At 64.7% G+C, this 56118-nt stretch carries 48 protein-coding genes and 1 riboswitch (1 of these 49 running past the window's edge); of the genes, 26 read left to right on the forward strand and 22 right to left on the reverse strand.

Annotation, left to right across the window (positions count from 1 at the left end):
• The first annotated feature begins 145 nt into the window (after positions 1-145).
• Together WH303_RS20425 and WH303_RS20430 are read left to right on the forward strand one after the other, a co-directional pair.
• The gene (locus WH303_RS20425) at positions 146-1441 is read left to right on the forward strand and encodes a glycosyltransferase family 39 protein (protein ID WP_339520781.1); all 1296 of its coding nucleotides are present in this window, start codon (positions 146-148) and stop codon (positions 1439-1441) included.
• Positions 1442-1491: 50 nt separating this feature from the next.
• Positions 1492-2298, forward strand: coding sequence for an alpha/beta fold hydrolase (locus WH303_RS20430; protein WP_339520783.1), 807 nt, complete (start codon positions 1492-1494; stop codon positions 2296-2298).
• A 15-nt stretch (positions 2299-2313) separates the two neighbouring features.
• Here WH303_RS20430 and WH303_RS20435 read toward each other — a convergent pair whose 3' ends face one another.
• On the reverse strand, positions 2314-2973 hold the full coding sequence (locus WH303_RS20435) for an NAD(P)-dependent oxidoreductase (protein ID WP_339520785.1): 660 nt from the start codon (positions 2971-2973) through the stop codon (positions 2314-2316).
• A gap of 132 nt (positions 2974-3105) precedes the next feature.
• On the opposite strand from WH303_RS20435, the gene WH303_RS20440 reads away from it, so the two are divergent.
• The 5 genes from WH303_RS20440 to WH303_RS20460 all read left to right on the forward strand — a co-directional run bounded on the left by WH303_RS20440 (position 3106) and on the right by WH303_RS20460 (position 8993).
• Positions 3106-4011 carry a LysR family transcriptional regulator gene (locus tag WH303_RS20440; protein WP_339520787.1) on the forward strand — a complete coding sequence of 302 codons (906 nt, stop codon included), beginning with the start codon at positions 3106-3108 and terminating at the stop codon, positions 4009-4011.
• Positions 4012-4244: 233 nt separating this feature from the next.
• Positions 4245-5129, forward strand: a complete 885-nt coding sequence (locus WH303_RS20445; RefSeq protein ID WP_339520789.1) for a putative selenate ABC transporter substrate-binding protein — start codon at positions 4245-4247, stop codon at positions 5127-5129.
• 70 nt (positions 5130-5199) lie between these two features.
• On the forward strand, positions 5200-6048 hold the full coding sequence (locus WH303_RS20450; RefSeq protein WP_339520791.1) for a phosphonate ABC transporter ATP-binding protein: 849 nt from the start codon (positions 5200-5202) through the stop codon (positions 6046-6048).
• Positions 6039-7613, forward strand: coding sequence for a phosphonate ABC transporter, permease protein PhnE (gene phnE, locus WH303_RS20455; protein ID WP_445228317.1), 1575 nt, complete (start codon positions 6039-6041; stop codon positions 7611-7613). Before WH303_RS20450 ends, phnE begins: the two co-directional genes overlap by 10 nt.
• A 12-nt stretch (positions 7614-7625) precedes the next feature.
• Positions 7626-8993 carry a PepSY-associated TM helix domain-containing protein gene (locus WH303_RS20460; RefSeq protein WP_339520795.1) on the forward strand — a complete coding sequence of 456 codons (1368 nt, stop codon included), beginning with the start codon at positions 7626-7628 and terminating at the stop codon, positions 8991-8993.
• A 72-nt stretch (positions 8994-9065) separates the two neighbouring features.
• Here the strand turns inward: WH303_RS20460 and WH303_RS20465 are convergent, their stop codons facing one another.
• Positions 9066-10280 (reverse strand): sugar transporter, encoded by a 1215-nt coding sequence (locus WH303_RS20465; protein WP_339520797.1) that lies wholly within the window; start codon positions 10278-10280, stop codon positions 9066-9068.
• Positions 10281-10395: 115 nt separating this feature from the next.
• The gene (locus WH303_RS20470) at positions 10396-10917 is read right to left on the reverse strand and encodes a 6,7-dimethyl-8-ribityllumazine synthase (RefSeq protein ID WP_021027777.1); all 522 of its coding nucleotides are present in this window, start codon (positions 10915-10917) and stop codon (positions 10396-10398) included.
• Between the two features lie 90 nt (positions 10918-11007).
• Positions 11008-11165, reverse strand: a riboswitch (FMN riboswitch).
• A 210-nt stretch (positions 11166-11375) separates the two neighbouring features.
• Between WH303_RS20470 and WH303_RS20475 the strand changes: the two genes are divergently transcribed.
• On the forward strand, positions 11376-11909 hold the full coding sequence (locus tag WH303_RS20475) for a methylated-DNA--[protein]-cysteine S-methyltransferase (RefSeq protein ID WP_339520800.1): 534 nt from the start codon (positions 11376-11378) through the stop codon (positions 11907-11909).
• 64 nt (positions 11910-11973) lie between these two features.
• Here WH303_RS20475 and WH303_RS20480 read toward each other — a convergent pair whose 3' ends face one another.
• On the reverse strand, positions 11974-13104 hold the full coding sequence (locus tag WH303_RS20480; RefSeq protein WP_339520802.1) for a branched-chain amino acid ABC transporter substrate-binding protein: 1131 nt from the start codon (positions 13102-13104) through the stop codon (positions 11974-11976).
• A gap of 542 nt (positions 13105-13646) precedes the next feature.
• Between WH303_RS20480 and WH303_RS20485 the strand changes: the two genes are divergently transcribed.
• Genes WH303_RS20485 through WH303_RS20495 form a run of 3 tightly spaced genes read left to right on the forward strand, consistent with a single transcriptional unit; the run spans position 13647 to position 15459 of the window.
• Entirely contained in the window at positions 13647-14138 is a 492-nt protein-coding gene (locus tag WH303_RS20485) for a hypothetical protein (RefSeq protein WP_339520804.1), read from the forward strand.
• Positions 14139-14196: 58 nt separating this feature from the next.
• The gene (locus tag WH303_RS20490) at positions 14197-14649 is read left to right on the forward strand and encodes a hypothetical protein (protein ID WP_021027774.1); all 453 of its coding nucleotides are present in this window, start codon (positions 14197-14199) and stop codon (positions 14647-14649) included.
• 42 nt (positions 14650-14691) lie between these two features.
• Positions 14692-15459 (forward strand): DUF4124 domain-containing protein, encoded by a 768-nt coding sequence (locus tag WH303_RS20495; RefSeq protein ID WP_339520807.1) that lies wholly within the window; start codon positions 14692-14694, stop codon positions 15457-15459.
• Between the two features lie 46 nt (positions 15460-15505).
• Here WH303_RS20495 and WH303_RS20500 read toward each other — a convergent pair whose 3' ends face one another.
• A complete protein-coding gene (locus tag WH303_RS20500; RefSeq protein ID WP_339520809.1) occupies positions 15506-16498 on the reverse strand; it encodes an NAD-dependent epimerase/dehydratase family protein in 993 nt (330 codons plus the stop codon).
• A gap of 213 nt (positions 16499-16711) precedes the next feature.
• On the opposite strand from WH303_RS20500, the gene WH303_RS20505 reads away from it, so the two are divergent.
• The gene (locus tag WH303_RS20505; RefSeq protein WP_339520811.1) at positions 16712-17767 is read left to right on the forward strand and encodes a CDP-6-deoxy-delta-3,4-glucoseen reductase; all 1056 of its coding nucleotides are present in this window, start codon (positions 16712-16714) and stop codon (positions 17765-17767) included.
• Between the two features lie 259 nt (positions 17768-18026).
• Positions 18027-18998 (forward strand): Bug family tripartite tricarboxylate transporter substrate binding protein, encoded by a 972-nt coding sequence (locus WH303_RS20510; protein ID WP_339520813.1) that lies wholly within the window; start codon positions 18027-18029, stop codon positions 18996-18998.
• 98 nt (positions 18999-19096) lie between these two features.
• Here WH303_RS20510 and folK read toward each other — a convergent pair whose 3' ends face one another.
• From folK to hda, 4 genes are read right to left on the reverse strand one after another with little or no spacing between them, the layout of a single operon-like run.
• On the reverse strand, positions 19097-19648 hold the full coding sequence (folK, locus tag WH303_RS20515; protein WP_339520815.1) for a 2-amino-4-hydroxy-6-hydroxymethyldihydropteridine diphosphokinase: 552 nt from the start codon (positions 19646-19648) through the stop codon (positions 19097-19099).
• Positions 19638-21254 carry a polynucleotide adenylyltransferase PcnB gene (gene pcnB, locus WH303_RS20520; RefSeq protein WP_339520817.1) on the reverse strand — a complete coding sequence of 539 codons (1617 nt, stop codon included), beginning with the start codon at positions 21252-21254 and terminating at the stop codon, positions 19638-19640. Before pcnB ends, folK begins: the two co-directional genes overlap by 11 nt.
• Entirely contained in the window at positions 21251-21949 is a 699-nt protein-coding gene (locus WH303_RS20525; protein ID WP_339520819.1) for an HAD family hydrolase, read from the reverse strand. Before WH303_RS20525 ends, pcnB begins: the two co-directional genes overlap by 4 nt.
• 32 nt (positions 21950-21981) lie before the next feature.
• Positions 21982-22677 (reverse strand): DnaA regulatory inactivator Hda, encoded by a 696-nt coding sequence (gene hda / locus WH303_RS20530; RefSeq protein WP_339520821.1) that lies wholly within the window; start codon positions 22675-22677, stop codon positions 21982-21984.
• Between the two features lie 410 nt (positions 22678-23087).
• Between hda and purM the strand changes: the two genes are divergently transcribed.
• On the forward strand, positions 23088-24137 hold the full coding sequence (gene purM, locus WH303_RS20535; RefSeq protein WP_021025544.1) for a phosphoribosylformylglycinamidine cyclo-ligase: 1050 nt from the start codon (positions 23088-23090) through the stop codon (positions 24135-24137).
• 95 nt (positions 24138-24232) lie between these two features.
• Complete coding sequence (locus WH303_RS20540) at positions 24233-25351, forward strand: AI-2E family transporter (RefSeq protein ID WP_084635696.1); 1119 nt, start codon at positions 24233-24235, stop codon at positions 25349-25351.
• A 322-nt stretch (positions 25352-25673) separates the two neighbouring features.
• On the opposite strand, the gene ppk2 is transcribed toward WH303_RS20540, so the two are convergent.
• The 3 genes from ppk2 to murJ form a co-directional block, all read right to left on the reverse strand.
• Entirely contained in the window at positions 25674-26546 is an 873-nt protein-coding gene (gene ppk2 / locus WH303_RS20545) for a polyphosphate kinase 2 (protein ID WP_239644888.1), read from the reverse strand.
• Positions 26547-26664: 118 nt separating this feature from the next.
• Positions 26665-27513, reverse strand: coding sequence for a SirB1 family protein (locus WH303_RS20550; protein WP_021025541.1), 849 nt, complete (start codon positions 27511-27513; stop codon positions 26665-26667).
• Positions 27514-27672: 159 nt separating this feature from the next.
• Positions 27673-29238, reverse strand: coding sequence for a murein biosynthesis integral membrane protein MurJ (murJ, locus tag WH303_RS20555; RefSeq protein WP_339520825.1), 1566 nt, complete (start codon positions 29236-29238; stop codon positions 27673-27675).
• Between the two features lie 117 nt (positions 29239-29355).
• On the opposite strand from murJ, the gene rpsT reads away from it, so the two are divergent.
• A complete protein-coding gene (rpsT, locus tag WH303_RS20560; RefSeq protein ID WP_021025539.1) occupies positions 29356-29652 on the forward strand; it encodes a 30S ribosomal protein S20 in 297 nt (98 codons plus the stop codon).
• A 279-nt stretch (positions 29653-29931) separates the two neighbouring features.
• Here the strand turns inward: rpsT and WH303_RS20565 are convergent, their stop codons facing one another.
• Positions 29932-30303 carry a DUF3579 domain-containing protein gene (locus WH303_RS20565; protein WP_021025538.1) on the reverse strand — a complete coding sequence of 124 codons (372 nt, stop codon included), beginning with the start codon at positions 30301-30303 and terminating at the stop codon, positions 29932-29934.
• Between the two features lie 373 nt (positions 30304-30676).
• Between WH303_RS20565 and WH303_RS20570 the strand changes: the two genes are divergently transcribed.
• Positions 30677-31879 (forward strand): aspartate aminotransferase family protein, encoded by a 1203-nt coding sequence (locus WH303_RS20570; protein ID WP_021025537.1) that lies wholly within the window; start codon positions 30677-30679, stop codon positions 31877-31879.
• A gap of 17 nt (positions 31880-31896) precedes the next feature.
• Positions 31897-32817 (forward strand): ornithine carbamoyltransferase, encoded by a 921-nt coding sequence (argF, locus tag WH303_RS20575; protein ID WP_339520827.1) that lies wholly within the window; start codon positions 31897-31899, stop codon positions 32815-32817.
• Positions 32818-32935: 118 nt separating this feature from the next.
• Here argF and ahpF read toward each other — a convergent pair whose 3' ends face one another.
• Positions 32936-34507, reverse strand: coding sequence for an alkyl hydroperoxide reductase subunit F (gene ahpF, locus WH303_RS20580; RefSeq protein WP_339520829.1), 1572 nt, complete (start codon positions 34505-34507; stop codon positions 32936-32938).
• Positions 34508-34636: 129 nt separating this feature from the next.
• Complete coding sequence (ahpC, locus tag WH303_RS20585; protein WP_021025534.1) at positions 34637-35200, reverse strand: alkyl hydroperoxide reductase subunit C; 564 nt, start codon at positions 35198-35200, stop codon at positions 34637-34639.
• Positions 35201-35608: 408 nt separating this feature from the next.
• Here ahpC and bfr point away from each other — a divergent pair, with 408 nt between their 5' ends.
• A complete protein-coding gene (bfr, locus tag WH303_RS20590) occupies positions 35609-36085 on the forward strand; it encodes a bacterioferritin (RefSeq protein ID WP_116927314.1) in 477 nt (158 codons plus the stop codon).
• A 372-nt stretch (positions 36086-36457) separates the two neighbouring features.
• Complete coding sequence (locus tag WH303_RS20595; RefSeq protein WP_339520833.1) at positions 36458-38656, forward strand: TonB-dependent siderophore receptor; 2199 nt, start codon at positions 36458-36460, stop codon at positions 38654-38656.
• 106 nt (positions 38657-38762) lie between these two features.
• Here WH303_RS20595 and WH303_RS20600 read toward each other — a convergent pair whose 3' ends face one another.
• The 3 genes from WH303_RS20600 to WH303_RS20610 are packed head-to-tail and all read right to left on the reverse strand — an operon-like array spanning position 38763 to position 44024.
• Positions 38763-39737, reverse strand: coding sequence for an alpha-E domain-containing protein (locus tag WH303_RS20600; RefSeq protein WP_021025531.1), 975 nt, complete (start codon positions 39735-39737; stop codon positions 38763-38765).
• 55 nt (positions 39738-39792) lie between these two features.
• Positions 39793-41280: a circularly permuted type 2 ATP-grasp protein gene (locus tag WH303_RS20605; protein WP_021025530.1), complete on the reverse strand. Its 1488-nt coding sequence runs from the start codon at positions 41278-41280 to the stop codon at positions 39793-39795.
• Between the two features lie 59 nt (positions 41281-41339).
• Positions 41340-44024, reverse strand: coding sequence for a DNA internalization-related competence protein ComEC/Rec2 (locus tag WH303_RS20610; protein ID WP_339520836.1), 2685 nt, complete (start codon positions 44022-44024; stop codon positions 41340-41342).
• 157 nt (positions 44025-44181) lie between these two features.
• Between WH303_RS20610 and WH303_RS20615 the strand changes: the two genes are divergently transcribed.
• The 3 genes from WH303_RS20615 (at position 44182) to WH303_RS20625 (ending at position 46500) form a co-directional block, all read left to right on the forward strand.
• Positions 44182-44643, forward strand: a complete 462-nt coding sequence (locus tag WH303_RS20615) for a RidA family protein (protein ID WP_021027680.1) — start codon at positions 44182-44184, stop codon at positions 44641-44643.
• 124 nt (positions 44644-44767) lie between these two features.
• Complete coding sequence (locus tag WH303_RS20620) at positions 44768-45229, forward strand: RidA family protein (protein WP_339520838.1); 462 nt, start codon at positions 44768-44770, stop codon at positions 45227-45229.
• A gap of 122 nt (positions 45230-45351) precedes the next feature.
• A complete protein-coding gene (locus WH303_RS20625; protein WP_339520839.1) occupies positions 45352-46500 on the forward strand; it encodes an MBL fold metallo-hydrolase in 1149 nt (382 codons plus the stop codon).
• A 39-nt stretch (positions 46501-46539) separates the two neighbouring features.
• On the opposite strand, the gene WH303_RS20630 is transcribed toward WH303_RS20625, so the two are convergent.
• Positions 46540-47520, reverse strand: coding sequence for a Bug family tripartite tricarboxylate transporter substrate binding protein (locus WH303_RS20630; RefSeq protein WP_339520883.1), 981 nt, complete (start codon positions 47518-47520; stop codon positions 46540-46542).
• Positions 47521-47655: 135 nt separating this feature from the next.
• Entirely contained in the window at positions 47656-49116 is a 1461-nt protein-coding gene (locus tag WH303_RS20635; protein ID WP_339520840.1) for an amidase, read from the reverse strand.
• A 107-nt stretch (positions 49117-49223) separates the two neighbouring features.
• Between WH303_RS20635 and WH303_RS20640 the strand changes: the two genes are divergently transcribed.
• Positions 49224-50138: a LysR family transcriptional regulator gene (locus WH303_RS20640; protein ID WP_339520841.1), complete on the forward strand. Its 915-nt coding sequence runs from the start codon at positions 49224-49226 to the stop codon at positions 50136-50138.
• Between the two features lie 79 nt (positions 50139-50217).
• Here WH303_RS20640 and parC read toward each other — a convergent pair whose 3' ends face one another.
• Positions 50218-52578 (reverse strand): DNA topoisomerase IV subunit A, encoded by a 2361-nt coding sequence (parC, locus tag WH303_RS20645; protein ID WP_339520842.1) that lies wholly within the window; start codon positions 52576-52578, stop codon positions 50218-50220.
• An 87-nt stretch (positions 52579-52665) separates the two neighbouring features.
• Positions 52666-54642, reverse strand: coding sequence for a DNA topoisomerase IV subunit B (locus tag WH303_RS20650; protein WP_021027687.1), 1977 nt, complete (start codon positions 54640-54642; stop codon positions 52666-52668).
• Positions 54643-54830: 188 nt separating this feature from the next.
• Here WH303_RS20650 and WH303_RS20655 point away from each other — a divergent pair, with 188 nt between their 5' ends.
• Together WH303_RS20655 and WH303_RS20660 are read left to right on the forward strand one after the other, a co-directional pair.
• The gene (locus WH303_RS20655; RefSeq protein WP_339520845.1) at positions 54831-56054 is read left to right on the forward strand and encodes an MFS transporter; all 1224 of its coding nucleotides are present in this window, start codon (positions 54831-54833) and stop codon (positions 56052-56054) included.
• 13 nt (positions 56055-56067) lie between these two features.
• Positions 56068-56118, forward strand: partial view of a hypothetical protein gene (locus WH303_RS20660; protein WP_339520886.1) — the start only. 123 nt of this gene lie beyond the right edge of the window; 51 of the gene's 174 nt are visible here — the first part of the coding sequence; it begins with the start codon at positions 56068-56070; the stop codon falls past the right edge of the window.

Consider the following 56118-nt stretch of genomic DNA (forward strand, 5'->3'; position numbering starts at 1 on the left):
CCCCCCCCCCCCGGGGGGCCCCGGCCCCCACCCCCCCCCGCGGGCCGGGCCCCACCCGGTGCAAGGGGCCCCGCCCCCCCCCCCCCCCCTAAACCCGGGCCTCCATGGGGCGTGGGGGGGGGGGCGGGCCCCCCCCCCCACGGCCGTGGTGCTGCTCAAAAACAGCCTGATTGCGCTGAGCTTTGTCTTTATGCTACTAGCCGCGCGCGAGGTGCTGCCCGCGCGCCAGGCCTGGCTGGCCGCTGCCGGCATGGCCTGGCTGCCCGGCATTGCCTGGCAGTTGCTGCGCGACCAGACCCATACGGTGATGCTGACCTGCGCCATCTGCGCGACCTGGTGGTTGCTGTTGCGCCAACTGCGCCAGCCGCGCCCGCTGGGTTTTGTCTACCTGGGGCTGGCCGTGGCCTGGGGCATGCTCTCCAAATACAGCTACCTGCTGGTCGCCGTCACCATGCTGCTGGCCTGCCTGAGCTTGGGCAGCACGCGCCGTGCGCTGCTTTCGCGCGGCTGGTGGCTCACGCCGCTGATCAGCATCGCGCTGGTGGCCCCGCATGCCTGGTGGGTGCTGGAGCATTGGCAAGCGGCCAGCGGCGCCACGCTGGACAAGCTGCACCCGGCAGAGACCAGCTCCTACCTCAGCGGTCTGGCCCAGGGCCTGCGCGATCTGCTGGCTTTCTTGCTCGTGGCCGTGCTGCCCTGGCTGCTGATGGCGCGTATGACCAGTGGACGCTTTTGGCAACAGCCCGCTGCAACCAGCGGCGCTGAAAATAACAGCACTACACCTGACTGGCTGGTGCCATTGCTGGGCCGCTATATGGCGCTGGTAGCGGGCTCGCTTGCGCTGATGGCGCTGGCCGGCGCAGCCAAGTTCGATGGCCGCTGGATCCAGCCGCTGCTGCTGGTTTTTCCGCTCTACATACTGGCCCGCTGGCCGGCGCTTGCCGCATCGGACAAAAGCCGCCAGCGCTATCTGCTGGCCTGCCTGGGCATGCTGGTGCTGGTGTGGTCGCTGGCCTTGCTGGCGCCGCTGCGCGATGCCAAGCGCGGCAAGGGTGACCGCCTCAACTGGCAGCTGGACCTGATCGCCAGCACTTTGCGCCAGGCCGGCTACCAAGGCCAGGGCATGGTGCTGGCCGAGCACCACACCACCGGCGGCGTGATGCGCATTCTCTTCCCCCAGGCCCAGATTGTGGTCTGCGATGCGGATGAGCCGGGCTTTCATAGGGACTGCGCCTGGCAGGCCGCCGAAAGCGCGCGCCGCCAGCACCTGCCCTGGCTGCAAATCTCCACCGAGGACCCGGCGCCCGATGCCTGGTGGTGGGCCGCCTGGCCGGTCGATGCCATGCTGCAGGTGCAGGAGGCCGAGCTGCCCTACCGCTGGACCGACCCGGCACGTGCGCAGATGCAGATGAACTTTGTGGTGTCCCCGGCGGGCAGATAAACACCGGCCGGCGCCACTAAGATGCGGTCATCTCCCTCGCCGCCGAGACCATGACTGCCATCTCCGACACCGCCGCCATCGCCCAAGAACACTGGATCGGCCTGCCCCAGCAGGGCCGGCTGTATGCCAAAACCTGGACCCCGCGTACCGCACACCAAGCGCCGCTGGTGCTGATGCATGACTCGCTGGGGTCGGTCGCGCTATGGCGCGATTTTCCGGCGCAACTGGCCCAGGCCACGGGCCGGCAGGTGATCGCCTATGACCGCCTGGGCTTTGGCCAGTCCGATGCGCGCACAGGCACGCTGTCACCGCAGTTTGTCGGCGAAGAGGCGGAGATCTATTTTCCGGTAGTACGCGAACATCTGGGCCTGGACCGCTTTGCCTTGCTGGGCCACAGCGTGGGCGGCGGCATGGGCATCGCCATTGCGGCTGGCGCGGGCCAGGCCTGCACGGCGCTGGTCACCATCGCCGCCCAGGCCTTTGTCGAAGACCGCACGCGGGCGGGCATTGTCGAGGCCCGCGCGCTGTTCCAGGACGCTGCGCAGCTGGAGCGCCTGGCCAAGTACCACGGCAGCAAGGCACGCTGGGTGGTAGATGCCTGGACAGAGACCTGGCTCAGCCCCGCGTTTAGCGACTGGAGCGTAGACGCCTGGCTGCCTCGCCTGCAATGCTCCCTGCTCGCCATCCATGGTGAGCTGGATGAATACGGCAGCACCGCGCACCCCGAGCGCATTGCCCGCCAGGCCGGTGCCGGTGGCCAGACCGAGATCATCGCCGGCGCCCACCATGTGCCGCACCGCGAAATGGCCGAGCAGGTGCTCGGCCGGGTGCGTGCTTTTCTGGCGCAGGCCGACTAAGTCTGCGTCTCGTTTTTAATAAGCGACCGTGAAACGGGCCTTGCTGTGCAGATGCTGCTCCAGCGCGTCGACCAGGGCCACCGCCAAATCCGCTGCCGAGATATCGCCAGGGCTGCCATCGGCCTGCCACAGCGGCTCATCCTTGCCGGTGCGGTATTGGCCCGTGCGCCCCTGGCTTTGCGCAGCCGATCCGCCATGGAAACCCACCGGCGGGCTCAGCAGGGTCCAGTCCAAGGCGGTTTCTTTTTGCAGCGCGGTATACATGTCGCGGGCCGCACTGGCGCCGGGCTTGATGGCAGCGGGGAACTCGGGCGAATCCACCAGCTGCTGGCCGTTCACATACAGGCTGCCCGCACCGCCCACCACCAGATAGCGGGCCACACCGGCTGCGCGGGTGCCGGCCTCGATGGCGCGTGAGCCCTTGAGGAAGTCCTCGTAAATATTCGGGTTGGTCCAGCCCGCGTTGTAGGCCGACAGCACCGCGTCGCTGCCCGTCGCGGCCTTTTGCACCACGGCCGCATCCATCACATCGCCCTGCAGCACTTGCAGCTGCGGGCGGGGCGCCAGCTTGGCGGGGTCGCGCACCAGGGCCACCACGTCGTGGCCGCGTTGCAGCAACTCATCAAGCAATGCTGCGCCTACAAAACCGGTCGATCCAATCAGGGTGACTTTCATCCTATTTCCTTTGCATGAACATCGGCGGGCAGCCTTTGCGCCACGCCATGACCCCACTGTAGGGCTGGGGAACTGATTTGATAATCCATCTATTTGAAGCAATTCTTTGAAGCTGTGCTTCATAATCGCCGGATGGATGACCTCAAGCGCATGGCTATTTTTGCCACCGTGGTCGAGCAAGGCTCGATGACGGCGGCCGCGCGCCTGCTGGGCATGAGCGCCTCGGCCGTCAGCCAGCAAGTACGCCACCTGGAAGCCCAGGCGGGCCTGCCGCTGATGCACCGCACGACGCGCAGGCTCAGCCTGTCCGACGCCGGGCAGCGCTTTTATGCGCAGTGCGCAGTGATGCTGCAGGCCGCGCGCCAGGCCCGCGCCGAGCTCGATGCCGAGCGCGACGAACCCGTGGGCGAGCTGCGCATTGCCGCCGTGCTGGGCCTGGCCGCACCGCTGGGCCGGGCGCTGGCTCCGTTGCTGCATGCCCATCCGCAGCTGCGCCTGCAGCTGCTGCTCGACGATTCGCACAGCGACCTGGTCGCAGAGCGGGTGGATATCGCCATTCGCCTGGGCGAGCTGCCCGACTCCCACTGGGTGGCGCGCACGCTGGGCACCCTGCCCTGGTGGATATGCGCCGCCCCTGCGCTGGCGCAAGGCAGGCCTTGGCCGAGCAACCCGCAGGCGCTGCAAGCCTGGCCCTGGATGGCGCGCAATATCGGCACCAACAACAACAGCGCCAGCATGCAGCTGCAGCACCGCCACAGCGGCGAGCGGGTGCTGCTGCACACCACGCCACGCATCATCAGCAACCAGCAGTACGCGCTGCAGCAGCTGTGCAGCGAGGGGCTGGGTCTCGCCCGGCTGTTTTCGCTGGAAGTGGCCGACCAGGTGCGCAGCGGCCAGCTGCTGCGCCTGCTGCCCGACTGGGATTGCGGCAGCCTGCGCATCTCTGCGCTGACCCCTGAGCGCCAGGCGCTGCCCGCGCGGGTGCGGCTGGCGCTGGCCGCGCTGCAGGCCCACTTTGCGCCGCTGGCGCTGTCCTGACCCCCGAGCGCTGCACCAGCGCAGCTTTGACCGGCAATGGCTGGCACCAGGGAGGGCTTGCATGCCGCTGTGGCCAAAAAAGAACGTGAGGAGCAGCGGTGGTTTTGCCAAATAAGCAAGAATCCGCTTTGGTGGTCGGTGTACTGCCTTGGTCCTTATCGCTGCGTGCAACCCGCGCGGCCTATTAAACCGCCGTGTATCCGGACGGCGGTGGCTTAACGAACGGAAGCTCTATGACCCACTCTACCGCTCGCCGCTCGGCGCTGCGTGGCCTGTCGCTGGCCGCGCTGACCCTCTCCAGCCTGGCAAGTTTCAGCGCCCATGCAGACACCCCTGCGGTGCTACGCGTATCGGCCATCCCCGACGAGGCGCCGACAGAGCTGCAGCGCAAGTTCAAGCCGCTGGGCGAGTACCTGTCGCAGGCCACGGGCATGCAGGTGGTGTTCACGCCGGTATCCGACTATGCGGCCGTGGTCGAATCCCTGGCCACCAAGAAGCTGGACCTGGCCTGGCTGGGTGGCTTTACCTATGTGCAGGCAAAGATCCGCACCAATGGCACGGCGATCCCGATCGTGCAGCGCGCCGAAGACGCGGTCTTCACCAGCAAGTTCATCACCGCCGACCCCAGCATCCAGACGCTGGCTGACTTGAAGGGCAAGACCTTTGCGTTTGGCGCGCCCTCGTCCACCTCGGGCAGCCTGATGCCACGCTACTTTCTGCTGCAAGACGGCCTGAACCCGGAAAAGGATTTCAAGACCGTGGCCTACTCGGGCGCGCATGATGCCACCGTGGCCTTTGTGGCGGCCGGCAAGGCAGAAGCTGGTGTGCTCAATACATCGGTATGGGACAAGCTGGTCGAGACCAAGAAGGTCGACACCAGCAAGGTGCGCGTGTTTGCTACCACTCCCACCTACTTTGACTACAACTGGACCGTGCGCGGCGACCTGGACCCGGCCATTACCAAGAAGCTGACCGATGCCTTCCTGGCGCTGGACCCGGCCAAGCCCGAGCACAAGGCGATCATGGATCTGCAGCGCGCCTCCAAGTTCATCCCGACCAAGCCCGAGAACTATGCCGGCACCGAGGCGGCCGCCAAGTCCGCCGGTCTGCTCAAGTAAGTGACCGCCTGGCATGGGCGCTGGTGCAGTGCCCATGCCGCCTCTGCGGCGTTTTTCCAGCATTTGATCCATGAGCTTTGTGCTTGACGATGTGGGCCTGACCCACACCAACGGTTTTGTCGCGCTCTCGGGCATCGGCCTGTCTGCCGCGCAGGGCGAGAGCATTGCGCTGATCGGCCCTTCCGGCGCGGGCAAGACCTCGCTCTTGACGGTGATCGGCACGGCCCACCTGCCCAGCAGCGGCCGCATGCAGGTGCTGGGCCAGGCCTTGCCCAGCGCGCCTGCCAGCCCCACGGCGCGCCAGCTCAAGGCGCTGCGCAGCCTCATTGGCACCGTGCACCAATGCGCGCCAATTGCGCTGCGCCAGCGCGTGGTCACCGCCGTGCTCGCCGGCCGCCTGGGCCAGTGGCCGCTGTGGAAGGCGCTGGCATCGCTGGCCTACCCGCAAGATATTGCAGGCGCCCGCGAAGCGCTGGCCCGTGTGCAGCTGGAGGACAAGCTCTTTGCGCGCTGCGACCAGCTCTCGGGCGGCCAACTGCAGCGCGTGGGCATTGCCCGGGTGCTCTACCAGCAGGCCCGGCTGATTCTGGCCGATGAGCCGGTCTCGGCGCTCGACCCTGCGCTGTCGCTGGCCACCGTGCAGCTGCTGGTGCAAGAAGCCGCCGCGCGCCAGGCCACCTTGGTGGCCAGCCTGCATGCGGTGGACCTGGCGCTGGGCTGCTTTGCACGCATAGTCGGCATCCGCGATGGCCGGATTGCCTTTGACCTGCCCGCCGCGCAGGTGAGCCAGGCGCAGCTCCAGGCTTTGTACGCCCATGCCGATGGCAGTGCTGCTGCCTTACCTACGCTGGGCAGCATGGGAAGCGCCGCGCCGCAGCTGGTGCCCGCCCCGGCAGCTGAAGTGATCACATGCCGCTGATGCCCGCTGCTGCCACCCACACGCACCGCCGCGATCCGGCAGCGCGTGGGCGCTTTATCGCGCTGCTGCTGGTGTTGCTGGTGCTGTGGCCGATGCTGCAGACCTCGGGCTTCTCGTTGGCGCCATTTTTTGACAGCAACAACCTCAAAGTGGTTGGTGGTTTTCTGGCCCAGTTTCTGCCGCCCGAGAGCAGCCCGGAGTTTCTGGCCTACCTGGGCCAGGCCAGCCTGGAGACCTTGGCGATTGCCACCGCCGGCATGGCGCTGGCGCTGGTTTTGGCGCTGCCGCTGTCGTACCTGGCGAGCGGCGCTGCAAGAGAGAAAGTCAGCCTCAACCCCATCACCCGGGGTGTATTGACCATTTTGCGCGGCGTGCCCGAGCTGGTCTGGGCGCTGGTGTTTGTGCGGGTGTTTGGCCTGGGCCCCGCCGCTGGCGTGCTGGCCCTGGGCCTGACCTATGGCGGCATGCTGGCCAAGGTTTATGCCGAAATTCTGGAATCCACCGACCCGGCCCCGGCCCGTGCGCTGCGCGTGAGCGGCGCAGGCCGCTTGCAGGCGCTGCTTTATGGCGCGCTGCCGCAAGCGGCGCGCGAGCTCACCTCGTACACCGTCTACCGCTGGGAATGCGCAATCCGCGCGTCGGTGGTCATGGGCTTTGTCGGCGCCGGCGGCCTGGGCCAGCTGATGGACCAGGCGATGAAGATGCTCAACGGCGGCGAAGTCGCCAGCATCTTGCTGGCCTTTATGCTGCTGGTGGCGCTGGCCGATCTGCTGTCCTGGTGGCTGCGCCGCGCGCTCGATACGCCGCCAGCAGCCCGCGCGCTGCCCTTTGGCTGGCGCAGTGCGGCGCTGCTGCTGCTCGGCGCTGCTGGTCTGTGGGCGAGCTTCGGCTTGCTTAACATCGACTGGTCCGCGCTCTTCAGCCGCGATGCTGTGCAGTCGATGGGCAGCTTTGTGGCCGGCTTTTTCTCGCCCGACCTGAGCGCCGCCTGGCTGCGCAAGGTGGCCCAGGGCGTGTGGGAGACCTTGGCGATCTCCGTCATCGGCAGCCTGCTGGCGGCGATGGCCGGGCTGCTGCTGGCCTTGCCGCGCTGGCGCGCGCCCTGGAACGCGCTGCTCAACCTGCTGCGCTCGGTGCCCGAGCTGGTCTGGGCGACAATCACCGTGCTGGCCGTGGGCCTGGGCCCGTTTGCTGGCGCCCTGGCGCTGGCCTTGCACACGGCCGGGGTGCTGGGCCGGCTCTATGCCGAGGCCTTGCAGAACACACCTGCAGCCCCCGCCCGGGCGCTGCGCCTGGCCGGCAGCAGCCGCCTGCTGGCCTTTTGCTATGGCACGCTGCCAGCGGCCGCGCCGCAGCTGCTGGCCTACACCCTGTACCGCTGGGAAATGAACATCCGCATGGCGGCCATCCTTGGCTTTGTCGGCGCTGGCGGCCTGGGCCAGCTGCTGTACTTCGAACTCTCGCTGTTCCACTACGCGCAGGCCAGCACTGTCATCATCGCCATGCTGCTTTTGAGCATGGCGGTGGACTGGAGCAGTGCTGCGCTGCGCCGCGCAATGCGCTAACCACGATCCTGGATGTCTCCCTCCTCCCGCAAAACCTGGCAGCTGCTGATCCGCAGACTGCATCTGTATATCGGCCTGCTGGTCGCGCCCTTCATCGTGGTCGCTGCTGCTACCGGCTTGCTGTATGCGCTGACGCCCCAGCTGGAAAACCAGCTCTACCGCAGCGCACTGCAGGCCGCGCCGGCACCTGGCGCCCAGGCGCAGCCGCTGTCGGCCCAGGTGCAAGCGGCTTTGCAGGCCTTGCCCACTCCGGCAGCCGTGGTTGCTGTGCGCCCAGCGCCCGATGCGCGTAGCAGCACCCGCGTGATGGTGGCCGATGCGGAGCTGGGCCCCTCCGAGTACCGCAGCCTCTTTGTCAATCCCTATACCCTGGCGCTGCAAGGCGACCTGACGGTCTATGGCACCAGCGGCGTGCTGCCGCTGCGCAAGCAGCTCGATTTGTTGCACCGCCAGTTGCTGATGGGCGAATGGGGCCGCACCTACAGCGAGCTGGCGGCATCCTGGCTGTGGGTGGCTGCGCTGGGCGGTGTAGCACTGTGGTGGCTTTCGCGCCCGCAGCGCGCTGGCGCCAGGGCCTCGCTGCCGCTGCTGCGGCGTTGGCACCATGGGCTGGGCCTGGGGCTGCTGGTCGGTCTGCTGTTTCTGTCGGCGACGGGCCTGACCTGGTCACGCTGGGCTGGTGGCCATTTTGGCCAGGCACTGCAGCAAATGGGCTGGCAAACGCCGCGCCTGAACACCAGCCTGGGCACGGACGCCAGCAGTGCCCATGCCCACCATCCGCCGGCCGACCCGCATGCAGACCATGCAGCGCACCAGGCCGCCCCGATGGCGCCTGCCGATAGGCTGCCTATGCCCGAAGACTTTGACACCGCCTTGGCACTCGCCCGCCAGCATGGCCTGGCATCGGCCAAGCTGGAGATCCGGCCGCCGGCAGCCGCCAACAAGGCCTGGACGGTGACCGAGATCAACCGATCCTGGCCCACCGAAGTCGATGCGCTGGCCATTGACCTGACCGCCGGCAAGGTGCTGCACCACAACCGCTTTAGCGACTACCCGTTGGCCTCCAAGCTGACGCGCTGGGGCATTGACCTGCACATGGGCAGCTGGGGTGTGCTGAACCAGGCGGTGCTGGTGCTGCTGGGCGCCGGCATTGTCGCAATGGCAGTGACCGGCTGGCTGCAATGGCGCAAGCGTCCGGGCCGCAGCCGCGAGTGGCTGCATGGCCAGCTGACCTTGGTCCACCAATGGCGCCAGTTGCCGCGTACGGCAGCGCTGGCCCTGTTGCTGGCTGCCGCCACCTTGGGTTGGCTGCTGCCGGTGCTGGGCTGCAGCCTGTTGGCACTGCTGGCGCTGGATGCCTGGATCTACCTGCGCCGATAGGCAAAAAAATGCCCGGCACAGAGGCGGTGCCGGGCAGGTGAAGGCGCTGACTTGCTGGCGCTAGCTTGCCGCTCAGTGCGGCACAATGCGCGCCTCGGCGCCTGCGGGGGCAAAGCTGCTGCGCCACTTCCAGCCCGCATAGGCACACCACAGCACGCCCAGCACGGCAATGCTGCCGCCCACGGGGCCCAGGTAGTGCAGACCGGCATGCATACCCACCTGGCTGCCCAGCAAGGCGCCCGCGCCAATGCCGATATTGAAGATGCCCGAGAACAGCGACATGCCGACATCGGTGGCATCCGAGGCCAGGCGCAGCACCTTGGCCTGCAGCGGTAGCACCATGCACAGCATGACGACACCCCACACGGCGCAGACCAGGTAGAGCACAGGCGGCCAGCGCGTGCTGGGCAGCAAGAGCCACAGGCAGGCCGTCAGCACGGCCATCGCAGAGAGCAAAAAGCCGCGCGGCCAGCGCATGCCAAAGCTGCTGAACAAGATGCTGCCGACAATGCCCATGCCGCCGTACAGTAGCAGCACCCAGGTGGTGACCTGGTTGTTGAGTCCCGCCTCGCGTTGGATCAGTGGCTCGATATAGCTATAGACGGTGAACTGGGCCGTCACCATCAGGATCAGCAAGGCATAGGTGGCCGACAGCGCCGGGCGCTTGAACAGCACCGGAATGCTGCGCAGCGAACCGGCATTCTCGCTGGGCAGCAGGGGCAGCATGCGCCACAAGACCAGCATGACGGCCAGCGCCAGCACGCCGATGATGCCGAAGGTCGTGCGCCAGCCCAGCGCCTCGCCCACCATGCGGCCCAAAGGCACGCCCAGCACCATCGCCAAGGTGGTGCCGGTGGCCAGCAGGCCCAGTGCCTGCGGGCGCTTGTCCTGCGGCGCAATGCGCACCGCCAAGGATGCGGTGATCGACCAGAACACCGCATGCGCCAGCGCAATGCCCATGCGGCTGATCAGCAAGGTGGCGTAGTTCCAGGCGATGGCCGACAGGCCATGGCTCAGGATGAAGAGCGCAAACACCCCCATCAGCAGCTTGCGCCGCTCGATGTTCTTGGTCATCAGCATGCAGGGCAGCGAGGTGAGCGCAACGATCCAGGCATAGATGGTCAGCATCAGGCCCACCTGCTCGGTGCCCATGCCAAAGCTGCCACCAATGTCGCTGAGCAGGCCCACTGGCACAAACTCGGTGGTGTTGAAAACAAAGGCGCCCATGGCCAGGGCGATCACGCCGAGCCAGGCCTGGCGGCGGGTCAAAGGTGCGGAATCGGTCATTGCAATAAAAAAAGCCGCAACTCCAAAACGGAGAGCGGCCCGCCAGTGTGCCAAAAAACAGTTACCTGCCCATGATGGCCAGGGAAAACCCTTTAGTTCACGCTGTTGGAGGCGGTCAGGCCGCCAAGGTTTGCGGTTGCAGCTGCTGCAATTGCTGCTCTTCGAGCTTGCGGTGCAGCTGCACGGTGGTGGCGCAGGCGCGGGCCAGCTCGGCGCCCTTCTTCACGAAATGCTGGTGGAAGAACTCATGGTGCTCTTGCGAGTCATGGAAGTCGCGCGGCGTCAGCACGGCCGAGAACACCGGCACGCCGGTGTCCAGCTGCACCCGCATCAGGCCATCGATCACGGCCGTGGTCACAAACTCATGGCGGTAGATGCCGCCGTTGACCACCAGACCGCAGGCCATCAGACCAGCGTACTGGCCGCTTTGGGCCAGGCGCTTGAGCAGCAGCGGGATCTCGAAGGCGCCGGGCACATCGTAGAGGTCGATCTGGTCGGCGCGCCAGCCTTGCTGGGCCAGCTCGGCGAGGGCGGCATCGCGCGCCTGGTGCACGATGTCCGAATGCCATTGCGCGCTGACAATCGCCAGGCGTGCGGCCTTGTTGATGGAGTAAGAAATACTGGAATGCTGATTCATGGTTTTGCTGTCCTTCAATGACCTGAATCAGGGCGCGCGCAAGCCCATGGCAGCACTGCGCGCACCGGCGCAGGGCAGCTAAAAGCTTTGCGCGATTCTCTTTCATCCGGACTGTGACCGTCGGCTCTGGCATCGCACCAGATCTGCTGACCTTGCGCGGCCGTGGGCCTTGCAAGCGCTCGCGGGCTCCTGGCTCCTCAAAGCCAGATACCGCCGGTGGGGAATTGCACCCCGCCCTGAGAATAACGCTGAGCCGCTGCCGGCAAGGCCCTGAAGGGACCCAGCCTGCTGCAGCTCGCCGGCCGATTGTAGAGGGGCTGGGATACAAACACCGTCACCCAGGTTTTTGATGCGCAGGTAACTTGTTATGCGTCTAGTTTTACCGCTTTAGCCTGCCCGCCTTCACTAAGGCGCCAGCGCTCTACACTGCGATATCAACGCACCCCAGTCCATCCACCATGGCCCCGCTGAACTTCGTGCTCTCCCACATCCCCAGCCCGCAAGGCCCCATCCTGCTGCTCTGCGACGAGCAGCAGCGCCTGCGGGCGCTGGACTGGCAGGGCTATGAGGCGCGCATGGCCCTGCTGATGCACCGCCAGTACCCGCGCAACGATGTGAAGATGCACAGCAGCGCGGTCCGGCCAGCGCCGGTGGCAGATGCCCTGGCCGCGTATTTTGATGGCGAGCTGCAGGCGCCAGATAGCCTGGAACTGGCCCTGGGCGGCACCGATTTTCAGCGCCAGGTCTGGACGGCATTGCGCGCCATCCCCGCGGGCAGCACGCGCAGCTATGCCAGCCTGGCCGCGCAGATCGGGCGGCCGGCCGCAGTGCGGGCACTGGGCATGGCCAATGGTGCCAACCCCATCAGCATCGTGCTGCCCTGCCACCGGGTCATCGGCAGCGATGCCTCGCTCACCGGCTACGCAGGCGGCCTGGCGCGCAAGCAGTGGCTGCTGGCGCATGAAGCGAGGCACAGCAAAAAGCCCGCCTAGGCGGGCTTGGGGGCTTGGGGGCTAGGGATTGGCACCCTTGCAGGTGCCCAGCACCAGCGGCAGCTTACTCGCCGATAGGCGTCTTCTTGCCGTCGATGTAGTGGCTCAGCGTGTACAGAGGCACCTTCAGCTCGCCGTTTTCCTGGAAGGCAATCTTCGCGGTCACGCCGCTGTACTCGGACTTGCGCAACTCGGGCAGGTACTTCTTGGGATCGGTGGAATCGGCACGCTTCATCGCGTCGACGATCAGCATGGTCGCGTCATAGAAGTAAGGGCTGTAGACCTGGAACACGCCAGGGTTCTTGGCGTCGTAGCGCTTCTTCCATTCGGTGCCGCCAGGCATCTTGGCCAGCGATGCACCGCCGTCGGCGCAGACCACATTGCCCAAGGTCTTGGTGCCGGTGGCCAGCTTGGCCAGCTCGGCCGTGCAGATGCCATCGCCGCCGAAGAACTTCACATTGGTCATGCCCAGCTGCACCATCTGGCGCAGCATGGGGCCGGCTTGCGCATCCATGCCGCCGTAGAAGATCGCATCGGGCTTCTTGGCCTTGATAGAGGTCAGGATGGCCATGAAGTCGGTGGCCTTGTCATTGGTGAACTCGGAGGCCACGATGTTCACGCCCTTGGCGCCCGCGTCCTTCTTGAACACATTGGCCAGGCCCTGGCCGTAGGCGGTGCGGTCGTCGATCACGGCCACGTTCTTGAGCTTCAGCGTATCGGCCGCATAGCCCGCCAGCGCAGCGCCCAGCGCGTTGTCGTTGGCGATGATGCGGAAGACGCCGGGGTAGCCAGGGCGGGTCAGCTCAGGGTTGGTGGCCGCGCCGGTGATGAAGGGCACACCGCAGTCGTTGAAGATCTTGGACGAGGGAATGGCCACGCCCGAGTTCAGGATACCGGCGACTGCAGCCACCTTGTCATCGCAGAGCTTTTGCGCAGCGGCCGTGCCTTGCTTGGGGTCCGCCGCATCGTCTTCAGCCACCACTTCGAACTTAATCTTCTTGCCACCGATGGTCACACCCTGGGTGTTGAGGTCTTCCACCGCAAAGCGCACGCCCGTGACGTTGTCCTTGCCATAGTGCGCCTGAGGACCGGACAGCGGGCTCATCGTACCGATCTTCACCACCTCTTGCGCGCTTGCAGCCACGGCCATACCGGCCACCACCATGGCCACTGCAGCCTTGATACTTTTATCCATTGCGTCGTACTCCATCAAAAGCGTCTGTTAAGCGCCACCGGTACCGGCATGTGCCGCCCCGCCCACTTGTAATGGGGGAAGCACATCCGGTACATCATCGAACTCGATAGCGTGAGTGAGATTTTTTATCTAGCTCGGCCTACGACGGTATTAGGACAAGTCCTGTAAAAATAGCGACACAGTGGGTTTGAAATCGCATATAAGCGCCAGCATGCAACGCATTCCTGCAATTGCTGCATTGCATCAAATGAAGCGCCGATACCCGCCATGGACCGAATTTTTCGGTACCGACACCGATAAAGAGAGGCCTGGCCTGCCACCGACTGTCTTTTGCATGCCACGCCACCGGCTCTGTAAAGATTGGAAAAACAAAGCATGACTGTGATGCCGCCGTCAACCCCCAAGGCCGCAAAAACGTCTTTACATACATGGGCCCATGTCTGCGGTTTTGAGGGTGTAACGGTTAGCATTGGGAATCGCGATTGCTGGACCTGTGGCGCCAAAGCCCGTCCAAGCCACCACACAACCAGAAAGGCTCGAATATGAACCATCGTCACTTGCTCAGCATTGCTGCCATCGCGCTCGGCGCACTGGCCACCACGGGCTGCGTTGCCACCGGCAGCGACGGCTACTACAGCGATGCAGGCTATGGCAGCTATGGCGGCAGTTACGGCTATGGTTACCAGCAGCCCTCGCAAACCATTTATGTGCAGGACCGCTACAACGACGACCGCTACTACCGCGACCGTGAACGTGACCGCGACCGTGCGGCCCGCGAACGTGAAGCGCGTGAACGCGAGCGCGACCGGGACCGTGACCGCCAGGCCCGTGAGCGCGACCGCGACCAGCGGGCCCGTGACGAAGACCGCCGCCGCGCGCTGGAGCGCCAGGCACAAGACCGTGAACGCCAAAACCGCGAGCGCGACCGCAACCGCTTTGGCGAGAGCCGCCACCAGCAGGAATGCGCTGCGGCGGCACGCCAGAATGCAGCGGGCAGCGACAATGTGCTGACCCCCAGCCGCCCCTGCCGCTGATACCGCTGACCGGCCCGTGTGCTGAGCGCAGGGGCCCATCCAACAAGGAGTTTTCACCATGCGTACCATTCGTCTCGGCACGATGGCCATCGCCGCGGCCAGCGCCCTGCTCTTGGGCGGCTGCGTGGTCGCACCCGCAGACGGCGTGTACTACGGCGATGCCTATTCGACCTATTCCACCCCCACCTACGGCTATGGGGGTTACGGCTATGGCTACAACAGCTACCCCTACTACGGCAGCAGCTCTTTGGTGATCCAAAGCTCGCCAACCTATGTGTATGGCGGTGGCCGGCCCTATTACCGCCCGGGTGGCGGCTACTACCGCCCCGGCGGTGGCTATGACCGCCCAGGTCACGGCGGCAGCAGCCGTCCACCACCATCGCGCCCACAGCAGCTCGCACCCGGCACCGGCTCGAACTTTGGCCGGCCCTACAACTCGGGCCCCCGCCCTGCGGCCCCTGCCTCGCGCCCCAATGGCGGCCGCTTTGGCGGACAGTTCCAGCAGCGCTAAAGCCTAGATCACGCCACCCCAGCAGCCCCAACCATGCGCGCCATGCCACGCTCCCATCTGCCCAGCCTTCGCTATGCTGCGTGGCTGGGCTTGTGCTGCGCTTGCGCACTGTCGGCGCCCATGGCGCAGGCCCAGGTCACCCGCTGCGTGGACCCGGGCAGCGGCAAGGTGACCTATACCGATGGCGCCTGCGCCAGCGGTGCCAGCGCGACCGAGATCGAGCGGCGCAAAACCGACGAGGAACTGGCCCAGGACCGCGCCCGCGAGCAGGAGGCGCTGCAGGCCAAGGCCGAGCGGCGCGAGCAGGAGCTGGCCCAGCGCAGACTGCAGGCCGATGAACGTGCCGAGGATTTGGCGCAACGGGCTGCCAACCGCCCTTCGCGCAGCAACCCCGCACAGTCCGCCGCCTGCCAGCAATCGCGGGAGCGCTACAGCGCTGCCTCCGACGCAGCGGCTGACAAGGCCATGGGCAGCAGTGCGCAGCTCGATGCGGCCAAGCGCCAGATGGAGCTTGACTGCCTGGGCCCCGAGGCCTACAGCCGGCTTGAAGCGAGCCGCCCCGCGCCCAGCGCCGTGCTGCCCGCCGATCCCTACTGGGACCGCTACCCCTATGGCCGCCCGCCGCCCCGCCCTCCGGTGGTGACGCCTCCAGCCCCGGCACCCAGCATCACCCGCTGCGATGTGTTCAAGTGCGTGGATGCCCAGGGCTACTCACACCCCCGGGGCCAGATTGGAGAGACCGTGCGGCCCCCCAGTCCCAGCGCCAACCCGCGCAGCTGCCGCAGCCAAGGCGGCACGGCGCCCTGCTAGCTGCCCTCTGGTAGCGGCCGCAAAAGCGCCCGCATTCTGCCTGTGTTCAGGCGTCTGGGCCTTGAGCTGCGCCAGGCCCCAACAGATACACCGCCGCCTGCAAGCCGTGGTGCACGGTCTGGTAGCGCAGCACCACACCCAACTCATGCCGCATGCGGCTATTGCTCAGGCGCCGCGACTCGCGCATAAAGCTCAACAAGGTGGGGCTCAGCTGCTGCTCGGCCTCGGCCAGGCTGATGCGCGCGGGATGCGGCAGGCGCCACAGATCAGCAGCCAGGTCAAAATAATCGCCCATCGGCATCGCTGAGTCATCGGCCACATTGGTGATGCGCTGGGGCCGGCCCCGCCACAGCGCCCGCTCCACGGCACGCGCCAGGTCATCGGCGTGGATATGGCTGGTGTAGACATCGTCCTCGCGCCGCAGCAGCGGCGTGCCGCGCTGCAGCCGCCCCAGCGGGGTGCCGCCCTCGCGGTCGCCGGCATAGATGCCGGGAATGCGCAGCACATGCACCGCAGCGCCACTGGCCCCAAAGCGCAACGCCCATGCACGCAGCTGGCGCTCGGCATCGACCCGGCGCAGGGCCCGGGCGGTGCTGGCGCGCAGCGGATGGGTCTCTGTCACCCAGGCCCCGTTCCAGTTGCCATAGACACCACTGGTGGAGCCATAGACCAGCTGCGGCGCCAAGCCCGCGCGGCCCACCAGCGCTTGCAGCAGGTGGCGCGTGCGCAGATCGCGCGAAGCTAACGCGGGTGGCGTTCCCGCAGCGGGCTGGGCAGGTGGCGCCAGATGCACCACGCGCTGGGCCAGGCCCGCCAGTCGGCGCAGGCTGCGCGGGTCATCGAGGTTGCCCAGCAAAGGGGTAGCGCCCAAGGCACGCAGACTCTCAAAGCGCTGCGGCGATGAGCTGAGCGCCCGCACCAGCGGGCCGCGTGCCGCCCGTGCATCCTGGCCCGGGCGCTGCCACAGCCGCAGCAGCCGCTGGCCGACATCGCCACAACCCACGATCAACACCCGCTGGCGCCGAAAACGCGCCGGCAAGGCCTGGCCTGCTGCGATGGCGCAGCGCTGTCGGGGCCCGCTTCGCGGGCTTTGGTTTAAAGGCACAATAAGCTTTCGTGGTTCAAATGGGCGGGGGCGCACACTGCAGTCTAGCCTCTCAAGCAGCTTGCAAACGGCTGCCCACCCCCCACCTATGCAAGCCCAGGCGCCGATGAGCGCCATTGTTTTGTGTCGATAAGGAATTTTGGTGCAATGAGTTCTTCGTCCAGCGCGTTTCACATCTCGGTCCTGCCCAGCGGACGCGCCTTTGCCACCCAGGCCTCGGAGGCCATCCTCACGGCTGCGATCCGCAGCGGCGTGGGCCTGCCCTATGGCTGCAAGGATGGCGCCTGCAGCTCCTGCAAATGCAAGAAGCTCAGTGGCACGGTCGTGCATGGTCCGCACAGCGAACGCGCGCTGAGCCCCCAGGAAGAGGCCGACGGCATGATCCTGCCCTGCTGCGCCGTGCCCACCAGTGATGTGGTGATCGAGTCGCGCCATGTCACCGATGAAAGCGCCTTTCCGATCAAGAAAATGCCGGTGCGCGTGCAGACCATCGAGCGCCTCTCGCCCGATGTGGTCAAGCTGCGCCTGCAGCTGCCGGCCGCGGACAGCTTTCGCTACCACGCGGGCCAGTACATCGAGTTTTTGCTCGCAGGCGGCGCGCGCCGCGCGTATTCGATGGCCGTCGCGCCGCACCACCAGGAGACCGCACCCGGCTTGGAGTTGCATATCCGCCACACGCCAGGCGGTCTTTTTACCGACCATGTGTTTGGCGCGATGAAGGAGCGCGAGATCCTGCGCATCGAAGGCCCGTTTGGCAGCTTCTACCTGCACGAGGGCGACAAGCCCATGGTCTTTCTGGCCTCGGGCACCGGCTTTGCGCCGATCAAAGCCCTTGTCGAACATCTGCAGCACCACGACATCCAGCGCCCGGTGGTGGTGTACTGGGGCGGCCGGCGCCCGCAAGACCTGTACATGCACGACTGGATGCTCGCGCGCAGCGCCGAGATGCCCCAGCTGCGCTATGTGCAGGTGGTCTCCAACGCCCTGGCTGAAGACGGCTGGCAAGGCCGCAGCGGCTTTGTGCACCAGGCGGTGCTCGATGATTTTGCCGATCTGTCGGGCCACGAGGTCTATGCCTGCGGCGCGCCGATTGTGGTGGATTCGGCCCGTGCCAGCTTTACCAGCCAGCGCGGCCTGCCCGAAGACGCTTTCTTTGCCGATGCCTTTGTGACCGAAGCGGACAAGCAAAACCAGATCGTCTGAACGGCTTGCGGCCCCCCGGCCCTTGCGTCACAGCAACTACACGGCGCAGCCGCTACACTAGAAAGTTTAGAGCCGCTCACACCGCCTTGGTGCCTGGTGGCCCAGCCTTGTCGCACGTTTGCCGTGCCAGCCGGCTGGGCGCCCAGCCTCCAACGCAAACCTTTGGTTGGCGGGGCCGTGTTGGCAGCTCTCAGGGGGTAGTACCTGCACACCGCAGGCGCTGCGTCGTTATTCACTCTCCTCAAGAAGACACACAAGCATGCAACGCAGAAATATCCTGTTATCCACCGTTCTGGCCATCTCCGCCTTCGCAGCACCGGCCGCATTTGCCGCCGATCCGGTGATCCGCCTGGTGGTGCCCTATGCACCCGGTGGCCCACTGGATGTCACCTCGCGCATTCTGGCCGAACGTGTCCGCGACCAGCTGGGCACGGTGGTGATCGACAACAAGGCAGGCGCTGGCGGCAACATCGGTGCCGACATCGTGGCCAAGGCAGCGCCAGACGGCCTGACCATCGGCCTGTCGGCCACCGCCACGCACGCGGTCAATCCCTGGCTCTACACCAAGATGCCTTTCAACGCAGCGACGGACTTCAGCGCCATCACCCAGATGGTGCGTGTGCCCAACGTGCTGGTGATGAACACCGAGCGTGCCAAGGCACTGCACATCAGCAATGTGCAGGACCTGATCGCCTACGCCAAGAAGAACCCGGGCAAGCTCAATTTCGGCAGCGGCGGCAATGGCAGCTCCGGCCACCTGGCCGGCGAGATGATGAAGCGCCAGGCCGGCATTTTTGCCGTGCACGTGCCCTACCGCGGTGCCAACCCGGCCCAGCTCGCGCTGCTGTCGGGCGAGGTGGATTTCAACATCGACAACCTGGCGGCCGCCTCGGCCAACATCCACAGCGGCAAGCTCACTGCGCTGGCCGTGACCAGCCTGCACGCCAGCCCCATGCTGCCGGGCGTGCCCCCGCTGGCCGACACGCTCAAGGGCTTTGAGATCGACACCTGGTGGGGCCTGGTGGCACCGGCCAACACACCGCCTGATGTGATCAACCGCCTCAACAAGGCCTTCACCGATGCGCTGAAGGACCCCAGCACCAAGACCCGCTTTGCCAGCCTGATGGCCGAGCCCGTGCCGACCACGCCGGCCGAGTTTGACAAGTTCATGGCCTCCGAGCGCAACAAGTACGAATCGGTGGTCAAGCTCTCTGGCGCCAAGGTTGACTAAGCGCCGCGCGGCGCATCCCTAGCGCCCAGCAAAAAGCCCCGCCAGCGAAGCTGCTGCGGGGCTTTGTTCTTGTGGGGTGGACTCTCTTTCCCGCTCGCTCAGCGCCACCATTCCGGCCCCTGGCTGCGCTGCACGCCCTGCGCCAAAAGCGGCTGCAGCTGCGCATCGCTGACCCAGGCTGGCTGCAGCTCTTGCAGCGGCGCCAGCACAAAGGCCCGTTGCCACATGCGCGGATGGGGCAGCTGCAGATCGGGCATCGCGATCAAGGTGTCCATATCCGCATACAGCAGCACATCCAGGTCCAGGGTACGCGGGGCATTGCGGTAGGGGCGCTCGCGGCCAGCGGCCAGCTCCAGCTGCTGGAGCAGCAGCAAAAGCTGGTGCGCTGAAAGCGCTGTGCGCAGCTCTGCGACCGCGTTCAGGTAATCAGGCCCGCTGGAATCCACCGGCCGGCTGGCATAGAGCGACGAGACCGCCTGCACCGCCACGCCCGCGCTGCGGGCCAACTGCTGCAAGGCCTGCGCCATCGCAGCACCCCGGTCGCCCAGGTTCGCGCCCAGGCCGATCCAGGCGCCGAGCGCCTGCCCGGCAGGTGGCGCGGCATCACCGCTAGCCAGGCGCTCGGCCTGGCCCGGCATGTCAGTCACCATGGCCGGCGGCATCGGCGCCGCTACCGCCAGCTGCAGCAGCGCCGGCATCCGCGCCACCGGGTTTGCGGCGGCGGCGGCGGCGCTTCTTGGCTGGCGCATCTGCATGGGCTTCGCTGTCGCCGTCCATGGCCTGCTGGGCCACCTGGTCCAGGCTGGAGTCCTCTTGCGCCTCATGGGCCGCAGCGGGCTTTCGCGGTGCACGCTTGGGCTTGGGCGCGCCAGCCTTGGGCTTGGCGCGCTGCTCTTCGCGCACCTGGGCGATCAGGTCTTCGCGGCGGGCCTCATCGGCCTGCTGGAACTCCTGCCACCAGTTGGCCAGCGCCTCGTCGACCTCGCCAACATCGGCGCGCAAACGCAGAAAGTCAAAACCGGCACGGAAGCGCGCCTGCGCGATCATGCCAAACGGCGTGCTGCCGGTGCGCTTTTCAAAACGCGGTTGCATCACCCAGATCTCGCGCATGTCAGCGGCGAGCTTGCCCCGGCCGGAGACATCGCCAATGCGGTGGTTGAAGACATCGTCGATCGCATCCTGCAGCGCCGGGTGCGGGTGCTCACCCTTGAGCATGCGCTTGTCCCAGCCGGCCTTGACGTCCTGCCACAGCACGCAGGCGAGCAAGAAGCTCGGCGCCACGCTCTTGCCTTCGGCCACGCGGCGGTCGGTGTCCATCAGCGCGGCCTGCACAAAAGGCAGGTCGGCACGGTCCACCACCACATCCAGCAGCGGGTAAATGCCCTTGGCCAGGCCCAGCAGGCGCAGCTGCTCGATCGAGGCCAGCGAATGGCCTGTCTGCAAGAGCTTGAGCATCTCGTCAAACATGCGGCTTTGCGGCACTTCCTGCAGCAGCTGGGCACATTCGACGAGCGGCTTGGCGGTCTTGGGGTCGAGCGTGAAGCCCTTCTTGCTGAGCTTGGCGGCAAAGCGCACCGCACGGATGATGCGCACCGGGTCTTCGCGGTAGCGCGTGGCCGGGTCGCCAATCATCCGCAGCACATGCTTTTGCGAGTCGCGGATGCCCTTGTGGTAGTCCACCACGATCTGCGTCTGCGGGTCGTAGTACATCGCGTTGACGGTGAAGTCGCGGCGCGCTGCATCCTCGTTCTGGGGGCCCCAGACGTTGTCGCGCAGCACGCGGCCGCTTTCGTCAACGGCCAGCTTCATGCCGGCCAGCGCCGCCTTGCTGGTTTTCTCGTTGCCCTGCACCTGTTCGGCCTTGGAGCTGTCCAAAAAGGCGCGGAAGGTGGTCACTTCGATGACCTCGTTCTCGCGGCCACGCCCATAGACCACGTGCACGATGCGAAAACGCCGGCCGATGATGAAGGCGCGGCGAAACAGGCTCTTGACCTGCTCGGGCGTGGCATTGGTGGCCACGTCAAAATCCTTGGGGCGCAGGCCCAGCAGCAGATCGCGCACCGCGCCGCCGACGATATAGGCCTCGAAGCCCGCTTCCTTCAAGGTGCTGCAGACATCCAGCGCCCGGCGGTCCACCAGCTTGGGGTCGATGTTGTGCACATCAACGCCCACTTCCTCGCGCTTGCCAAAGGGGTTCTTGGTCTTGCTGGCGGCCGTCGCCTTGCCCAGCAATTTATCGATGATGGTCTTGATCATGCGTGTGGCTCCAGCAGGTCCAGGATGCGCCAGCCGCGTTCGGTGGCGAGTTGGCGCAGGCGCGCGTCGGGGTTGGTCGCCACGGCAGTATCCACCTTTTCCAGCAGCGGCACGTCGTTCATCGAGTCGCTGTAGAAGATGCTGTCCACGCTGTCCCAGCTCAGGCCGCGCTCGGCCATCCAGGCTTCCATGCGGGTGACCTTGCCGGCGCGCATCGTCGGCACACCGTCGATCTCGCCGGTGATCCAGCCAGAAGCGTCGCGCGCCAGGTTGACGGCCAGCAGGTGGTCCACACCCAAGGCCTTGGCAATCGGGCGGGTCACGAATTCATTGGTGGCGGTGACGATCACGATGGTGTCGCCCGCATCGCGGTGCTGCTGCAGCAGCGCCAGCGCCGCCGGCTGGATATGCGGCGTGATCACTTCCTGCATGAAGGCGCGGTGCGCCTCATCGGCGGCCTCAGGGCCGAGCTTGCGAATGGCCTCGGTGGCAAAACGCACATAGGCATGGATATCGAGCGTGCCTTTTTGGTAATCGGCAAAAAAGGCCGCATTGCGGCTGCCAAACTCCTGCTTGTCGCACCAGCCCTTGCGCAAGGTGAACTCCCCCCATTCGTAATCCGAATCGAGCGGCAGCAAAGTGTGGTCCAGGTCAAAAAGCGCAAGCCTTGTGCTTGTGCCAGCAGAGTTATTCATTCAAAAAATCTCGGTTGTAGCTGCAAGACCATTTACTCCGTCTCCAGCATGTCCTTGAGCAAGGGGATCGTCAGGCCCCGTTTGTTGCGCAAGGCAAAATTGTCCAGGTGGTCCAACAATTGCATCAGGCTGCCCAAATCGCGTGAGAAGCGTTTGAGCATGTAATCCATCACATCGTCGGTCAATACCAGGCCACGTCGTTTGGCTTCATCCTTGAGCACATCCCTGCGCTGCGCTTCACTGAGCAGGTGCAGCTGGTAGATCTCGCCCCAGCCCAGCCGGGTGCGCAAGTCGTCACGCAGTTTCAGGTCGGACGGCGGCACATCGCCAGCGGCCAGCACCCAACGCCGCGCACCGGTGGCCGGGCTGGTGGCGTTGACGAACCAGTTGAAGGCCGCTGCCTGCTGCACCGGGTTGTAGAACTGCACCTCGTCGAGGATCACGGCCGACCAGCGCTCGTTGAAGGCGCTGGGAAAGCGGGTGCTCGCATCGAGCCAGCCCACAGGCGCCCCCTGCTCACGCAAGGCTTCGGCCACTGCACGCAACACATAGGTCTTGCCGCAGCCCATCTCGCCCCAAAGGTAAGTGGGCACGGTCGAGCGCGGCGCGTCCCAGGCCTCATTGACCTGGGTATGCAGATGCGCAAGCGCTGCCTGGTTGGAGCCCGCAAAAAACCGGTTCAGGCTTGGCGCTGGCGCCAAGCCCAGATCCAAAGCCATTTGCTTCATGCGCCAACTCCTATCCGCGCCCGAGCCCGCCGTGCAATACGCACTGCGTTGTGGGTCATCAGATAAAAGGAAATCTCACGCATGGCTGCGTTCAATACAAGAAAGCGTTCAGTCTGGTTGGCGCGATGCGCGCCAACTTGGGGCGCCCCTGCTCGGTCATGCAGTGGCCAGGGCCCTGCATGCAAACCCGTTGATTTTAGTCGGTAGTCACGCTGGTGTGACACAAAAGGCCCCTCTGCCCCATTTATGCATGAAATCGGCCACAAAGCAGGCGGCCGATGCGCGCTCATGCGGTAACAGTGCACACCGGACGGGCATTCTGCCCCCTCGGGTATGGCTTGCGGCATAAAATCGGCGTTTCTGGCCCCCGTTGGGTCAGCTTGTCAGCTTTATTGCCTTTGTAGTCCCTCATGAGCTCTTCCAATTCCTCCACCCCCCTTTCGTACAAAGACGCTGGCGTTGATATTGACGCAGGCGACGCGCTGGTCGAGCGCATCAAGCCCCTGGCCAAGAAAACCATGCGCGAAGGCGTGATGGCGGGTATCGGTGGTTTTGGCGCGCTGTTTGAAGTGCCCAAGCGCTACAAGGAGCCGGTGCTGGTTTCGGGCACCGACGGCGTGGGCACCAAGCTGCGCCTGGCCTTTGAGTGGAATATGCATGACACCGTGGGCATCGACCTGGTGGCCATGAGCGTCAACGACGTGCTGGTGCAAGGCGCCGAGCCCCTGTTCTTCCTCGACTACTTTGCCTGCGGCAAGCTCGATGTGGACACGGCAGCGGCCGTGGTGGGCGGTATCGCCAAGGGCTGCGAGCTGTCGGGCTGCGCACTGATCGGTGGTGAAACCGCCGAGATGCCCGGCATGTACCCGGACGGCGAATACGACCTGGCCGGTTTTGCAGTTGGCGCGGTCGAGAAAAGCAAGATCCTGACCGGCCAGAATGTGCAAGCCGGCGACGTGGTGCTGGGCCTGGCCTCGCATGGCGTGCATTCCAACGGCTTCTCGCTGGTGCGCAAGTGCATCGAGCGCGCACAAAGCCAAGGCGGCCTGCCCGAGACGCTGGACGGCAAACCCTTCAAGAATGCCATCATGGAGCCCACGCGTCTCTACGTGCTCAACGTGCTCAAGGTGCTGGCCTCGCAGCCCATCAAGGCGCTGGCCCACATCACCGGCGGCGGCCTGCTGGAGAACATTCCCCGCGTGCTGCCCGAAGGCCTGGGCGCGCAACTGGTCAAGGGCAGCTGGCCCCAGACCGAGCTGTTTGCCTGGCTGCAAAAGACCGCTGGCATCGATGACATCGAGATGAACCGCACCTTCAACAACGGCATCGGCATGGTGGTGGTGGTTCCCGCAGAGAGCGAGCAGGCCGTCAAGGACGCCTTCTCCGCCCTTGGTGAACAAGTGTGGACGATTGGCAGCATCGGCCCCCGTGGCGCTGAGGCTGCGGTCACGGTGCGCTAAGCTTCCCCGGCAGGGCAGGCGCACCAAGCCGTCTGCCCTGCGCGCAGCAAGGGCCAGATCCTGGCCTTCCGACTCGCTCAGATGGATGGCCAACCATGCAACCGGATTCCGCAAAGCCCCCGTCCAACAGCCCCGCACCCGGCCAGCCGGCCAGCGGCGCTGCGGACCTGCCGCATGTTTGGCGGCCGCCTCCTGCGCATTGGGGCGTCAGGGTGGCCTCCTATGTGCTGATGGCTGCGGCCTTGCTGCTGATCATGCTCAATGGCCTGCTGGTGGGCCTCTTGGCCGCCTGCGCCGGCTACACCTTCACCTTGTTTCTGGTACACAAGATCCGTGAGCTGAGCCGCCTGCCCACCTCGCTGAACACGCCCCCACCGCTGTGGATGGAATACCTGTCCGTCACCATCGTGCTGGTGGTGCCGGTGGTGCTGGTCACGCTGGGCCTGATCCATTCCCAGGGCTATCTGCTCAACGCGCCGCAGCAGTACCGCGAGATGCTGGTCTCGATGGCCAAGACCTTGCTGGACCTGCGCAGCAAGCTGCCGCCCGAGCTGGCCAATGTGCTGCCCGATGGCGCGCAAGACCTGCAGCAGCGGGCTGCCGAATACCTGGGCACCAAGGCGGGTGCCATTGCCAATATGGGCCGGCTCTGGCTCACCGGCCTGCTCTATGTGTTTGTCGGCCTCTTGATTGGCGCGCTGGCCGCCGTGCGCCACAGCCGCCATTCCCACGCTCCCCTGGCCTACCAGCTGCAGCTGCGCGTGCAGCGCTTTGGCGATGCCTTCCGCCAGATTGTCGCAGCCCAGTTCTGGATCGCTCTATTCAACACGGTGCTGACCGCCATCTTCCTGCTGGGCATTCTGCCGCTGATCAATATGCGCCTGCCCTATAGCGGCGCGCTCATCATGCTGACCTTTTTTGGCGGACTGATCCCCATTGTCGGCAACCTCGTCTGCAATGCCGTCATCACCACCGTGGGCCTGTCGGTCTCGCCACTGACCGCCGTCGCCTGTCTGGCCTTCCTGGTGCTGATCCACAAGGCCGAGTACCTGATCAATGCCAAGGTCGTCGGCGCCAAGACACATATGGGCGTCTGGGAGCTGCTATCGGTGATGTTTGTGGCGGAAGCTATTTTTGGCCCCGCAGGGCTGGTGGCGGCGCCGCTCTTTTACGCCTATCTGAAAAAAGAGCTGTTTGCGGCGCGGCTGATCTAACCCCGCCTCTTTGGCACTGCACCTTGAGGCGGGGTGCAGATGCCCATCTCCCCCGCTCTCTTCGCTGCAAGCACCGCGCCCAGCATCTCCAAACCCCCAACGCGCAAGAGATGCTGCTGGACTACCGCATCTCCTCAACACGGCTTCGCTGCCTGCAGGCGCCTTCCAGCCCCAGCTGATCAGCACCCGGATCGGCCGGCTTTCCCTACGGTCATGCCGTCGATGACCGATGGGCGCTCTGCCTGCATCGGCACAACACAGGCGTAAAAAAACCTCAGTGATGAAACCGAGGCTCTTTGTATCAAATGATCCGAAATCTTAATTAATAGACTTCCGGAACATACATGGAAGCGGGCACAGGCAGGCGGCTGTAGTCCGGATGGCGAATCCGGTCGGGCAGCACGACATTCTCATGATCCACATCGGTGTAGGGCACCTGGGCCAGAAAGTGTGCAATGCAGTTGAGGCGTGCCTTTTTCTTGTCATCGGCATGCACCAGCCACCAGGGCGCCTCAGGAATGTGGGTGCGCTCCAGCATCACTTCCTTGGCCTTGGTGTATTCCTCCCAGCGGACGCGGCTTTGCAGGTCCATTGGAGAGAGCTTCCACTGCTTGAGGGGGTCATGGATACGGCCCAAGAAGCGCAGGTGCTGCTCTTCATCACTGATCGAGAACCAGTACTTGACTAGCAAGATCCCCGAGCGCACGAGCATCTTCTCAAACTCGGGCACGGTGCGGAAGAACTCTTCGTACTGGTCATTGGTGCAAAAGCCCATGACCTTTTCGACACCAGCGCGGTTGTACCAGCTGCGGTCAAACAGCACGATCTCGCCAGCGGCGGGCAGGTGTGCCACATAGCGCTGGAAGTACCACTGCGTGCGCTCGCGGTCGTTGGGGGCCGGCAAGGCGGCCACGCGCACCACGCGGGGGTTGAGGCGCTGGGTGATGCGCTTGATCACACCGCCCTTGCCTGCGGCATCGCGCCCCTCGAACAGCACCACCACCTTCTGGCCGGTGTGCTGCACCCAGTCCTGCAGCTTGACCAGTTCACCCTGCAGCCTCAAGAGCTCGCGGAAGTACTGGTAGTCGTGCTCCGTCATCCCTGCGGCGAACGGCGCGCCCAGCATGCCGTCCTCCATCTCGAGCTCCAGAGACTCGTCATAGTCATCCATCACATCACGCGCAATCTTGTGCATGACGTCTTCTGGTGAAATTCCTAATCGATCTTTCATAGTGGCGCATCCCTAGTGCCGCTATCTTGCCGAAGTTGTGTGACGACAGAATGACAAGAAAATGTCAAAACAACGTCAAACGTTACATTCGTTGCAAATCTAACAAAGCCGCACGAATAGTGGCCGCATCCTCTGGATTGCCGGTCTGGTTGAGGTAGGTTTGCAGATCTTCCCGGGCCCGGTCGTGCACGCCCAGCTCTGCATAAGCCAGGCCCCGGTCGCGCAGCTCCGTCCATTCGCTGGGCAGCAGCACCAGCAGCCGGTTTTGCACCTCAATGAGCTTGCCCCAGTTCTTGTCGCTGCGGTAGACCTCCTTGAGGTTGGAGAGCATGCGCGCAATGATGTCGCGTGGCGTTGCGGCCTGCAGGTACAGGCCCAGCGGCACATCGTCTTCATCGACGCGGTGAAACGCCTTTTGCATGGGCTCGAGCATCTCGGCGAGCATATTGCTGGAAAACGACTGGCCCGACAGCGGATCGAGCACGATCTGCCCTTCTGCCACGCTCACCTTGAGCAGAAAATGGCCGGGAAAGCAGATGCCATGCGCGGGCAGCTGCAAAGCCGTAGCCAGCTCCAGCCAGATGACCGCCAGCGACACGGGAATGCCGCGCCGGCGGTGCAGCACGGCATTGAGGCAGCTGTTGTCGAGCGCATAGAAGTCATTGGGGTTGCCCTGGAAACCCCACTCGGCATAAAAACGGTGGTTGAGTGCCTTGAGCCGCGTCAGCGCACTGCGGCTGCTGGCATCGCGGCTCTCCATCAGCTGGCCCAGCAGCTGGTCGACCTCGTTCAGGACCTGCTGGGTGTCCAACTGCGGGTACTCGATGCAGGCCACGGCAGCGGCGGCTTCGAGCAGCGGAAAACCATCGTCACTGCTGACCAGCGATTCAAAATGCTCCAACGGTGTGGGGATAGAAAAGCGGAAGTCCATACACATCCCAACTGCAGCGCCTTCGCATACATCGCTGGCACCTTGGGGCGCTGCCAGTGCCATGACGCCATGTATACCACCAGATGGGCTGGCCTGCAGGGTCTGCGCGATGGAAATCACGCAAAAACCGCATATTCCCTAATAGAGGGAACTATTCTGTCAGCGGCGCAACATTGCGCGCAGCTTCATGCCGGACAAGGCCAGCACACCAAAATACAGCAGCGCCGCCCCCGCCATCCACAGCGCCAGCAGACCCACGCGCTCCAGGCGGTGCGCGCCCAGCGCGACCCAATCGGTCATCTGCGCGCCCCAGGCCAGAAAGATGCCCAGCAGCGCAACGGCCAGCGATACCCGGGCCAGAAAGATCCACCAGCCCGGCTTGGGCTTGAAGCTGCCGCGCCGGATCAAGCCCACCAGCAGCCACAGCGCATTGATGACCGCACCCAGGCCGATCGACAAGGCCAGACCGGTATGGGCCATCGTGGGCACCAGCACCAGGTTCAACAGCTGCGTCAGCACCAGCACACAGATGGCAATCTTCACCGGCGTACGGATGTCCTGGCTGGCATAGAAGCCCGGCGCCAGCACCTTGATGGCGACCATGGCCAGCAGGCCCACGCCATAGCCTTGCAGCGCCAGCGCAATCTGGCCCACATCCGAGCCCTTGAGCGCGCCGTAGTGGAACAGCACGGCCACCAAGGGCTTGGCAAACAGCAGCAGGCCCGCCGCACAAGGGGCGGCCAGCAACACCACAATGCGCAGGCCCCAGTCGAGCATGGCGCCATAGCGCTCATCATCACCGGCCGCCTTGGCCGACGACAGCTGCGGCGTCAGCACCACGCCCAGCGCCACGCCCAGCAAGGCGGTGGGGAACTCCATCAGACGGTCGGCATAGAACAGCCAGGTCACGCTGCCCGGTGCCAGGTAAGAGGCGATCTGGGTGTTGATCATCAGCGAGATCTGGGCCACGCCCACGCCCAGCAGGGCGGGCGCCATCAGCGACAGGATACGGCGCACGCCGGCATCGGCCCAGGCCTGCCTGATGACCGAGGGCCGGCAGGAGATACGCGGCAGCATGCCGATGCGGCGCAGCGCCGGAAACTGCACGACCAGCTGCAGCACGCCGCCGGCCATCACGCCAACAGCCATGCCATAGATGGGCTCCAGGCCATGGCTGCGCATCCAGGGCGTCAGCGCCAAGGCCGCCACAATCATGCTGACATTGAGCAGCACCGGCGTGAAGGCCGGCACGATAAAGCGCTTCCAGGTATTGAGCACGCCCGCAGCCAGCGCCACCAGCGACATAAAGCCGATATACGGGAACATCCAGCGCGTCATCAGCACCGCTGCGTCATAGCTGTGCGGGTTCTGGCGCAGGCCACTGGCCAGCAGCCAGACCAGCGCGGGCGCCGCGACCACACCCAGCACGCAGGTCAGCGCCAGAATCCAGAACAGCACCGTGGCCACGCTGTGCACCAAGTCACGTGTGCGCTCCTCGCCTTCCTTGGTCAAGGTGGTGGCCAGCACCGGCACAAAGGCCTGGCTGAAGGCCCCTTCTGCAAACAGGCGCCTGAACAGGTTGGGAATGCGAAAGGCAACGTTGAACGCGTCGGTCAGTGCGCTGGCACCAAACATGGTGGCCATCAGCAGATCGCGGGCAAGCCCTGTGATACGCGAGAGCAGCGTAAACAGGGAGACGGTGGAGGCAGCTTTGAACAGTGACACCCGGGCAGTGTAGCCGCGCCGCTGGCGGGAAATTGCCGGTTATCTGGATTTCTGAGTAAACAGCGGCTATAATGCCCGATTCACTGAAAACATCCGCAGACTCAAAGGACACTCATCATGGCATCTAAGCCAGTCAAAAAGAACCCCCGTTTGGCATCCGGCCGTAAGCGCGCCCGCCAAACCATCAAGCTGAACGCCGCCAACACCTCGCTGCGTTCCAAGTACCGTACCGCTATCAAGAACGTGGAAAAGGCTGTTGCCGCTGGCGACAAGACCAAGGCCACCGAACTGTTTGCCAAGGCGCAATCCGTGCTGGACACGATTGCCGACAAGGGCATCTTCCACAAGAACAAGGCTGCTCGCGATAAGAGCCGCATTGCTGCCAAGGTCAAGGCCCTGGCACTGGCCGCCTAAGCCCATTAGGCAATCGCACGGGCAGGATCCCCTGCCCGCCGTTTGTAACGGGTGCGCTCTCAGTGAACTAAAAAGCCGTCGCAAGACGGCTTTTTTCGTTGTGTGGGCCGTTTTTTTGCAGCGCCGAGCAAGAAGCTCCAACCTGCAGCCAGCCAAGTCCAGCCCAGCAGGCTAGGCGCCCCGCCCATGCATCTAGGCCATGGGGCAGCCGATGCACCGCCGGCACCAACACCGCACCAAGCCATGCCAAATACCGGCTCGCAAAAAAGGCCTGAAAACTCAGGCCTTGGTGGTGGTGTTGCCGGTGCTGCCAGCCGGACTGGCGGGGCCGCCAGGGTTGCCTGGCGCCTCCGGAATCAGGCAGGCGTCGGTGGTCTGCAGGCCATTGTCGCGCGCAAAGTTCATCACAAAGTCCCAAGCCATCGGCTCGTGCACCTGCAACTCCCGCTTGACGATTACGCATTTGGCGCCGTTCATCGTCGTGGGAACGCACCAGGGCGAATAGCCCAGATGGCCACCACGGCGCATGCCGCCGGGACGAAACTGGCTCATCACCCCCGCCAGACGCTCCGCCCAGTCACTGGGGCGAAAGGTCTTGCCATTCTGGGTCAGGCCCAGAATGAAAACTTCTTGAGATGTGGGAGAAACCATGGGATGGAAGCCTCTGATAGACGCCTGAGCACAGGATCACTGCCTCAGGCCAAACCCGTATTTTAACTCTTATATAAGAGATACGCACGCGCAAGGCATAAGTTCAAAACATCATCAAATGCAAGAAGTGCATAACTTTGCGCAGCAGGCCAGGGCCGCCGCAGCGGATATGCCCAGGCCTTGGCGCTGCGTAGTCTAGCTTGCGAGGATTGGGCCTCGCCGGCACTCTGGCTCCACTGCGATTCTGTGATGCGCATTCTTCACTAGTCTGTCGCTACGCAGCCCCTAGAATGGGACTTCCGCTGGTGCCATGCCATAGGGGCCTGGGCCATGGCGGATTTTTTGATTCTGTTTCTTTTTTCCGGAGATTTCCATGCAAGACACCGTCAAGCCTTCTGAGCCCCATGTGATGACTACCTATGGCCGCGTGCCGGTCGCACTGGAGCGAGGCCAGGGCGTGCGTGTCTGGGATGTGAACGGCAAGGAGTACCTCGATGCGCTGGGCGGTATCGCCGTCAACACGCTGGGCCACAACCACGCCAAGCTGGTCGCTGCGCTGCACGACCAGATGACCAAGCTGATCCACACCAGCAACTACTACTATGTGCCCGGCCAGGAAAAGCTGGCGGCCCTGCTGGTCGAGCGCTCGAAGATGACCAATGTCTTCTTCTGCTCCACCGGCCTGGAAGCGAACGAGGCATCGATCAAGATCGCGCGCAAGTACGGCGTGGACAAGGGCATCGAAAAGCCGGTGATCGTCGTGTTCGACCATGCCTTCCATGGCCGCTCGATCGCCACGATGAGCGCCACCGCCAACCCCAAGGTGCGCAACGGCTTTGGCCCGCTGCTCGACGGCTTTCTGCGCGTGCCGGCCAATGACTTCGTCGCGCTGCAGGAAGCGACCGAAGGCAACCCCAATATCGTTGGCGTGATGATGGAGCCCATCCAGGGCGAAGGCGGCCTGCACCCGATGCGCGCCGACTTCATGAAGCAGGTGCGTGAGCTCTGCGACGCCAAGGACTGGCTGTTCATCGTCGACGAAATCCAGGCTGGCATGGGCCGCACTGGCAAGTGGTTTGCCCACCAATGGGCCGGCATCGTGCCCGATGTGATGTCGCTGGCCAAGGGCCTGGGCTCGGGCGTGCCCGTCGGTGCGGTCGTCGCCGGCCCCAAGGCCGCCAAGGTGCTGCAACCGGGCAACCATGGCACCACCTTTGGCGGCAACCCGCTGGCCATGCGTGCCGGTGTGGAAACCATTGCCATCATGGAAGAAGAAGGCCTGCTGGCCAATGCCACCAAGGTGGGTGACTACCTGCAGGCGGCGCTGAACCAGGCGCTGGCGGGCACGCCCGGCTTTGTCGAAGTGCGCGGCCAGGGCCTGATGATCGGCGTGGAGCTGAACAAGCCTTGCGGCGAGCTGATCACGCGCGGCGTGCAAGAAGCCGGCCTGCTGTTTAGCGTCACCGCCGACACCGTGATCCGTATCGTGCCGCCGCTGATCCTGACCGAAGCCGAGGCCGATGAGATCGTCGCCAAGCTCGTGCCGCTGGTCAAATCCTTCCTGGCGGGCCAATAAGGCCAGAAAAGAACGCAATGAAACACTATCTGCAATTTCAGGACTTCACGGCTGACGAATACGAATACCTGCTCAAGCGCGCGGCGCTGATCAAGCAGAAGTTCAAGGGCTATGTGACCCACCACACCCTGGCTGACCGCACCTTGGCGATGATCTTCGAGAAGGCCAGCACCCGCACCCGTGTGAGCTTTGAAGCCGGCATGTACCAGCTGGGCGGCTCGGTGGTCCACCTGACCACCGGCGACAGCCAGTTGGGCCGCGCCGAGCCCATCGAGGACAGCGCGCGCGTGATCAGCCGCATGACCGATCTGGTGATGATCCGCACCTTCGGCCAGGACAAGATCGAGCGCTTTGCGTCGCACTCGCGCGTGCCGGTCATCAATGGCCTGACCAACGAGTTCCACCCCTGCCAGATCCTGGCTGACATCTTCACCTTCATCGAGCACCGTGGCTCGATCCAGGGCAAGACGGTCGCCTGGGTGGGTGACGGCAACAACATGGCCAACACCTGGCTGCAGGCGGCCAACCTGCTGGGCTTCAAGGTCCATGTCAGCACGCCCAGCGGCTACGGCATCGACGAGCAACTGGCCTTCAGCGGCCGCGCCTACGACAAGGGCTGCTACCAGCTGTTCAGCGATCCGCATGAGGCCTGCAAGGGCGCGGACCTGGTCACCACCGATGTCTGGACCAGCATGGGCTATGAAGAGGAAAACGAAAAGCGCAAGAAGGCCTTTGCCGACTGGTGCGTGGACCTCGACATGATGGCCGTGGCCAAGAAGGACGCCCTCTTCATGCACTGCCTGCCCGCCCACCGCGGCGAAGAGGTGCAGGCCGAGGTCATCGACGGCCCGCAGTCGGTCGTCTGGGACGAAGCCGAAAACCGCATGCATGTGCAAAAGGCCTTGATGGAGTACCTCCTCATCGGCAAGCAAGGCTAAATAGCTGCCACCGCCAGCCCTGCCTGGGCTGGCTGAGCCACCCCGGCCCGTCCAGATGCAGCAATGCCCCGAACCTTGCGGTATCGGGGCATTGTTATTTCAGCGCTGATCCGGCAGATCAGGCAGCCGGAGCCGTGGTGCGGATCAAGTGGTCAAACGCGCTCAGCGCAGCAGTCGCACCGGCACCTGCGGCGATGACGATCTGCTTGTAGGGCACATTGGTGCAGTCACCAGCGGCAAACACGCCGGGCAGGTTGGTGTGGCCCTTGGCGTCGATCTCGATCTCGCCAAACGGCGTCAGCTGCACGGTGCCCTTGAGCCAGCCGGTGTTGGGCAGCAGGCCGATCTGCACAAAGATGCCTTCGAGCGCCACGGTCTTGGTCTCGTCGTTCGTGCGGTCCTTGTAGGTCAGGCCCGTCACCTTCTTGCCGTCACCGTTCACTTCGGTGGTCTGCGCATTCAGGATGACCGTCACGTTCGGCAGGCTGCGCAGCTTGCGCTGCAGCACGGCATCGGCCTTCAGCTCGGCGGCAAACTCCAGCAAGGTCACATGCTTGACCACGCCAGCCAGGTCAATGGCCGCCTCGACACCCGAGTTGCCACCACCGATCACCGCGACGGGCTTGCCCTTGAAGAGCGGGCCGTCGCAGTGCGGGCAGTAGGTCACGCCCTTGGTGCGGTAGGTATCCTCACCGGGCACATTCATGTTGCGCCAGCGCGCGCCGGTCGACAGGATCACCGTGCGGGCCTTGAGCTTGGCACCCGATTCAGTCTCGATCTCGATCAGGCCACCCTCCTGCGCTGCGGGCGTCAGGGCCTTGGCGGTCTGCAGGTTCATGATGTCGACCTCGTAGTCGCGGATATGGCTCTCCATCGCGGCCGCAAACTTGGGGCCATCGGTCTTGCTCACGGAGATAAAGTTCTCGATATCCACGGTGTCGAGCACCTGGCCACCCAGGCGTTCGGCCGCAATGCCGGTGCGGATACCCTTGCGTGCCGCATAGATCGCAGCGGCCGCGCCTGCGGGGCCACCGCCGACGATCAGCACATCAAAGGCGTCCTTGCCCGAAATCTTTTGCGCTTCGCGCGCTGCAGCGCCGGTATCGACCTTGGCAACGATCTCGGCGAGCTCCATGCGGCCCTGGCCAAAACGCTGGCCGTTGACGAACACGGTGGGCACGCCCATGATTTCGCGCTCTTGCACTTCCTTCTGGAACAGGCCGCCATCGATCGCAGTGTGCGTGATCTTGGGGTTGAGCACGGACATCAGGTTCAGCGCCTGCACGACGTCCGGGCAGTTGTGGCAGGACAGCGAGTAAAAGGTCTCGAAGTGCAGCGGCGTGTCGATGTTCTTGACCTGCTCGAGCAGCTCAGCGGACTCCTTGGAGGGGTGGCCGCCCACTTGCAGCAGCGCCAGCACCAGCGAGGTGAATTCGTGACCCAGAGGCACACCGGCGAAACGCACGCCGACATCGGTGCCCGGGTTGGTGATCAGGAAAGACGGCTTGCGCACATCGGCCGCATTGTCTTCGACCACCGTGATCTTGTCGTTCAGTTCTTTGATATCGGCCAGCAGCTGGCGCACTTCCTTCGACTTGTCACCGTCATCCAGGGTCGCCACCAGCTCGACGGGCTTGGTCAAGCGCTCCAGGTAGGCTTTCAGTTGGGCTTTCATGGTGTTGTCGAGCATGGGACTTCCTTCAAACTTCTCGTGCCCCGCCAGGGGGCGATGCAGCACTTTTCAAAAAAACAAAGCCCGGGCGCCAGGCACCCGGGCGTCTACTACGTTGGAATTGCAGCAGTAAGTAAAGGCTTAGGCTTAGATCTTGCCGACCAGGTCCAGCGAAGGAGCCAGGGTCTTTTCGCCTTCTTGCCACTTGGCTGGGCAGACTTCACCGGGGTGCGAAGCCACGTACTGGGCCGCCTTGATCTTGCGCAGCAGGTCTTCTGCATTGCGGCCGATGCCTTCAGCGGTGATTTCCATGGCCTGGATCACGCCTTCTGGATCGACGATGAAGGTGGCACGGTCTGCCAGGCCTTGGCCTTCGCGCAGGCAGTCAAAGTTCTGGCTGATTTGCCAGGTTGGGTCACCCAGCATCGTGTACTTGATCTTGGCGATGGTGTCCGAGGTGTCGTGCCATGCCTTGTGCACGAAATGGGTGTCGGTCGAGACGGAATAGACTTCCACGCCCAGCTTTTGCAGTTCAGCGTAGTGGTCAGCCACGTCGCCCAGTTCGGTGGGGCACACGAAGGTGAAGTCCGCAGGGTAGAAGAAGAACACAGCCCACTTGCCCAGGACGTCTTTTTCGGTCACTTCGATGAACTTGCCATCCTTGAATGCTTGCGTCGCGAAAGGCTTGATCTTGCTGTTGAGTACGGACATGGTGGTTTCCTTCTGTTGAGTAAAAACGATTGACAGGAGTCAGTATAAAAAGATCTTACTAATTGATCAATTCAATTAATATAATCATTTCAATTTAAACAAACTATTATTTAAATCCTGACCCAAGGCAGATGGCTATATGCGGGCAGCGGCCTGTTTTGCAAGCCTGCACCGCTAAGCGCGCCTTGCTCACTGCAACTTAGCACAGCGCCATGACAGCGCAGTTGCGCTGCAGCAAGCCGCATCATGCAAGCAAGCTGCGGGCTGCGTCAAATGAGAACACGACTCAGCCTTACACGCAGCCAGAGCAAAAGCACGGGGGATAAGCGCTGCTCGGTTTGGTTGCTTGACCTTTCGCAAGGACAATAGCCCCAATACCCGTCATTCACACAAGAGAAGGAGCCCACCATGAAAGGCGATCCCAAGGCCATCGGTTTTCTGCAAGCGCAGCTGAAAAACGAACTCACCGCCATCAACCAGTACTTTCTGCATTACCGCATGTACAAGCACTGGGGTCTGGACAAGCTGGCCAAGAAGGAATACGAGGAATCCATTGGCGAGATGAAGCATGCCGACTGGCTGATGGACCGCATCTTCATGCTCGACGGCCTGCCCAACCTGCAGGACCTGGGCAAGCTGCAGATCGGTGAAGACGTGCCAGAAGCGCTGGCCTGTGACCTGCGTCTGGAGCAAGCCGCGCAAGCCACCATCAAGGACGGCATTGCCCACTGCGAAAGCGTGCGTGACTATGTCTCGCGCGACTTGCTGCAAAAGATCCTGGACGACACCGAAGAGCACATCGATTTTCTCGAGACCCAGCTGGACCTGATCGACAAGGTCGGCATCCAGAACTACCTGCAGTCCATCATGGGCGAGGTCGAATAAGCTGCGCCTCCAGCAACACCACGCAAAAAGGACCTTCGGGTCCTTTTTTGTTGTATCTGTCGCACAAACCTGCTTGCATTGATGGTTAAACAATAATCATTCGCGACTTCTATTACACTGCGCCTTCATCTTTCTTCGCACGCCAGCATCGTTTGTTTACCGATGTCAGCCAGCGCACCGGGTCCGCCCTCACTGCCATGCTGCGTGCACGACTATCCCTTCGCCTTGCGGTCCACAGGCCGCAGCTGGGCGCTCGGATGCCAGCACCTGCATCCACAGCGCAGCCCCCTGCATGGCAGTGGTCAGGCCCGGTAATGCTCAAGCGCTGCACCTTTCAGCGCGCCGTTTTTCCGCGTTCAACACCCGACCACCATGTCTGACACCCTGATCCCCGCAGCCGCGCCGCGTGCGCTGCACTCCGCTTTGCACACGGCCTTGTGGGCTGCCCTGGCCTGCTGGGGTGGCAACGCATTGGCACAAAGCACGCAATCGGTAACTGTTGCGCCGGCAGAAACCACACTCGCCCCCATCACCGTGCAGGGCGAGAGCCAAGCCGAGACGGCCACCGGCCCGGTCAAAGGTTTTGTCGCCAAACGCGCCATCTCGGCCACCAAGACCGACACGCCGCTGATCGAGACGCCACAAGCGATCAGCGTGGTGACGCGCGACCAGTTTGAAGCCCAGGGCGTGACGACCCTGCGCGAGACCACACGCTATGCAGCGGGCATCAACTCCAGCTATTTCGACAACCGGGTCGACAGCTTCAAGGCGCGCGGCGGCGATGTCAGCCAGTACCAGGATGGCCTGCTGCGCACCTATGGCACCTACAACAACATCAAGGTCGAGCCCTATACCTTGGAGCGGGTCGAGTTTCTGCGCGGCCCCTCGTCGGTGCTCTACGGCCAGGGCAGTGTGGGCGGCGTGCTCAACCTGACCAGCAAACGCCCGGTGGACCAGCCCCAGCGCGAGCTGCAGGTTCAGCTGGGCAGCCACAGCCGCAAGCAGATTGCCAGCGACATCACCGGCCCCATCGACGAAGACGGCCGCTGGCTCTACCGCCTGGTGGCAGTGGGCCGTGACAGCAACACCCAGGTCGACCATGTCAAGGACGACCGCCTGGTCATTGCGCCCTCGCTCACCTTCAAGCCCTTTGCCGGCACCTCGCTGACCTTGCAGGCCATGTACCACAAGGACAAGAGCGGCTCGATCACCCAGTTCTTCCCCTGGCAGGGCACGCGCCTACCCAGCCCCTATGGCCAGATTCCGACCAACACCTTCATCAGCGAGCCGAACTTTGACAAGTACGACTCCGAGAACAAGTCCTTTGGCTATCTGTTCAGCCACCAGCTGAACGACAGCTGGACCCTGCGCCAGAACCTGCGCCGCACCACCAGCGAGGTGGACTACCGCACGCTCTACACCAGCTTTGCCGCCAACGCAGCTGCTGGCCGCCCTGCCCGGCCGGTGTTCGATGCCGATGGCCGCACCGTGCAGCGCGATGCTGTCTGGCAGGTCAATGGCGGCCGCATGCTGCTGGTCGATACCCAGCTCGAAGGCAAGCTGCAGACCGGCGAAGTGCAGCACACGGTGCTCGCTGGCATGGACTGGCAGCGCAACACCACCAGCCAGGCGAGCTGGCGCGCGCTGGGCACGCCGCTCGATGTCTACAACCCCGTCTATGGCTCGTTCACGCCGCCCACGGCCTCACAATTGGTGCAGGCGCCCAACGTGTCGCAGCGCCAGCTGGGCTTTTACTTGCAGGACCAGGTGCGCTGGGGCGACTGGAGCGCCACGGCCGGCCTGCGCCGCGACCATGCCAAGACCGAGACCGAAGGGCGGCCCGCAGCCGCTGCCGACGATTCGGCCTGGACCAAGCGCGTCGGTCTGACCTACCAGGCCGGCGGCGGCTGGGCGCCTTACATCAGCTACACCGAGTCCTTCCAGCCGCTGGGCGGCGTGGACTTTTACGGCACGCCCTACAAGCCCCAGCGCGGCAAGCAGGTCGAAGCCGGTGTGAAGTGGATTCCCGAGGGCCGGGGCATCTCCGGCTATGCCGCCGTCTACAGCCTGCGCGAGCAAAACCGCAAGACCAATGACCCGGCCAACCCGCTCAACAGCCTGCAGCTGGGCGAGGTCAAGACCCAGGGCTTTGAAGCCGAGATGACCGCCAGTCTGGCCAAGCGCTGGGACTGGACCGTCGCCTATGCCTATACCGACGCCAAGATCAGCCGCAGCAATGCGGGCGACCAGGGCCAGCGCGTGGCCGCCGTCTCGCGCCACATGGCATCGAGCTGGCTGACACACCGCTTTGCCAGCCAGGGGCGCGGCGGCTGGAGCGTGGGTGCGGGCATGCGCTACACCGGCTCGCAGTGGTCGGGCACCAGCGCCATCGACACGCCCTCCTCGCTGCTGACCGATGCGATGGTGGCCTATGACAGCGGCGACTGGCGCCTGGCCTTCCATGCCAACAACCTGACCGACAAGGTCGTGATCACGCAGTGCCTCTCACGCGGCGACTGCTTCTACGGCGAGCGCCGCAACTTTCTGCTGACCGCGACTTACCGCTACTGATCGCCAGGAGTCAGCTCTGGTCGCGGGCAGCTGAATGCCCGCGACATGGACGCAAAAAAGGCTGCGATGAACACCGCAGCCTTTTGCCTTTCTGGCTGGTCGCGAATCAGGCAGCCACCGGCTCCGTGGTGGCCAGAAAATCCTGGCCAATGCGGCCACCCAGCGCATGCACGCGCTCCAGAAAGCGCACCAAAAACGCATGCAAGCCGGTGGCCAGCAGCTCATCGATGCGGCCATACTGCAGCTCGGCCAGCAGCAGGCCGGCCTGGCGCTGGGTTTCGGCCGAATGGTCGTTGGCAACGGCCTGCAGAATCTGCACCACCTCGTACATGCTGGCATGCAGGGAGCGCGGCATGTCACGCCGCAGGATCAGCATCTCGGCCACGCGCTCGGGCGTGATCACATTGCGGTAGACCTTGCGGTAGACCTCGAAGGCCGAGACGCTGCGCAAGATCGCGCTCCAGTGGTAGAAGTCCGAGGGCTGGCTGCCCTTGCCCGGCTGGTAGGAGCCGTGGTAGTCGTTCTTGACGGCATGGAAGCGCACATCCAGGAGGCGGGCCGTGTTGTCGGCCCGCTCGATGAAGGTGCCCAGGCGCAAGAACAAAAAGGCATCGTCTTGCAGCATCGTGCCCGAGACCACACCGCGCGAGAGGTGCGAGCGGTGCTTGACCCACTCGAAGAACTTGGCCGGGTCGGTCTCGAACTTCTTGGCCTTGAACAGCCGGTTCATATCGAGCCAGGTCAGGTTCTGCGTCTCCCAGGCCTCGGTGGTCAAGGCGCCACGCACGGCGCGCGCGTTCTCGCGCGCAGCCAGCAGGCAGCTGTAGATCGACGAGGTGTTGGTCTCATCGCGCACCATGAAGTGCAGCACCCCATCGAGGGTGATCTCGTCATGGCGCTCGTAGTAGGCAGGCAGCAGCTCGCTGATGGACAGCACGCTTTGCCAGGCCTTGGTCGCGGCGGTCGCGGACTGCGGCAGCATGGAGGTCTCGTAGCTCACATTGAGCATGCGGGCTGTGTTCTCTGCCCGCTCGGTGTAGCGGGACATCCAGTAGAGGTGATCGGCGGTTCGGCTCAACATAGTGACATTCTTTCGCTAGGCAGATGGATGGCTTTCAAACAGGAACCTCCGGGGCTCACTGCTGCATGCCATCCCATTCGCTGTAATCGTCCTCCGGGCCGCGCAGCACCCAGGTGTCCTTCGTGCCCCCGCCTTGCGAGGAGTTGACCACCAGCGATCCATCCTTGAGCGCCACGCGCGTGAGGCCCCCGGGCACCATCTGCACCTCCTTGCCGCTCAGCACAAAGGGGCGCAGATCGATGTGGCGCGGCGCGATGCCGCTTTCCACATAGGTGGGGCTGCTCGAGAGGCTCAAGGTCGGCTGGGCGATATAGCCATTGGGCTTGGCCTTGAGCACCGCGCGGAAGGCCTCGATCTCGGCGCGCGTGGAGGCCGGGCCGATCAGCATGCCGTAGCCGCCAGCACCATGCACCTCCTTGACCACCAGCTCATCGAGGTGGTCCAGCACATAGGCCAGGTCATCGGGCTTGCGGCACATCCAGGTCGGCACGTTCTTCAGGATGGCCTCTTCGCCCAGGTAGAAGCGGATCATCGCCGGCACATAGGGGTAGACCGATTTGTCATCGGCCACGCCAGTGCCCACCGCATTGCAGATGGCCACATTGCCCTTGCGGTAGGCGCGCATCAGGCCGGCGCAACCCAGGGTGGAGCTGGGGCGGAAAACAGTGGGGTCGAGAAAGTCGTCATCGACCCGGCGGTAGATCACATCCACCCGCTGCAGGCCCTGCGTGGTGCGCATGTAGACCACATCATCGCGCACCAGCAGGTCCTGGCCTTCGACCAGCTCCACGCCCATCTGCTGGGCGAGGAAGGCATGCTCAAAGTAGGCGCTGTTGTACATGCCCGGCGTCAGCACCACCACCGTCGGGTTGTTGGCCGCCTGGTTGGGCGCGCTGGCACGCAAGGTGTCGAGCAGCATATCCGGGTAATGCGCCACCGGCGCCACCGCATGGCTGCTGAACAGGCTGGGAAAGAGGCGCATCATCATGCGGCGGTTTTCCAGCATGTACGACACGCCCGAGGGCACGCGCAGGTTGTCTTCGAGCACATAGTAGGTGCCGCTGCCGTCCACCTCGGCTGCGCGCACGATGTCGATGCCGGCGATATGCGCATAGGTGTCCAGCGGCACATGCACGCCCCGCATCTCGGGCCGGTACTGGCTGTTGTCCAGCACCAGGTCGCGCGGAATGATGCCGGCCTTCAGAATTTCCTGGTCGTGGTAGACATCGTGGATGAAGCGGTTCAGGGCTGCCACGCGCTGCACCAGGCCCTTTTGCATCTGGGCCCACTCCTGCGAGGGGATGATGCGCGGGATCAGATCAAAGGGAATAAGGCGCTCGGTGCCCGAGCCGTCTTCGTCCTTTTCGCCATAGACCGCAAAGGTGATCCCTACGCGGCGGAATATCAGCTCGGCCTCCTCGCGCAAGGCCTGCATCTTCTCGAAGGGCTGCAGCTGCAGCCATTTGGCATAGCTTTGGTAGTGCGCTCTTTCGGCACCTGCTGCATAAGGCAGGCCCTGGTACATCTCATCGAACTTTTGCATCGCAAAATCCTTTCTGGCACCAGCAGCTTAGCAAGTTTCGCGCCACCCAAAACTAAGTACTAACCTTCATCAAGAATTAGTGCTTGATTTGTTTTGTTAATATCCAATATGCCGCTTGTCTGGCCCTGCTCGGCAGCCTGGTGGCGCCAATAGCGCGGCCGCTTTTGCCGCTCGCACAGCAGCGTCTGGGGCTGGTCGGAGCGCCAGTGCGCTGCACCGCAATGGACCGTGTTGCGCAGCACAATCTGCATCTCCTGGTAACGCTGCTGTACCCGCGCAGCCGGGTGCCCGAAGCGGTTGCGGTAGCCCGTTTGTGCCACCACCCAGCGCGGGCGCACCGCCTCCAGCAGCGGCCGCGTGGACGAGGTGTTGCTGCCGTGGTGTGGGGCCAGCATCAGATCGGCCCGCAACACAGACGGCGCTCCCGCATAGCGCTGCACCAGCGCCCACTCCTGGGCCCGCTCGATATCGCCGGGCAACAAGGCGCTGGCGGCATGGCCGCCGTGCGCCGCCGCCTCGATACGCAGCACGCAGCTGTGGGCATTGCCCGAGCTATCCCTTGGAATGGAACTGTCTGTGGCACCCAGCTCCTGCGCCCCCGGAAACAGAATGCTGAAATGCACTCCATCCCAGATCCAGGCCTGGCCCGCAGCACAATCTTGCCAGGGCGCTTCGGCAATGCCCAGGCGCTGGCGCTCATGGGGCAGCAGCGAGCCCAGCATGCCCACCGGCTGGAGCTGCTCCACCACCGCCTGGGCACCGCCCGTATGGTCCACATGGGCGTGGCTGAGCACCAGCAGATCGAGCCGGCCGCTGTCCAGCCCGCGCACGCCCATCGCCCGCATCGCCGGCACCACCACCCGGTCGCCGGCATTGCTGCCAGACCCGTACAGCGGGCCTGCGTCATACAGCAGGCTGTGCCTGGCCGTCTGCACCACCACCGCCTGGCCCTGGCCCACATCCAGTGCCCAGAGCGCAAACTGGCCATGGGACGGCCGCAGCGGCTGCCAGAACAAGGCGGGCAGCAGGCAAGGCAGGCCCAGCAGCCGCAAGCGCCAAGGCCAGGGCAGCACCAGCCAGATACCACCCAGCACGGCAACGAACGCCGCCCAGCCCGGCGCTGCCGCCAGCCACAACGCCGCATGGGGCCAACTGGCCAGCCACTGCAGCGCCGCCATCAAGGGCTGCAGCGCCCAGGCCGCTGCCGTCCACAATGGCGGCAGCACGGCGCCCAGCAAGGCCAGCGGCGTGACCACCCAGGTCACCCAGGGGATGGCCAGCAGATTGGCCACAAAGCCGACCAGCGACACCTGGCCAAACAGCAGCAGGGACAAGGGCGTGATCGCCAGGGTCACCACCCACTGCTCACGCAGCAGCTTGGCGGCGGCAGCGCAGGCGCCGCGCAGGCCGCGCTGCGCCCTGCCTTGCTCGGGCAGTGCAGCGCTGCGGCTACCCCCCCCTCGGTCGGATGCAAACAAGATACCGACTGCCAGAAAGCTCAGCCAGAACCCCGCCTGCAGCAAGGCCATGGGCTGGGCCAGCACCACACAGACACAGGCCAGCAGCCAGCGCATATGCCAGGGCCATTGCCGGCCGCTCGATGCGAGCGCGGCCACCACCACCAGCATCAGCACCGTGCGCTGCGCCGGAATGCCCCAACCGCTGAAGAGCGCATAGAGCCCCGCGCACAGCACCCCGCCCCACAGGGCGACATGGGGTGCCGGCAGCCACAGGCACAGCGCCGGGCTGCGCCGCCAGCCCACGCGGATCAGCGCCGCCGCCACCCAGGCAAACAAGGTGATATGCAGGCCCGATATCGCCATCAGATGGGCCACGCCGGTGGTGCGGAACACGCGCCAGTCCTCGCGCTCAATCGCACGCTGCTCCCCGGTCACCAGCGCCACCAGCACGCCGGCAATGCGCGCCTGCTCCGCCGCTTGCGCCTGGCCCGGCGGGGCAAGGCGCTGCACCATGGCATCGCGCACCGCCTGCCGCCAGCGCTGCACCACATGGCCTTGGCCGGAGGCCAGCAGCTGCGGCCCCTGGGCCGGGCCGTGGCGCACATAGCCCGTGGCCTGCACGCCCTGCTCCCACATCCACATCTCGTAGTCAAAACCATGCGGATTGAGGCTGCCATGGGGGGCCCGCAAACGCAGCGGCAGCCGCCAGCGCTGCCCCGCCTGCAGCAGCGGAAGACCAGCCTCTGCCGATGCAGCCGGCTCGGGCGCCGCAGCCGAAAAAGCCCGGTGGTCGGCGCGGTACCACGACAGGTCGATCAGCGGCGGCACCGCCACCGGCGCCCCCTGCTGCCGGCCTTGCCCGCTCTGCCAGGCCTGCCCGGTCTTGAGCCGAAAACGCTGGCCGCCGGTGATCGGCAAAGGCATGGCGACAATGACGCCCTCGACCTGCAGGTCTAGCCCTTCCAACGCTGGCAGCAGCTGCGTTTGCGCCTGATGGGCGGCACGCATGCCCGCCAGGCCCAAGGCCAGCGCAGCGGCGGCCAGGCAGCACAGCGCGCGATCCGGCCACGGCAGCGGCCCGCGCCAGCGGCTCAGCAGCAGGCTGGCCACCGCCCCCAAGAGCGCCAATGCCGCGTACTGCCAGACAGGCGCCAGGCTGGCCTGCTGCAACTGCAGCGCCGTGCCCGCCAGGATGCCCCAGAGCCAGGCCGCCGGTCGCCAGTAGCCCGCCCAGCCCGGCCCCACACTGCGCTGGTCTGCCCGCTTGCAGGAAGAGGTCTCCATCATCTCCACATGCTAGGCAGCGCTGCCTGCAGGCCCGATCAGGGCTTGCCCTAGAGTTCGCCGCCGCCCCTCTCAGGCGACATGGGAAACGGCGCCCTGGCAGGGCATTTGTGCCACACTTGGCGCTTTGCCCCGCCTCCACTTTTGAAAGGACTCCATGAGCGTTTACGACAAACTCCAGGCCCTCGGCATCAGCCTGCCGCCACTGGCGGTACCCGCAGCCGCCTATCTGCCCTATGTACAGACCGGCAACATGGTGTTTTTGAGCGGCCATATCGCCCGCAAGGATGGCAAGCCCTGGGTGGCGCAGTTTGGCCGCAACATCAACACCGAAGAAGGCAAGCTCGCGGCCCGCGCGGTGGCCATCGACCTGCTGGGCACCTTGCAGCATGCAGCTGGCGGCGATCTGAACCGTGTCAAGCGCGTGGTCAAGCTGATGAGCCTGGTCAACAGCACCGGTGACTTCACCGAGCAGCACCTGGTGACCAATGGCGCCAGCGAGTTGTTCGCCGAAGTGTTTGGCCCTGAAAAGGGTGCCCATGCCCGCAGCGCCTTTGGCGTCGCCCAGATCCCCATGGGTGCCTGCGTCGAGATCGAGCTGATCGCAGAACTGGCCTAACCCACGCAACCCGCCATGCGGCGCCCATGCCCTGCGGGTATGGCGCCGCATTGTTTTTGCATGCATCCACGCCCGGCGGGGGCTCTAAGATACCTGTCTTCCACCCAGCAAGGACAACACCGGCATGAGCATCTACGACCAACTCAAAGCGCTGAACATTGAACTGCCGCCCGTGCGCACACCGGCTGCGGCTTACGCACCGTTTGCACAAACCGGCCAGCTGGTCTTTATCAGCGGCCACACGGCCAGCAAGAACGGCCAGCCCTGGACCGGCAAGCTGGGCAAGACCATGGACACCGCCGAAGGCCAGCAGGCAGCGCGCGCGGTCGCCATCGACCTGATGGGCACCCTGCAGGCAGCAGTGGGCGGCGATCTGAACCGGGTCAAGCGCATTGTCAAGCTGATGAGCCTGGTCAACAGCACGGAAGACTTCACCGAGCAACATCTGGTCACCAACGGCGCCAGCGAATTGCTGGCCCAGGTGTTTGGTCCCGACAAGGGGGCGCATGCCCGCAGCGCCTTTGGCGTCGCCCAGGTCCCCCGGGGCGCCTGTGTCGAGATCGAAATCATCGCCGAAGTGGAATAAATCTGTCGATTAATCAATAGATTTTTCGCTAAATCCCTACAAAAGCCGCAGCCATGCGGCTTTCTTATGGGCGCCGTATCATGGCAGTCGCTAACCGCCCCCCTGCCTGATTGACACACCCCATGCAAGAGCCCCGCCCCGCGCCCTCCTCCAGCAACACCACCCGCGGCAACGGCGGCTTTCAGCGCCTGCGCAGCGGCTGGCTGGTGGCCACTGCCTGCTCATTGGTGGCCTGCGCCTCCACCCCCGACGAGGACAGCCAGCGCCGCTACCAGGCATCGCCCCAGTATTCCTCGGCCGACAAGCGCTTTCAGAACCCGCCCAACCCGGCGGCCAAGCCCCATGCCGGCGGCTTTCAGATCTGGTCGCGCTTTTTGTTTGGTGACAAGAGCGGCACCACACCGCAGGACAGCATTCCGGTCCACACCGTCACCCCGGCGCAGCTGCAAGCGCTGTCCGCCGATGCCAACCATGTGATCCGGCTCGGCCACTCCTCGCACCTGCTCAAGCTCCAGGGCCAGTACTGGCTCATCGACCCGGTGTTTGGTGAGCGTGTATCGCCGTTCAGCTTTATCGGCCCCAAGCGCTTCCACCCCACGCCGCTGCCCTTGCAGGACCTGCCGCCGATTGCTGGTCTCATCCTGTCGCACGACCATTACGACCACCTGGACGAGCCGACGATCAAGTTCCTGCTGGGCAAGGTCGAGCGCTACTTTGTGCCGCTGGCCGTGGGCGCGCGCCTGCGGGACATGGGCGTGGCGCCCGAGCGCATTGTCGAGCTCGACTGGTGGCAGCAGGAGCAGCACGTCGGCGTCGAAGTCACCGCCACGCCCAGCCAGCATTTCTCGGGCCGCACGCTCAATGACCGCAACAGCACGCTCTGGGCGTCATGGGTGCTGCAGACCGGTGGCCAGCGCATCTACTACAGCGGCGATACCGGCTACTTCCCCGGCTTCAAGGCCATTGGCGACAAATTTGGCGCGATGGACCTCGCACTGATGGAAAACGGCGCCTACGACGCCTACTGGCCCTCCGTACACATGACGCCGGAAGAGACCATCCAGGCCTTCAGCGATGTGCGCGGCCAGGTGCTCTACAGCGTGCACAACAGCACCTTTGCGCTGGCCATGCACGGCTGGCGTGAGCCGCTGGACCGGCTCGCGGCGCTGGCGCAGCAGCAGGGCATCCAACTGGCCACGCCCGAGATCGGCGAGGTGCTGACCGTGGGCCAGCCGCGCAGCAACAAGCAGTGGTGGGAAGCGCTGCGTTAAGCGCCGCTCCCAAGTTTCCCCAGCCGCTCAAACCAAGGCTTACTCCACCTCAATCTGGGCGCGCTGCGCCACATCGCGCATCAGCGGCAGCTCGCGCTCCACACGGGCCTGCAGGGCACGGCCATTGCCCCAGGCGGGCGTGAGGCCAATGCTTTCAAGCTTTTGCTGGGTAGCGGGCTGGGCCATCACATCGGCCAAGGCGGCTTCGAGCTTGGCACGCACCGGCTCAGGCAGGCCAGCGGGCGCCAAAAAGGCAAACCAGGTGCTCATGTCAAAACCGGGGTAGCCGCTTTCGGCCACGGTCGGCACCTCGGGCAGCAAGGCCAGGCGCTGGGCGCCCCGCGCGGCAATCGGCTTGATCTTGCCGGCCTTGATCAGCGGCGTGGTCGCCACCACGGTGTCCACTGCCAATTGCACCTGGCCCCCCATCAGCGCGGTCAGGCTCGGCGTGCTGCCGTTGAAGGGCACATGCAGCATGCGCATGCCGGTCGCCGTCTTGAGCATCTCGCCGGCAAAGTGCACCGACGAGGCCGGGCCGAAGGAGCCGTAGGAAAAGCGGTCTGGCGCCGCCTTCGATTGCGCCACCAGGTCCTGCAGCGATATGGCCTTGACGGCCTGGTTCGCCACCAGCACCAGGCCCATGTCTGCGACCAGGCCCAGCATGCTGAAGCTGCGCATCGGGTCATAGGGCAGCGCCTTGCGCACCACCGGGTTCATCGCCAAGGTGGAGCTGGCACCCAGAAACAAGGTATAGCCATCGGCAGCCGACTTGGCCACCTGGCCGCCCGCCACGGCCGTGCCTGCCCCCGGGCGGTTCTCGACAAACACCGACTGGCCCAGCTTGTCGCTGAGCTGCGAGGCCAGCAGCCGTCCCAGGATATCCGTGGCCCCGCCGGGCGCAAAAGGCACCACCAGCTTGATCGCGCGGTCGGGGTAGCCCTGCGCCAGCGCAGGGCGCAAGGCCAGGCCGGCAGCGCCTGCGGCCAGGTAAGTCAAAAAGCGGTGACGGGATATCGGCATGGACATGGGATCTACCTTTTTGTGAACAAACGGGTGCAGAACCATCGCAGACCCGCGCTGCCAAGGCGCCGGGTCTGCTGCGGTATGCGCAGGGGAAAATGTGCTGGGCGATAGGGGCCGGCAAGCGCGGCTCGGCTAGCCAAGCAAGGGGCTGCGCCGGCGCGCATGGCCGCTGGCCTGGTCGTAGGCATGGCCGATTTGCAGCAGCGCTTTGTCAGCCTGGGTAGGCCCGATGATCTGCAGACCGGCAGGCAGCCCGTTGGGGCCAAAGCCGGCAGGCACCGACAAGGCCGGCAAGCCCGCCATCGTGGCGCCCACCACCGTCTGCATCCAGCGGTGGTAGGTGTCCATGCTGCGGCCGCCCACGGCATGGGGCCAGTCCAGCTCGGCGTCGAACGGAAACACCTGCGCAGCCGGCAGCACGACAAAGTCATAGCGCTCGAACAAGCGGCGCAGCACCTCGTACCAGCTGCTGCGCACCTTGGCGGCGGCATAGATATCCATGCCCGACAGCGCGCGGCCGCGCTCCATCTCCCACAGCGCTTCGGGCTTGAGCAGCGCCCGCTTTTGCGGGTCGTCATACAGCGCCGCATTGGCGCCTGCCACGCTGAAGCTGCGCAGATCGATCCAGGCGCGCCACAGTTGCTCCAGGTCAAAGTCGGGCAGCACCTCATCCACCGTGCAGCCGATATCAGCAAAGGCGCCCAGCGCCGCGCGGCAGGTCTCAAGCAGGCCCGGCTCGGTCGGCAGGTGCCCGCCCAGGTCACCCAGCCAGGCGATCTTGCGGCCCCGGAAGTCACGCTCCAGGCCCTGGCCCCAGTCCTGCGCGCCTTCGCTGCGGCGCGTGAGCGGCAAGCGCGCATCAAAGCCCGCCTGCACCGACAGCAGCAAGGCCAGATCGGGAATATCGCGTGCCATGGGCCCGGCCACGCTGAACTGCTGGAAGAACACCTCATCGCCCGGGCCATGCGGCACGCAGCCCACGGAGGTGCGCAGGCCGTAGACATTGTTGAAGGCCGCTGGCGTGCGCAGCGAGCCCATCATGTCCGAGCCATCGGCCACGGGCAGCATGCGCAAGGCCACCGCAACGGCTGCACCGCCGCTGCTGCCACCGGCCGAGCGGCTCTGGTCAAAGGCGTTGCGCGTGGTGCCGTAGACCGGGTTGTAGGTGTGGCCGCCCAGGCCAAATTCCGGTGAATTGCTGCGCGCCACAAAGAGCGCGCCGCCCGCGCGCATGCGCTCAAACACCACCGCATCGCTGCTGCTGACCTGGCCCTGGAAGATCGGCGAGCCCTTGGTGGTGACCATGCCGGCGGCCGGCGAGATATCTTTGGGCGCCTGTGGAAAGCCGTGCAGCGGCCCCCGGCTTTTGCCCTGGGCCAATTCAGCATCGAGCTGCGCGGCCTGGGCCAGCAGCGGCTCGCGCGGCATGGGCGCGACCAGCGCATTCACCTGGGGGTTGAGCCGGTCGATCTGGCCCCAGAAGGCCTGCAACACCTCGGTGCAGGACAGCGCACGCCGCTGGATGGCGGCGGACAGCGCCACGGCGCTCAACTCGACGATGCTGTGGTCGGCAGGAACAGGCTGGGATGGCATGGGAGGTATGTCTCTTGGATGTCAGAAAAATCCAGCATAGGCAATGCGGCCTATTTCGACAATCACAATTTTTTGCGGTTATCGTTGCGTTTTTTGCAAAGCAGACCATGACCCCCTCGCAGCACCTCCAGGACACCGCCATGCGCTACTTTCTGGAGGTCGTGCGCAGCGGTTCGGTGAGCGAGGCCGCACTGCGCCTCAATGTCTCGGCCTCGGCCGTCAGCCGCCAGATCGCATCCCTGGAGGAAGTGCTGCAGGTGCCGCTGTTCGAGCGCCGCCCGCGCGGCATGGTGGCCAGTGCGGCCGGTGAGCTCTTGGCCACCCATGCCAAGCGCCATGCGCTGGATGCCGAGCGCGTGGTCGCCGATATCGAGGCACTGCAAGGCCTGCGCCGGGGCCAGGTGCGGGTCTGCGCATCAGCCGGCTTTGCATTTGAGTTTTTGCCCCTCGCGATGGCCACGTTTCGCGAGCAGCACCCGGGCATGCAGTTCCAGCTGGTCTCGGCCTCACCCGCCCAGGTGACCCAGGCGGTGCGCAATGGCGAGGCCGATGTGGGCCTGACCTACAGCCGCGCTGCCGTGCGCGATATCGATGTGCAGCACCGCCAGAATTCGCCGGTCATCCTGATCATGCCGCCCGGCCATCCGCTGGCCCGCTTTGCCAGCGTCAGCCTGGCGCAGATGCAGCCCTACCCGCTCGCGCTGCTGGACGACGGCAATACCGCGCGCCAGCTGTTTGACATTGCCAGCGGCCAGCGCGGCCTGGTGTTTGACCCGGTGCTCGAGAGCGGGCAGTTCGATGCGCTGGTGCGCTTTGTATTGCACGGCGGCGGGCTCACCCTGGGCGGCGAGGTCACCGTGCGCGAGTATGTGCGCCGGGGCCTGCTGCACACCGTGCCCATTCGTGAGCGCGGCATGCATGCACGCTCCATCGAGCTGCAAACGCTGACGGGCCGCAACCTGCCCCGGGGCGTGCGCGCCTTTGTCGACCATCTGCGGGCGCTGCTGCCGGCGCAGCGCTGATCGGATACCCAAGCACAGGCCGTAAAAAAGCCCTGCCGGGCAATGCCAGGCAGGGCTGGGGCGTGATGGACCGCGCGCTTTATTCGACGCGGAACACGGCGCTGGGCTTGAAGCCCAGGTCGGCGAGCTTGCCCTTTTTGGCGCGTCCGGCCTTGGCGTTGTTCAGGCTGCGGATCTCCAGGGTTTCCTCGCGGGCCTTGCCGCCGCGCCCCACGCCTTCAATGCGGATGCTGCGCGTGTAGACGGCCACACCGGCCAAGCGGTCCTTGTCTTCCAGGTCAATCAGCTTGAGCCCCTTGCCGCCCTTGGCCATGTGGTTGAGCTCGCCGATCTCGAAGGTCAGGATCCGGCCGCCCACCGAGGCGCAGGCCACGTGGCTGGCATCGGCCAGCGGCTGGCTGCCGCTGCTGCCCGAGATATGCGAGGGGGCGCAGAGCGTATCGCCATCGTCCAGGCTGACAAAGGCCTTGCCGCCCTTTTGGCGCGAGACCATGTTTTCAACCAGGGCCGTGAAGCCATACCCCGCGCTGCTGGCCAGCAACAAATGGGCCGACAGCGGACCGGCAAAGTAGTACTGGATCTGGGTGCCCGCTTCCAGCTCCATCAAGGTGGTGACCGGCTGGCCATCACCGCGCCCGCCGGGCAGGTTGGCGACGGCGACCGAGTAGACCCGGCCGTTGCTGCCAAAGACCAGCAGCTGGTCGACCGTGCGGCATTCAAAGGTGCCATAGAGGCTGTCACCCGACTTGAAGCTGAAACTGTCGGCCGCATGGCCGTGGCCGGTGCGGGCGCGCACCCAGCCTTTTTCCGACACCACAACGGTGACCGGCTCATCGACCACCTTGACTTCGGCGACGGCCTTTTTCTCTTCCTGGATCAGGGTGCGGCGGGCATCGGCAAACTGCTTGGCATCCGCTTCGATCTCCTTGACCATCAGGCGCTTGAGCGAGGCGGGGTTGGCCAGAATGTCTTCGAGCTTGCCCTGCTCTGCGCGCAGCTCGCTCAGCTCCTGCTCGATCTTGATCGCTTCAAGGCGGGCCAGCTGGCGCAGGCGGATTTCCAGGATGTCGTCGGCCTGGCGCTCGCTCAGGTCAAAGCGCGCCATCAGCGCGGCCTTGGGCTCGTCGCTGGCGCGGATGATGGCGATCACCTCGTCGATATTGAGCAGAATGGTCTGCCGGCCTTCCAGGATATGGATGCGGTCCAGCACCTTGGCGAGCCGGTGCTCGGAGCGGCGCGTGATCGTCGTCTGGCGGAACTCGATCCACTCTTCCAGCATCAGGCGCAGTGACTTTTGCGTGGGCTTGCCGTCGATGCCGATCATCGTCAGGTTGACCGACGAAGAGCTCTCCAGGCTGGTATGCGCCAGCAGGCAAGTGATCAGCTCGGACTGCGGCGTCTTGCCGGTCTTGGGCTCGAACACCAGGCGCACGGCCGCATCCTTGCTCGACTCATCACGCACCACATCGAGCAGGGACAGCACGGTCGCCTTGAGCTGGCTTTGCTCCTGCGTCAAGGTCTTCTTGCCGGTCTTGATCTTGGGGTTGGTCAGGTCCTCGATCTCTTCGAGCACCTTTTGCGAGGACACACCAGGCGGCAGCTCGTTGACGACCAGCTGCCACTGGCCACGCGCCAGCTCTTCGATGGTCCAGCGCGCACGCACCTTGATCGAGCCGCGCCCCGTGCGGTAGGCATCGGCAATGTCCTTGTCGCTGCTGATGATCTGGCCGCCACCGGGGAAGTCCGGGCCGGGAATGATCTGCTGCAGGTCGAAGTCGGTCATCGCCGGCTTCTTGATCAGCGCCACGCAGGCATCGGCCACCTCGCGCAGGTTGTGGCTGGGGATTTCGGTGGCCAGGCCCACTGCAATGCCACTGGCGCCATTGAGCAGCGAGAACGGCAGGCGCGCGGGCAGCTGGCTGGGCTCCTGGGTGGAGCCGTCGTAGTTGGGCACAAAGTCCACCGTGCCCATGTCGATCTCGTCGAGCAGCAGGCTGGTGATCTTGGACAGGCGCGCCTCGGTATAACGCATGGCCGCTGCGCCATCGCCATCGCGGCTGCCAAAGTTGCCCTGGCCATCGATCAGCGGGTAGCGCTGGGCAAAGTCCTGGGCCATGCGCACCAGCGCGTCATAGGCCGATTGGTCGCCATGCGGGTGAAAGCGGCCCAGCACATCGCCCACCACACGGGCGCTTTTGACGGGCTTGGCCGCCGTTGCGCGGTTGGGGCCGCTGTAGCCCAGGCCCATGCGCTCCATCGCAAACAGGATGCGGCGCTGCACCGGCTTCAAGCCATCGCAGACGTCGGGCAGCGCGCGGCCCTTGACCACCGACAGCGCATATTCCAGATAGGCGCGCTGGGCGTAATTGCCCAGGTCCAGGCTGTCGCCGTCGTCGGGCACCGGGTTGGACAGCAGGTCCTGACCGTTCTCTTCACTCATAGGGGTTCAGCTTTCTTTGCTTGTGGCACGGCTGCGCGCGGCTGGCTTGGGTTCGATTGTTTATTCAGCGGCGTGGGCAGCAGGACATCAGATATCAATTTCGACCTCATGGCCGTGCAGCTCCATCAGGTCGCGGCGGGCCGCAGCCTCGCCCTTGCCCATCAGCTGGGTCATGACCTCACGGGTTTGCAGCACATCGGTCTGGCTCAGGCGCACCGGCAGCAGGCGGCGGGTATCGGGGTTCAGCGTGGTTTCCCACAGCTGCTCGGCATTCATCTCGCCCAGGCCCTTGAAGCGGCTGACCTGGCATTTCTCGCGCGGCACGCCATCCTTGGCGGCCTTATCAAAGATGGCATGCATCTCGGCCTCGTCCAGTGCGTAGACCTTGGCCGCAGGCTTCTTGCCCCGGGCAGGAATATCGACGCGGAACAGCGGCGGCCGCGCCACGCAGACATGGCCCTTGTCGATGAGCTGCGGGAAATGCTTGAAGAACAGCGTCAGCAGCAGCACCTGGATGTGCGAGCCGTCCACGTCGGCGTCGCTCAGGATGCAGATCTTGCCGTAACGCAGACCGCTCAGGTCGACCTCGTCATCGGGGCCATGCGGGTCCACGCCGATGGCTACCGAGATATCGTGGATTTCAGTATTGGCAAACAGGCGGTCGCGGTCCACTTCCCAGGTGTTGAGCACCTTGCCACGCAGCGGCAGGATGGCCTGGGTTTCCTTGTCGCGGCCCATCTTGGCGCTGCCGCCGGCCGAATCGCCCTCGACCAGGAACACCTCGTTGTAGGCCAGGTCACGGCTTTCGCAATCGGTCAGCTTGCCGGGCAACACGGCCACGCCGCTGCCCTTGCGCTTTTCCACCTTCTGGCCAGCGCGCTGGCGCGTCTGCGCCGCCTTGATCGCGATCTCGGCGAGCTTCTTGCCGTATTCGACGTTCTGGTTCAGCCACAGCTCCAGCGCCGGCCGCACCATGCCCGAGACCAGGCGCACCGCATCGCGCGAGTTCAGGCGCTCCTTGATCTGGCCCTGGAACTGGGGATCGAGCACCTTGGCCGAGAGCACATAGCTGGCACGGGCAAACACGTCCTCGGGCATCAGCTTGACGCCCTTGGGCAGCAGCGAATGCAGCTCGATAAAGCTCTTGACCGCCTGGAACAGGCCATCGCGCAGCCCGCTTTCATGCGTGCCGCCCGCCGTGGTCGGGATCAGGTTGACATAGCTCTCGCGCACCGGCTGGCCTTCGTCGGTAAAGGCCACGCACCACGATGCCCCTTCGCCCTCGGCAAAATGGTCATCGCTGCGGCCGGCAAAGCCCTCGCCCTCGAACACGGGAATGATCGGGTCCACCGGCAAGGTCTGCAGCAGGTAGTCCTTGAGGCCGCCCTTGTACAGCCAGGTCTGCGTCTCGCGGCTCTTGTCCTGCGTCAGCTGCACGCTCACGCCCGGCATCAGCACGGCCTTGCTGCGCAGCAGGTGCACCAGCTCGCCCATCGGCAGGTGGCTGGATTCGAAATACTTGGCATCGGGCCAGACGCGCACCGTCGTGCCCTGCTTGCGGTCACCGCTGACCATCGCGCGCACCTGCAGGGGCTCGACCACATCGCCACCGGCAAAGGCCATCGTGGCGACCGAGCCATCGCGGTGCACCGTCACCTCCATGCGGGTGGCCAAGGCGTTGGTCACCGAGACACCCACGCCGTGCAGACCGCCCGAGAAGCTGTAGGCACCGCCCTGGCCCTTGTCGAACTTGCCGCCCGCATGCAGGCGGGTGAAGACCAGCTCCACCACGGGCGCATGTTCTTCGGGGTGCAGGCCAAAGGGAATGCCCCGGCCATCGTCCTCCACGCTCACCGAGCCATCGGTGTGCAGGTAGACGCGAATTTTCTTGCCAAAGCCGGCCAGCGCCTCGTCGGCCGCGTTGTCGATCACCTCCTGGATGATGTGCAGCGGATTGTCGGTGCGGGTATACATGCCCGGGCGCTGCTTGACCGGCTCAAGCCCCTTGAGAACCCGTATCGAGCCCTCTGCGTATTCACTGGTAGACGTGTTTTTGCTTGCCATAACTTTCCATTCTAGCGGCTGCCATTGTAAATAGCTGTATAGATAAACAGGTGGAACTTGTTGACGATTCACGACGCTTGGCCGCAAAAGCCTGCAATGGGCTTGGGCGGCCACCGGGCAATATGCGGGCGACAGCCGGTTTTTGGCGTTGGAGTAACAATTCTTGGATAACGAGACATCCTTAGACTATGCAAAACAACGCACAACGATTGTCCATGGCCCGCGTGCTGCTCTGTGGCGGCGCCGTAGTGACCCTGTCCATGGGCATCCGCCACGGTTTTGGCCTCTGGCTGCAGCCGATCACCCAGGAGATGGGCTGGACGCGCGAGTCCTTCGCCTTGGCGCTGGCGGTGCAAAACCTCAGCTGGGGCCTGATCGGCATCTTTACCGGCATGCTGGCCGACCGCTTTGGCGCCAGCAAGGTGCTGGTCTGCGGCGCGCTGCTGTACGCGCTGGGCCTGGCCGGCATGGCCTGGGCGCCCAATACGCTGATGTTTGCGCTCACCGCCGGCCTTTTGATCGGCATGGCGCAGACGGGCACCACCTATGCGGTGATCTATGGCGTCATCGGGCGCCAGTTGCCCGCTGAGAAACGCTCCTGGGCCATGGGGGTGGCCGCGGCCGCAGGCTCCTTTGGCCAGTTCTTCATGGTGCCGGTCGAGGGCCAGCTGATCGCCAGCCTGGGCTGGCAGAACGCGCTGCTGGTCTGCGCCATCCTGGTGCTGACCATCGTGCCGCTGGCCATTGCGCTGCGCGAGCCCAATTTCCATGCGCTCAAGCGCAGTGCTGGCGCTGGCGCGCAGCAAACCATTGCCCAGGCCGTGGCAGAGGCCTTTCGCAACCCCAGCTTTTTGCTGCTGACCGCCGGTTATTTTGTCTGTGGCTTCCAGGTGATGTTCATCGGCGTACACATGCCCAGCTACCTGAAGGACTTTGGCCTGCCGCCCCATGTGGCCAGCTATTCGCTGGCGTTGATCGGCCTCTTCAATATCTTTGGCACCTACCTGGCCGGGTCGCTCGGCCAGCGCATGGCCAAGCGCTACCTGCTCTCGGGCATTTATTTCATCCGCGCCATCGCCATCGTGGTGTTCCTGCTGGTGCCCCTGTCGCCCTGGTCGGTCTACGTCTTTGCCGCCGTGATGGGCTTTTTGTGGCTGTCCACCGTGCCGCTGACCAATGGCGCCATCGCGCAGATCTTTGGCGTGCAGCACCTGTCCATGCTCAGCGGCTTTGTGTTCTTCAGCCACCAGATCGGCAGCTTCCTGGGCATCTGGCTGGGCGGTTACCTCTATGACCACACCGGCAGCTATGATGTGGTTTGGTACGTGGCCATTGGGCTGGGCGTGTTCGCCGGCCTGGTCAATCTGCCGGTCAAGGAAGAGCCCGTGCAGCGCCTGCCGCTGACGGCCTGATAAGCGAACTTTCATGCAACAGCCTGCACCACCCACCGCCCCCACTGCTGGCGCCGCGCCGCTG

Source organism: Comamonas sp. MYb69 (assembly GCF_037479315.1).
Classification (GTDB): Bacteria; Pseudomonadota; Gammaproteobacteria; order Burkholderiales; family Burkholderiaceae_C; genus Comamonas.

Bases quoted from the DNA above. Each gene is read 5' to 3' on its own strand.
- WH303_RS20430 (WP_339520783.1), top strand. From the start codon at position 1,492: ATGACTGCCATCTCCGACACCGCCGCCATCGCCCAAGAACACTGGATC.
- WH303_RS20435 (WP_339520785.1), bottom strand. From the start codon at position 2,973: ATGAAAGTCACCCTGATTGGATCGACCGGTTTTGTAGGCGCAGCATTG.
- WH303_RS20440 (WP_339520787.1), top strand. From the start codon at position 3,106: ATGGATGACCTCAAGCGCATGGCTATTTTTGCCACCGTGGTCGAGCAA.
- WH303_RS20445 (WP_339520789.1), top strand. From the start codon at position 4,245: ATGACCCACTCTACCGCTCGCCGCTCGGCGCTGCGTGGCCTGTCGCTG.
- WH303_RS20450 (WP_339520791.1), top strand. From the start codon at position 5,200: ATGAGCTTTGTGCTTGACGATGTGGGCCTGACCCACACCAACGGTTTT.
- phnE (WP_445228317.1), top strand. From the start codon at position 6,039: ATGCCGCTGATGCCCGCTGCTGCCACCCACACGCACCGCCGCGATCCG.
- WH303_RS20460 (WP_339520795.1), top strand. From the start codon at position 7,626: ATGTCTCCCTCCTCCCGCAAAACCTGGCAGCTGCTGATCCGCAGACTG.
- WH303_RS20465 (WP_339520797.1), bottom strand. From the start codon at position 10,280: ATGACCGATTCCGCACCTTTGACCCGCCGCCAGGCCTGGCTCGGCGTG.
- WH303_RS20470 (WP_021027777.1), bottom strand. From the start codon at position 10,917: ATGAATCAGCATTCCAGTATTTCTTACTCCATCAACAAGGCCGCACGC.
- WH303_RS20475 (WP_339520800.1), top strand. From the start codon at position 11,376: ATGGCCCCGCTGAACTTCGTGCTCTCCCACATCCCCAGCCCGCAAGGC.
- WH303_RS20480 (WP_339520802.1), bottom strand. From the start codon at position 13,104: ATGGATAAAAGTATCAAGGCTGCAGTGGCCATGGTGGTGGCCGGTATG.
- WH303_RS20485 (WP_339520804.1), top strand. From the start codon at position 13,647: ATGAACCATCGTCACTTGCTCAGCATTGCTGCCATCGCGCTCGGCGCA.
- WH303_RS20490 (WP_021027774.1), top strand. From the start codon at position 14,197: ATGCGTACCATTCGTCTCGGCACGATGGCCATCGCCGCGGCCAGCGCC.
- WH303_RS20495 (WP_339520807.1), top strand. From the start codon at position 14,692: ATGCCACGCTCCCATCTGCCCAGCCTTCGCTATGCTGCGTGGCTGGGC.
- WH303_RS20505 (WP_339520811.1), top strand. From the start codon at position 16,712: ATGAGTTCTTCGTCCAGCGCGTTTCACATCTCGGTCCTGCCCAGCGGA.
- WH303_RS20510 (WP_339520813.1), top strand. From the start codon at position 18,027: ATGCAACGCAGAAATATCCTGTTATCCACCGTTCTGGCCATCTCCGCC.
- folK (WP_339520815.1), bottom strand. From the start codon at position 19,648: ATGGTGACTGACATGCCGGGCCAGGCCGAGCGCCTGGCTAGCGGTGAT.
- pcnB (WP_339520817.1), bottom strand. From the start codon at position 21,254: ATGATCAAGACCATCATCGATAAATTGCTGGGCAAGGCGACGGCCGCC.
- WH303_RS20525 (WP_339520819.1), bottom strand. From the start codon at position 21,949: ATGAATAACTCTGCTGGCACAAGCACAAGGCTTGCGCTTTTTGACCTG.
- hda (WP_339520821.1), bottom strand. From the start codon at position 22,677: ATGAAGCAAATGGCTTTGGATCTGGGCTTGGCGCCAGCGCCAAGCCTG.
- purM (WP_021025544.1), top strand. From the start codon at position 23,088: ATGAGCTCTTCCAATTCCTCCACCCCCCTTTCGTACAAAGACGCTGGC.
- WH303_RS20540 (WP_084635696.1), top strand. From the start codon at position 24,233: ATGCAACCGGATTCCGCAAAGCCCCCGTCCAACAGCCCCGCACCCGGC.
- ppk2 (WP_239644888.1), bottom strand. From the start codon at position 26,546: ATGCACAAGATTGCGCGTGATGTGATGGATGACTATGACGAGTCTCTG.
- WH303_RS20550 (WP_021025541.1), bottom strand. From the start codon at position 27,513: ATGGACTTCCGCTTTTCTATCCCCACACCGTTGGAGCATTTTGAATCG.
- rpsT (WP_021025539.1), top strand. From the start codon at position 29,356: ATGGCATCTAAGCCAGTCAAAAAGAACCCCCGTTTGGCATCCGGCCGT.
- WH303_RS20565 (WP_021025538.1), bottom strand. From the start codon at position 30,303: ATGGTTTCTCCCACATCTCAAGAAGTTTTCATTCTGGGCCTGACCCAG.
- WH303_RS20570 (WP_021025537.1), top strand. From the start codon at position 30,677: ATGCAAGACACCGTCAAGCCTTCTGAGCCCCATGTGATGACTACCTAT.
- argF (WP_339520827.1), top strand. From the start codon at position 31,897: ATGAAACACTATCTGCAATTTCAGGACTTCACGGCTGACGAATACGAA.
- ahpF (WP_339520829.1), bottom strand. From the start codon at position 34,507: ATGCTCGACAACACCATGAAAGCCCAACTGAAAGCCTACCTGGAGCGC.
- ahpC (WP_021025534.1), bottom strand. From the start codon at position 35,200: ATGTCCGTACTCAACAGCAAGATCAAGCCTTTCGCGACGCAAGCATTC.
- bfr (WP_116927314.1), top strand. From the start codon at position 35,609: ATGAAAGGCGATCCCAAGGCCATCGGTTTTCTGCAAGCGCAGCTGAAA.
- WH303_RS20595 (WP_339520833.1), top strand. From the start codon at position 36,458: ATGTCTGACACCCTGATCCCCGCAGCCGCGCCGCGTGCGCTGCACTCC.
- WH303_RS20600 (WP_021025531.1), bottom strand. From the start codon at position 39,737: ATGTTGAGCCGAACCGCCGATCACCTCTACTGGATGTCCCGCTACACC.
- WH303_RS20605 (WP_021025530.1), bottom strand. From the start codon at position 41,280: ATGCAAAAGTTCGATGAGATGTACCAGGGCCTGCCTTATGCAGCAGGT.
- WH303_RS20610 (WP_339520836.1), bottom strand. From the start codon at position 44,024: ATGGAGACCTCTTCCTGCAAGCGGGCAGACCAGCGCAGTGTGGGGCCG.
- WH303_RS20615 (WP_021027680.1), top strand. From the start codon at position 44,182: ATGAGCGTTTACGACAAACTCCAGGCCCTCGGCATCAGCCTGCCGCCA.
- WH303_RS20620 (WP_339520838.1), top strand. From the start codon at position 44,768: ATGAGCATCTACGACCAACTCAAAGCGCTGAACATTGAACTGCCGCCC.
- WH303_RS20625 (WP_339520839.1), top strand. From the start codon at position 45,352: ATGCAAGAGCCCCGCCCCGCGCCCTCCTCCAGCAACACCACCCGCGGC.
- WH303_RS20630 (WP_339520883.1), bottom strand. From the start codon at position 47,520: ATGCCGATATCCCGTCACCGCTTTTTGACTTACCTGGCCGCAGGCGCT.
- WH303_RS20635 (WP_339520840.1), bottom strand. From the start codon at position 49,116: ATGCCATCCCAGCCTGTTCCTGCCGACCACAGCATCGTCGAGTTGAGC.
- WH303_RS20640 (WP_339520841.1), top strand. From the start codon at position 49,224: ATGACCCCCTCGCAGCACCTCCAGGACACCGCCATGCGCTACTTTCTG.
- parC (WP_339520842.1), bottom strand. From the start codon at position 52,578: ATGAGTGAAGAGAACGGTCAGGACCTGCTGTCCAACCCGGTGCCCGAC.
- WH303_RS20650 (WP_021027687.1), bottom strand. From the start codon at position 54,642: ATGGCAAGCAAAAACACGTCTACCAGTGAATACGCAGAGGGCTCGATA.
- WH303_RS20655 (WP_339520845.1), top strand. From the start codon at position 54,831: ATGCAAAACAACGCACAACGATTGTCCATGGCCCGCGTGCTGCTCTGT.